The organism is Pseudidiomarina gelatinasegens (genome assembly GCF_004025325.1).
Lineage (GTDB): Bacteria > Pseudomonadota > Gammaproteobacteria > Enterobacterales > Alteromonadaceae > Pseudidiomarina > Pseudidiomarina gelatinasegens.
In genome coordinates this window covers 1-57671 of the sequence record NZ_RSFE01000010.1, presented here as the reverse complement: position 1 = coordinate 57671, position 57671 = coordinate 1, and the positions used below count along the sequence as shown (strand labels likewise).

57 protein-coding genes and 2 tRNA genes (1 of these 59 running past the window's edge) are annotated in these 57671 nt (G+C 47.5%); 35 read left to right on the top strand and 24 right to left on the bottom strand.

The genetic code is table 11. The features are described 5' to 3' along the window. Nucleotides 1-38: the 3' end of a M48 family metallopeptidase gene (locus EGC76_RS10975; protein WP_128353049.1), read on the top strand. It extends 682 nt beyond the left edge of the window; only the last 38 of its 720 coding nucleotides appear in the window; its start codon lies beyond the left edge, outside the window; it ends in the stop codon at nt 36-38. On the opposite strand, the gene EGC76_RS10970 is transcribed toward EGC76_RS10975, so the two are convergent. After that, nucleotides 35-2323 carry a S9 family peptidase gene (locus EGC76_RS10970; RefSeq protein ID WP_128353048.1) on the bottom strand — a complete coding sequence of 763 codons (2289 nt, stop codon included), beginning with the start codon at nt 2321-2323 and terminating at the stop codon, nt 35-37. The genes EGC76_RS10975 and EGC76_RS10970 overlap by 4 nt on opposite strands. A 103-nt stretch (nt 2324-2426) precedes the next feature. Between EGC76_RS10970 and prlC the strand changes: the two genes are divergently transcribed. Then, entirely contained in the window at nt 2427-4484 is a 2058-nt protein-coding gene (gene prlC / locus EGC76_RS10965) for an oligopeptidase A (RefSeq protein WP_128353047.1), read from the top strand. Here prlC and EGC76_RS10960 read toward each other — a convergent pair. Together EGC76_RS10960 and EGC76_RS10955 are read right to left on the bottom strand one after the other, a co-directional pair. Continuing rightward, nucleotides 4459-4692: a DUF2970 domain-containing protein gene (locus tag EGC76_RS10960; protein WP_128353046.1), complete on the bottom strand. Its 234-nt coding sequence runs from the start codon at nt 4690-4692 to the stop codon at nt 4459-4461. The two genes, prlC and EGC76_RS10960, sit on opposite strands and share 26 nt — an antisense overlap. A gap of 27 nt (nt 4693-4719) precedes the next feature. Further along, on the bottom strand, nt 4720-5022 hold the full coding sequence (locus EGC76_RS10955) for a hypothetical protein (RefSeq protein ID WP_128353045.1): 303 nt from the start codon (nt 5020-5022) through the stop codon (nt 4720-4722). 139 nt (nt 5023-5161) lie between these two features. Here EGC76_RS10955 and rpe point away from each other — a divergent pair, with 139 nt between their 5' ends. The 8 genes from rpe (at nt 5162) to EGC76_RS10915 (ending at nt 12693) form a co-directional block, all read left to right on the top strand. Beyond that, nucleotides 5162-5833, top strand: coding sequence for a ribulose-phosphate 3-epimerase (gene rpe, locus EGC76_RS10950; protein ID WP_128353044.1), 672 nt, complete (start codon nt 5162-5164; stop codon nt 5831-5833). A gap of 18 nt (nt 5834-5851) precedes the next feature. Then, nucleotides 5852-6856, top strand: coding sequence for a tryptophan--tRNA ligase (gene trpS, locus EGC76_RS10945; RefSeq protein ID WP_128353043.1), 1005 nt, complete (start codon nt 5852-5854; stop codon nt 6854-6856). 3 nt (nt 6857-6859) lie between these two features. Continuing rightward, complete coding sequence (locus tag EGC76_RS10940; protein WP_128353042.1) at nt 6860-7447, top strand: anthranilate synthase component II; 588 nt, start codon at nt 6860-6862, stop codon at nt 7445-7447. 225 nt (nt 7448-7672) lie between these two features. Next, entirely contained in the window at nt 7673-8875 is a 1203-nt protein-coding gene (locus tag EGC76_RS10935) for an aspartate aminotransferase family protein (RefSeq protein ID WP_128353061.1), read from the top strand. Between the two features lie 18 nt (nt 8876-8893). After that, nucleotides 8894-9922, top strand: coding sequence for an arginine N-succinyltransferase (gene astA / locus EGC76_RS10930; RefSeq protein ID WP_128353041.1), 1029 nt, complete (start codon nt 8894-8896; stop codon nt 9920-9922). Then, the gene (gene astD / locus EGC76_RS10925; protein ID WP_128353040.1) at nt 9922-11391 is read left to right on the top strand and encodes a succinylglutamate-semialdehyde dehydrogenase; all 1470 of its coding nucleotides are present in this window, start codon (nt 9922-9924) and stop codon (nt 11389-11391) included. Before astA ends, astD begins: the two co-directional genes overlap by 1 nt. Before the next feature lie 42 nt (nt 11392-11433). Next, complete coding sequence (locus EGC76_RS10920) at nt 11434-11835, top strand: OsmC family protein (RefSeq protein ID WP_128353060.1); 402 nt, start codon at nt 11434-11436, stop codon at nt 11833-11835. Beyond that, nucleotides 11836-12693, top strand: a complete 858-nt coding sequence (locus tag EGC76_RS10915; protein WP_128353039.1) for a 23S rRNA (adenine(2030)-N(6))-methyltransferase RlmJ — start codon at nt 11836-11838, stop codon at nt 12691-12693. 14 nt (nt 12694-12707) lie between these two features. Here the strand turns inward: EGC76_RS10915 and EGC76_RS10910 are convergent, their stop codons facing one another. Together EGC76_RS10910 and EGC76_RS10905 are read right to left on the bottom strand one after the other, a co-directional pair. Then, nucleotides 12708-13580 (bottom strand): phosphoribulokinase, encoded by an 873-nt coding sequence (locus EGC76_RS10910; protein WP_128353038.1) that lies wholly within the window; start codon nt 13578-13580, stop codon nt 12708-12710. A gap of 67 nt (nt 13581-13647) precedes the next feature. After that, nucleotides 13648-13881 carry a SlyX family protein gene (locus tag EGC76_RS10905; protein ID WP_181950962.1) on the bottom strand — a complete coding sequence of 78 codons (234 nt, stop codon included), beginning with the start codon at nt 13879-13881 and terminating at the stop codon, nt 13648-13650. Nucleotides 13882-13968: 87 nt separating this feature from the next. On the opposite strand from EGC76_RS10905, the gene bamJ reads away from it, so the two are divergent. Continuing rightward, the gene (bamJ, locus tag EGC76_RS10900; protein WP_128353036.1) at nt 13969-14745 is read left to right on the top strand and encodes a BamJ family beta-barrel-assembly machinery protein; all 777 of its coding nucleotides are present in this window, start codon (nt 13969-13971) and stop codon (nt 14743-14745) included. A 21-nt stretch (nt 14746-14766) separates the two neighbouring features. Here bamJ and rsd read toward each other — a convergent pair whose 3' ends face one another. Beyond that, nucleotides 14767-15237 (bottom strand): sigma D regulator, encoded by a 471-nt coding sequence (gene rsd, locus EGC76_RS10895; RefSeq protein WP_128353035.1) that lies wholly within the window; start codon nt 15235-15237, stop codon nt 14767-14769. 88 nt (nt 15238-15325) lie between these two features. Between rsd and nudC the strand changes: the two genes are divergently transcribed. The 4 genes from nudC (at nt 15326) to EGC76_RS10875 (ending at nt 21558) form a co-directional block, all read left to right on the top strand. Further along, entirely contained in the window at nt 15326-16147 is an 822-nt protein-coding gene (gene nudC, locus EGC76_RS10890) for an NAD(+) diphosphatase (protein WP_128353034.1), read from the top strand. 51 nt (nt 16148-16198) lie between these two features. Then, on the top strand, nt 16199-17263 hold the full coding sequence (gene hemE / locus EGC76_RS10885; protein WP_128353033.1) for a uroporphyrinogen decarboxylase: 1065 nt from the start codon (nt 16199-16201) through the stop codon (nt 17261-17263). A gap of 120 nt (nt 17264-17383) precedes the next feature. Further along, complete coding sequence (locus tag EGC76_RS10880) at nt 17384-18442, top strand: efflux RND transporter periplasmic adaptor subunit (protein ID WP_128353032.1); 1059 nt, start codon at nt 17384-17386, stop codon at nt 18440-18442. Nucleotides 18443-18447: 5 nt separating this feature from the next. Continuing rightward, nucleotides 18448-21558 carry an efflux RND transporter permease subunit gene (locus EGC76_RS10875; RefSeq protein ID WP_128353031.1) on the top strand — a complete coding sequence of 1037 codons (3111 nt, stop codon included), beginning with the start codon at nt 18448-18450 and terminating at the stop codon, nt 21556-21558. Here EGC76_RS10875 and EGC76_RS10870 read toward each other — a convergent pair. Genes EGC76_RS10870 through rsgA form a run of 3 tightly spaced genes read right to left on the bottom strand, consistent with a single transcriptional unit; the run spans nt 21555 to nt 24210 of the window. Next, the gene (locus EGC76_RS10870; protein WP_128353030.1) at nt 21555-22283 is read right to left on the bottom strand and encodes a glycerophosphodiester phosphodiesterase; all 729 of its coding nucleotides are present in this window, start codon (nt 22281-22283) and stop codon (nt 21555-21557) included. The genes EGC76_RS10875 and EGC76_RS10870 overlap by 4 nt on opposite strands. Nucleotides 22284-22285: 2 nt before the next feature. Further along, complete coding sequence (gene asd, locus EGC76_RS10865; protein ID WP_128353029.1) at nt 22286-23155, bottom strand: archaetidylserine decarboxylase; 870 nt, start codon at nt 23153-23155, stop codon at nt 22286-22288. After that, on the bottom strand, nt 23152-24210 hold the full coding sequence (rsgA, locus tag EGC76_RS10860; protein ID WP_128353028.1) for a small ribosomal subunit biogenesis GTPase RsgA: 1059 nt from the start codon (nt 24208-24210) through the stop codon (nt 23152-23154). Before rsgA ends, asd begins: the two co-directional genes overlap by 4 nt. 90 nt (nt 24211-24300) lie before the next feature. Here rsgA and orn point away from each other — a divergent pair, with 90 nt between their 5' ends. The 9 genes from orn (at nt 24301) to EGC76_RS10815 (ending at nt 30791) form a co-directional block, all read left to right on the top strand. Further along, nucleotides 24301-24843, top strand: a complete 543-nt coding sequence (gene orn / locus EGC76_RS10855) for an oligoribonuclease (RefSeq protein WP_128353027.1) — start codon at nt 24301-24303, stop codon at nt 24841-24843. 26 nt (nt 24844-24869) lie between these two features. After that, nucleotides 24870-26192, top strand: a complete 1323-nt coding sequence (locus EGC76_RS10850) for a hypothetical protein (protein ID WP_128353026.1) — start codon at nt 24870-24872, stop codon at nt 26190-26192. Continuing rightward, nucleotides 26189-26482 (top strand): hypothetical protein, encoded by a 294-nt coding sequence (locus tag EGC76_RS10845; protein ID WP_128353025.1) that lies wholly within the window; start codon nt 26189-26191, stop codon nt 26480-26482. The genes EGC76_RS10850 and EGC76_RS10845 overlap by 4 nt, the downstream gene beginning before the upstream one ends. Before the next feature lie 47 nt (nt 26483-26529). Then, nucleotides 26530-26605 (top strand) — tRNA-Gly (locus tag EGC76_RS10840). Between the two features lie 109 nt (nt 26606-26714). After that, nucleotides 26715-27440: a metalloregulator ArsR/SmtB family transcription factor gene (locus tag EGC76_RS10835; protein ID WP_128353024.1), complete on the top strand. Its 726-nt coding sequence runs from the start codon at nt 26715-26717 to the stop codon at nt 27438-27440. Beyond that, nucleotides 27427-28461 (top strand): ACR3 family arsenite efflux transporter, encoded by a 1035-nt coding sequence (arsB, locus tag EGC76_RS10830; RefSeq protein ID WP_128353023.1) that lies wholly within the window; start codon nt 27427-27429, stop codon nt 28459-28461. Before EGC76_RS10835 ends, arsB begins: the two co-directional genes overlap by 14 nt. A 10-nt stretch (nt 28462-28471) precedes the next feature. Then, a complete protein-coding gene (locus tag EGC76_RS10825; RefSeq protein ID WP_128353022.1) occupies nt 28472-29467 on the top strand; it encodes an ArsJ-associated glyceraldehyde-3-phosphate dehydrogenase in 996 nt (331 codons plus the stop codon). Continuing rightward, complete coding sequence (gene arsJ, locus EGC76_RS10820) at nt 29467-30681, top strand: organoarsenical effux MFS transporter ArsJ (protein WP_128353021.1); 1215 nt, start codon at nt 29467-29469, stop codon at nt 30679-30681. Before EGC76_RS10825 ends, arsJ begins: the two co-directional genes overlap by 1 nt. A gap of 34 nt (nt 30682-30715) precedes the next feature. Continuing rightward, a tRNA-Gly gene (locus EGC76_RS10815) sits at nt 30716-30791 on the top strand. A 41-nt stretch (nt 30792-30832) separates the two neighbouring features. Here the strand turns inward: EGC76_RS10815 and EGC76_RS10810 are convergent. Further along, a complete protein-coding gene (locus EGC76_RS10810; protein WP_128353020.1) occupies nt 30833-31243 on the bottom strand; it encodes a hypothetical protein in 411 nt (136 codons plus the stop codon). After that, nucleotides 31243-31614 carry a DUF423 domain-containing protein gene (locus EGC76_RS10805; protein WP_128353019.1) on the bottom strand — a complete coding sequence of 124 codons (372 nt, stop codon included), beginning with the start codon at nt 31612-31614 and terminating at the stop codon, nt 31243-31245. The genes EGC76_RS10810 and EGC76_RS10805 overlap by 1 nt, the downstream gene beginning before the upstream one ends. Nucleotides 31615-31673: 59 nt before the next feature. Here EGC76_RS10805 and EGC76_RS10800 point away from each other — a divergent pair, with 59 nt between their 5' ends. The 4 genes from EGC76_RS10800 (at nt 31674) to EGC76_RS10785 (ending at nt 37860) form a co-directional block, all read left to right on the top strand. After that, a complete protein-coding gene (locus EGC76_RS10800) occupies nt 31674-32960 on the top strand; it encodes an acetyl-CoA hydrolase/transferase family protein (protein ID WP_128353018.1) in 1287 nt (428 codons plus the stop codon). A 125-nt stretch (nt 32961-33085) separates the two neighbouring features. Beyond that, nucleotides 33086-35170 carry a cytochrome D1 domain-containing protein gene (locus EGC76_RS10795; RefSeq protein ID WP_128353017.1) on the top strand — a complete coding sequence of 695 codons (2085 nt, stop codon included), beginning with the start codon at nt 33086-33088 and terminating at the stop codon, nt 35168-35170. A 2-nt stretch (nt 35171-35172) separates the two neighbouring features. After that, a complete protein-coding gene (locus EGC76_RS10790; protein WP_128353016.1) occupies nt 35173-37365 on the top strand; it encodes a TonB-dependent receptor domain-containing protein in 2193 nt (730 codons plus the stop codon). Between the two features lie 129 nt (nt 37366-37494). Next, entirely contained in the window at nt 37495-37860 is a 366-nt protein-coding gene (locus EGC76_RS10785) for a MaoP family protein (RefSeq protein ID WP_128353015.1), read from the top strand. Between the two features lie 26 nt (nt 37861-37886). Here EGC76_RS10785 and purD read toward each other — a convergent pair whose 3' ends face one another. From purD to cutA, 11 genes are all read right to left on the bottom strand, one after another. Then, nucleotides 37887-39176, bottom strand: coding sequence for a phosphoribosylamine--glycine ligase (purD, locus tag EGC76_RS10780; RefSeq protein WP_128353014.1), 1290 nt, complete (start codon nt 39174-39176; stop codon nt 37887-37889). Between the two features lie 8 nt (nt 39177-39184). Then, the gene (locus tag EGC76_RS10775) at nt 39185-40036 is read right to left on the bottom strand and encodes a class I SAM-dependent methyltransferase (protein ID WP_425466323.1); all 852 of its coding nucleotides are present in this window, start codon (nt 40034-40036) and stop codon (nt 39185-39187) included. Nucleotides 40037-40105: 69 nt separating this feature from the next. Then, complete coding sequence (gene purH / locus EGC76_RS10770) at nt 40106-41674, bottom strand: bifunctional phosphoribosylaminoimidazolecarboxamide formyltransferase/IMP cyclohydrolase (RefSeq protein ID WP_128353013.1); 1569 nt, start codon at nt 41672-41674, stop codon at nt 40106-40108. A 69-nt stretch (nt 41675-41743) separates the two neighbouring features. Then, nucleotides 41744-42037, bottom strand: a complete 294-nt coding sequence (gene fis / locus EGC76_RS10765; RefSeq protein ID WP_128353012.1) for a DNA-binding transcriptional regulator Fis — start codon at nt 42035-42037, stop codon at nt 41744-41746. An 18-nt stretch (nt 42038-42055) separates the two neighbouring features. Then, nucleotides 42056-43021: a tRNA dihydrouridine synthase DusB gene (gene dusB / locus EGC76_RS10760; protein ID WP_128353011.1), complete on the bottom strand. Its 966-nt coding sequence runs from the start codon at nt 43019-43021 to the stop codon at nt 42056-42058. Nucleotides 43022-43145: 124 nt separating this feature from the next. After that, nucleotides 43146-44027, bottom strand: coding sequence for a 50S ribosomal protein L11 methyltransferase (gene prmA, locus EGC76_RS10755; RefSeq protein WP_128353010.1), 882 nt, complete (start codon nt 44025-44027; stop codon nt 43146-43148). Nucleotides 44028-44032: 5 nt separating this feature from the next. Beyond that, nucleotides 44033-45382 (bottom strand): acetyl-CoA carboxylase biotin carboxylase subunit, encoded by a 1350-nt coding sequence (accC, locus tag EGC76_RS10750; protein WP_128353009.1) that lies wholly within the window; start codon nt 45380-45382, stop codon nt 44033-44035. Nucleotides 45383-45405: 23 nt separating this feature from the next. Then, the gene (gene accB / locus EGC76_RS10745; RefSeq protein WP_128353008.1) at nt 45406-45873 is read right to left on the bottom strand and encodes an acetyl-CoA carboxylase biotin carboxyl carrier protein; all 468 of its coding nucleotides are present in this window, start codon (nt 45871-45873) and stop codon (nt 45406-45408) included. Nucleotides 45874-45904: 31 nt separating this feature from the next. Continuing rightward, nucleotides 45905-46369 (bottom strand): type II 3-dehydroquinate dehydratase, encoded by a 465-nt coding sequence (gene aroQ, locus EGC76_RS10740; protein WP_128353007.1) that lies wholly within the window; start codon nt 46367-46369, stop codon nt 45905-45907. A gap of 145 nt (nt 46370-46514) precedes the next feature. Further along, nucleotides 46515-48290 carry a protein-disulfide reductase DsbD gene (locus EGC76_RS10735; protein WP_128353006.1) on the bottom strand — a complete coding sequence of 592 codons (1776 nt, stop codon included), beginning with the start codon at nt 48288-48290 and terminating at the stop codon, nt 46515-46517. Continuing rightward, a complete protein-coding gene (cutA, locus tag EGC76_RS10730; protein WP_128353005.1) occupies nt 48287-48610 on the bottom strand; it encodes a divalent-cation tolerance protein CutA in 324 nt (107 codons plus the stop codon). The genes EGC76_RS10735 and cutA overlap by 4 nt, the downstream gene beginning before the upstream one ends. Nucleotides 48611-48787: 177 nt before the next feature. Between cutA and EGC76_RS10725 the strand changes: the two genes are divergently transcribed. From EGC76_RS10725 to EGC76_RS10715, 3 genes are all read left to right on the top strand, one after another. Next, complete coding sequence (locus EGC76_RS10725) at nt 48788-49081, top strand: co-chaperone GroES (protein ID WP_128353004.1); 294 nt, start codon at nt 48788-48790, stop codon at nt 49079-49081. A gap of 13 nt (nt 49082-49094) precedes the next feature. Then, entirely contained in the window at nt 49095-50729 is a 1635-nt protein-coding gene (gene groL, locus EGC76_RS10720; RefSeq protein WP_128353003.1) for a chaperonin GroEL, read from the top strand. Nucleotides 50730-50878: 149 nt separating this feature from the next. Continuing rightward, complete coding sequence (locus tag EGC76_RS10715; protein ID WP_128353002.1) at nt 50879-51391, top strand: DUF3016 domain-containing protein; 513 nt, start codon at nt 50879-50881, stop codon at nt 51389-51391. On the opposite strand, the gene epmB is transcribed toward EGC76_RS10715, so the two are convergent. Beyond that, nucleotides 51388-52386 carry an EF-P beta-lysylation protein EpmB gene (gene epmB / locus EGC76_RS10710; protein WP_128353001.1) on the bottom strand — a complete coding sequence of 333 codons (999 nt, stop codon included), beginning with the start codon at nt 52384-52386 and terminating at the stop codon, nt 51388-51390. The two genes, EGC76_RS10715 and epmB, sit on opposite strands and share 4 nt — an antisense overlap. A gap of 111 nt (nt 52387-52497) precedes the next feature. On the opposite strand from epmB, the gene efp reads away from it, so the two are divergent. The 3 genes from efp (at nt 52498) to EGC76_RS10695 (ending at nt 54494) form a co-directional block, all read left to right on the top strand. Then, nucleotides 52498-53067: an elongation factor P gene (gene efp / locus EGC76_RS10705; protein WP_128353000.1), complete on the top strand. Its 570-nt coding sequence runs from the start codon at nt 52498-52500 to the stop codon at nt 53065-53067. An 11-nt stretch (nt 53068-53078) separates the two neighbouring features. After that, nucleotides 53079-54050 carry an elongation factor P--(R)-beta-lysine ligase gene (gene epmA / locus EGC76_RS10700; protein WP_128352999.1) on the top strand — a complete coding sequence of 324 codons (972 nt, stop codon included), beginning with the start codon at nt 53079-53081 and terminating at the stop codon, nt 54048-54050. A gap of 63 nt (nt 54051-54113) precedes the next feature. Beyond that, entirely contained in the window at nt 54114-54494 is a 381-nt protein-coding gene (locus EGC76_RS10695; protein ID WP_417686618.1) for a MerC domain-containing protein, read from the top strand. 2 nt (nt 54495-54496) lie between these two features. Here EGC76_RS10695 and trmA read toward each other — a convergent pair whose 3' ends face one another. Further along, nucleotides 54497-55594, bottom strand: a complete 1098-nt coding sequence (gene trmA, locus EGC76_RS10690; protein ID WP_128352998.1) for a tRNA (uridine(54)-C5)-methyltransferase TrmA — start codon at nt 55592-55594, stop codon at nt 54497-54499. Nucleotides 55595-55803: 209 nt separating this feature from the next. Here trmA and EGC76_RS10685 point away from each other — a divergent pair, with 209 nt between their 5' ends. After that, nucleotides 55804-57468, top strand: a complete 1665-nt coding sequence (locus EGC76_RS10685) for a S8 family serine peptidase (RefSeq protein WP_128352997.1) — start codon at nt 55804-55806, stop codon at nt 57466-57468. Nucleotides 57469-57671: the final 203 nt, after the last annotated feature.

Here is a 57671-nt window from a genome sequence, read left to right as displayed (position 1 = left end):
CGGATTACCTTGATTATTGCGATGAAAATAGTGATTAATTAGCCGGTAGGTTTTGCTTTAAAAACTCAACCATCATGGTGCGCAAATGCAGTGTGGTTCCTTCACCTTCGCTAATCCCATGAGTGCGGTTAGGGTATGCGAAATAATCAAATTGCTTGCCATGTTTTATCAGCTCATTAACGAGCCGTTCTGAACCTTGAAAGTGAACATTATCGTCGCCTGTTCCATGCACCAGCAACAAGTCACCTTGCAAATTTTCCGCATGAGTAATTGCAGAAGTTTCTCGATAGCTGTCGGCGGCTTCTGGCAATAGTCCGGAGTAACGTTCTTGATAAATGGTGTCGTATAACGTCAAGTCAGGTACTGGGGCAAGTGCCATCCCCGCATGGTATGCGTCTGGGTAACGAAACAATGCGTTAAGGGTTTGCGAACCGCCGCCACTATGCCCCCAAATACCTACCCGGTCTTCATCAATAAAGTCCCAACGGTCGAGCATTGCTTGCAAGGCATCATGCTGATCGCGAACGGTGACAACGCCTAAATTCTTGTAAATTGAACGTCGCCATTCAAAACCCCGTGGTGAACGCGTACCGCGGTTATCAACAGAAGCGACTAAATAGCCTTGTTGGGTTAAGTAGGTATGAAACAAAAAGCGCTCACCACCCCAGCTGTTTGCCACCGTTTGGCCCCAAGGTTCGCCATACACATAATAGACAATTGGATATTCTTTGCTGGGGTCAAAATCTGCTGGTTTCATTAAATAGCCATCCAGCTTCAGTCCGTCTTGCGCTTCCACTTGAAAGAACTCAAAGGCACCACGCTTGAGTTTGTCAAAAGCATTCTGAGCGTCATCATTGGTTTTGATGACGCGAATGCTTTTGTGCTCTGGCAGCGTGATCATATCAACAATCGGCATAGTTTCGACATTTGAAAACGTATGCACCGCATATTTCGCATCAGCTGAAAGTTGGTAGCTGTGCGTTCCTGGCTGATCTGGCGTGAGCCGCTCAAGCTTGCCGCTACCGTCTAAGCTGGCACGGAACAGATAACGCTCAAGTGGCGTTTCGGGTGAAGCAATAAAGTAGACCCAACCGTCTTTTTCGTTAATTTGGAGAACTTCAATGACGTCCCAATTGCCCCGGGTGACGGTGCTGAGTCGGCCAGTGTCCCGTTGTACGACATAGATATGGCGGAAGCCGCTGCGCTCACTGAGCCAAGTAAATGATGTGCCGTTATCAATAAATTGCAGATCATCAACATATTCAGCCCAGCTTTCGGTGACTTCTTGCAAAAGCTGTTGCACAGAACCTGTTTTCGCATTAGCTAAAAAAGCTGTGTTAACGGCTTGCGAGCGCGTGAGTTGCTGAATGAGTAGCTGTGAGCTGTTGCCAGCCCATTGCATGCGCACTAAGTAATTCTGACGTGGATCACCAGGAACTTTCATCCAGGTTGTATCACCACCTTGGGCAGGCATTACACCAATTCGCATAGCGGCATTGGTCTCGCCAACCTTTGGATAAGGGAATTGTTTTAACGTTGGGTACAATTCATCAGTGTTATTAATCATGGTAAACAATGGGGTACCTTCGGTGTCCAATTGCCAGTAAGCAATTGAGCTGCCGTCAGGGCTCCAACGAAAACCATCGCGCAAGAAAAATTCTTCTTCGTTGACCCAGTCAAAGGTGCCGTTGACAATAGTGTCGCTGCCATCTTTTGTCAGTTGGGTAATGCGCGAAGAACTTAGGTTCTCAACATAGATGTTGTTGTTAATGACATACGCAACGCGGGTTGCTTGCGGGTCAAATTTGGCAAACTGCAATGTTGATGCCTCGGCATTACCGCCCAGCTGTTGTAATTTTTTGGTGGATAAATCAAATACCCAATAGTCACCCAGAGTATGGGTGCGCCAAGAGCGCTTCGTGTTGGTGAATATGAGTAATTTATTGCCGTCATCAGACCAACTGTAATCGGCAACCTTGAGTGGGTCAGAATTATTATCGGGGCGTAAATCTTCGGCATTCACCAAAACAGTGCGCTGCTGCGTTTGTGGGTGGTAGCGTACAATGTGGTGACCACCATCGTCGGCACGCTCCAATACGGTGTAGCCGCTGCCGTCTGCCAACCAACGTGTCGGGCCAACGCCACGGGCATTGTATTTGCCTTGTTGGTAAAGCGCGTCAAATTCGACGGCAGCTGTGCCTGTCGATTGCTGCGTATCTTGATGTTCTCCGCCACCTGGAAGTGTGCTACAACCTGTTATGAAGGCAACGGAAGCAACGCCGATGAAGGTTTGACGTAGCCATGATGTTGTTTGTTGTGTCATTGTAATTCCCTGTTGTGGGGGCTGTGTGACCTTGAAAAATGGCACGCCGCCCATACCTATGCAGAAGACGAAAGTATCCACGCATTATTCAAGAGGATGTTCCATGAGTCAAAACCCTTTGCTCACTGATTACCATTTACCCCCGTTTGAGGCAATAGAGCCGCACCATGTTATACCGGCTATTGAGCAACGGATTCAAGACTGTAAGAACACAATTGAGGCGGTTATAGCCGCAGGTGACTACAGCTGGGATGGATTAGTGGAGCCCCTCGAGCAGGTTGATGACTTGTTGGAGCGCAGTTGGTCGCCGGTATCCCATTTAAATGCTGTTGTCAGTTCGAAAGAACTGCGTGAGGCTCACGATAACTGCCTGCCGCAACTGTCTGAATACGGCACATTTGTGGGGCAGCACGAAGGCTTATACAACGCTTTTAAAACATTGCGAGCAAGTGACAACTTCGAACAGCTTACCGAGGCCCAGCGTAAAGTGGTGACGGATACGCTGCGTGACTTTGAGTTGTCAGGCATTGCTTTACCTGCCGATAAGAAACAACGCTATGCGGAAATTCAAACGAAACTATCTGACCTGTCTTCTCAGTTCAGTAATAACTTGCTCGATGCGACCGATGGCTGGCACTACCTGGTAACCACTGAGGACATGCTGGCAGGACTTCCTGAAAGCGCTATTGCGGCCGCCAAAGCTGCCGCAGAAGAGCATCAGCAAGAGGGCTGGCGCTTTGGCTTAGATTTTCCAAGCTATTTGCCGGTGATGACTTATGCGGACAACGCTGAACTGCGCCGTATTATGTACGAAGCATTTACCACGCGCGCTTCTGAGCAAGGCCCGCAAGCGGGGCAATTTGATAATACCGCCATCATGGCTGAAACCTTAGCACTACGTCATGAGTTAGCCGAGCTGCTGGGGTTTGCTAACTATGCGGAATTGTCGTTGACGACAAAAATGGCTGAGTCAGCAGAGCAGGTTGAACAATTTTTGCAGGACTTAGCCAAGCATTCATTGTCGCAGGCCCACGAAGATTATCAGGATGTTCTGAAGTTCGCCGCCGAAAACTTTGGAGTTGATCACTTAGATGCCTGGGACGTCGGCTATTTCAGCGAAAAGCTGAAGCAACAACGCTACGCTATCTCCGATGAGCAATTACGCCCCTACTTCCCAGAACAACAGGTTGTGCAGGGTCTATTTGCTGTGGTTCAAACATTGTTTGGAATACGTATTGAGGAGCAGGAGAACGTTGCTGCATGGCATCCTCAGGTGCGTTATTTTGTCATCACGGATAACAACGGTGATGTGCGCGGTAGTTTCTTTTTGGACCTGTATGCGCGCGCAGGAAAACGCGGTGGAGCATGGATGGCAGAGTGCGCCGTACGTCGAATTACCGCGACGCATCAACTGCAATTGCCGGTGGCCTATTTGACCTGTAACTTCAATAAACCTGTAGGTGACAAGCCGGCGCTGTTTACTCATGACGAAGTGCTAACATTGTTCCATGAATTTGGCCATGGTCTGCATCATATGCTAACCAAAGTTGACGTTGCCGGTGTGTCAGGAATTAATGGTGTAGCTTGGGATGCGGTTGAACTGCCGTCACAGTTTCTTGAAAATTGGTGCTGGGAGCCAGAAGCACTGGCCATGATCTCTGGCCATTTCGAAACCGGTGAGCCCCTACCGCAGGACTTATTAGATAACATGTTGGCTGCGCGTAACTTCCAATCAGCGATGCAAATGGTTCGACAGCTCGAATTTAGCTTGTTTGATCTGCGTATTCATCGCGACTACGATCCCCAGCAGGGCGATCAGATTCAAGCCATTCTTGATGCAGTTCGGGATGAAGTCGCGGTCAGGAAACCGCCTTCGTACAACCGTTTTCAACATGGTTTTGGCCACATATTTGCTGGCGGCTATGCAGCGGGATATTACAGCTACAAGTGGGCTGAGGTGTTGTCGGCTGACGCGTATTCGCGCTTTGAAGAAGAAGGAATATTTAATCGCGAAACAGGGCAAGATTTTTTACGAGCGATTTTGGAGCGGGGTGGCTCGCGCGATGCGATGGAGCTATTTAAGGAGTTTCGAGGCCGTGAGCCAGACGTTGAAGCTTTGCTGCGTCATACGGGTATCACGAGTCTGGAACAACCCAGCTAACTAAAAGTACCAGAGAAATTACGAATAGAATGACAAACACAGCGCCAACTGCGACGTAGATTGCGGGATTACCGTGATTAAAGTCGCGTTGGCGATTTTTGTCTGATTGCACACCAAACAACGCCGCAAGCACACTAACTACGATATCGAAAAAACCAGGTTTTGAAGGTTGGTCTGAAGTTTTGTCCGAACGTTTTTCTGAAGACATGGCTACTCAGTGCTGTCAATTAGCGGGTTAACCACCAATAGGTTGATTATAATCGCGCTTTTTAGATTCAGCTGAACCAAATAGCAGCTCGAATAAATCGAGGAAATGGAATTGAGTTGAGCGACTTTTACCGCTAAACCAACTGGTCCATGTCACACTTTGTTCAGGTGCTTGGCAGACGGTTTGAGCGTTGGGTTGTTCGCTGTTATGCATCATAGCTTTGCATTCTTCGAGCGATTTAGTCGGTTCATTTTGCCACGCAGCAGCACTCACCGCGCTAATTAGCACAATGCTTGCAATCAATAAGACTGACATAACTGACAGCTTCATGGACTACTCCGCTTAATAAATGAGCTACTAAAATAGCAGGAAATAAGCTTACCTGCCAAGCCTATTGCATTATTTTTTTGACTGCCAAGGCGACGAACCTTTGCTACACTATGGCCTCTTTCTGACAGGCGAGGTGATTATGCGCGAATTTTTAATCGCACCATCAATATTATCAGCAGATTTTGCGCGGCTTGGCGAAGAAGTCGACAATGTATTAGGCGCAGGTGCTGACGTCGTTCATTTTGACGTGATGGACAATCATTTCGTTCCTAATCTCACCATTGGGCCAATGGTTTGTAAGGCGCTTCGCGATTACGGTATCAAAGCACCGATAGATGTTCATTTAATGGTGCAACCGGTGGACCGCATGATCGACGACTTCGCTGCTGCGGGCGCATCAATTATCACCTTTCACCCCGAAGCCTCGACGCATATCGACCGCTCTTTGCAGCAAATTAAGGCCGCCGGGTGTCAAGCGGGCTTGGTGTTTAATCCGGCTACGCCGTTGCATTATTTAGATTATGTACTTGATAAAGTTGATGTGATCTTATTGATGTCGGTTAACCCCGGTTTTGGTGGCCAATCATTTATTCCTGCAACATTAGATAAGTTGCGTCAGGCACGTAAAATAATCGACGCCAGCGGACGTGATATTCGATTAGAGATAGATGGCGGCGTTAAAGTGGACAATATCGCTGAAATTGCAGCAGCCGGTGCCGATATGTTTGTCGCAGGCTCCGCAATATTTAATCAACCCGACTATGCCAAAGTAATCGGCGAAATGCGGAAACAATTAGCAACTGTAGCTTAATAACGGATATAAAAATTTATGAGTAAACCCATTGTATTAAGTGGCTGTCAGCCGTCAGGACAACTCTCGATTGGTAATTACATTGGCGCCCTGCGTCAGTGGGTAAAAATGCAAGAAACTCATGATTGCCGTTTTATGCTGGTTGATTTGCATGCGATTACGGTGCGTCAGGACCCAGAAAAACTGCGCGAAGCAACGCTAGACGGCTTGGCGCTTTATATGGCCTGCGGTTTAGACCCAGAAAAAAGTATTATTTTCGTGCAATCGCACGTGCCTGAACATGCCCAGTTGGCTTGGGTCTTGAATTGTTACACCCAAATGGGTGAGTTGAATCGTATGACGCAGTTTAAAGACAAGTCAGATAGGCACGCGCACAACATCAATGCCGGTTTGTTTACGTATCCAGCATTGATGGCGGCAGATATTTTACTTTATCAAGCAAATGAAGTGCCGGTCGGTAATGATCAGAAACAACATCTTGAATTAGCGCGCGATGTGGCAACACGGTTCAACAACATTTATGGCGATGTATTCACCATACCTGACCCGTTCATTCCGGAAGTTGGTGCACGCGTTATGAGCCTGCAAGAGCCGACCAAGAAAATGTCCAAGTCTGATGAGAACCCAAATAATTTTATTGGGTTATTAGAAGAGCCGAAAAAAATCACGAAAAAGTTGAAGCGCGCAGTGACTGACTCTGATGAGCAAGCTCGCATTTATTTTGATACCGAAGAAAAGCCGGGTGTATCGAACTTGCTTTCAATTTTGTCTGCGGCAACCGGCAAATCAATTGCCGATTTGGTGCCTGCATACGAAGACAAAATGTATGGTCATTTAAAGGGTGATACGGCGGATGCTGTGGTAGCTATGCTTGAGCCAATTCAGCAGCGTTACCAAGAGTTGCGTAATAATCGTGATTATTTGAACCAGGTTATGGCGAATGGGGCGCAAGCTGCAAGCGCACATGCAGCTGAAACGTTACGCAAAGTTTATGACGTTATTGGGTTCGTACCGCGGCCATAACTTATGCTGTTAATGATCGATAACTATGACTCGTTTACCCATAATGTTGTGCGTTACTTTCGGGAGTTAAACGCGCAGGTACACGTTGTTCGGAACGATCAAATATCCCTGGAACAAATCAGCGAATTGCCGCTAAGCGGTATTGTTATTTCTCCCGGCCCTTGTACACCGAACGAGGCCGGGGTTTCCTTGCAGGTAATTCGTCATTTTGCGGGCAAATTACCCATACTTGGTGTTTGCCTTGGGCATCAAGCCATCGGGCAGGTGTTCGGCGCTCAGGTGGTGCGTGCCGAGCGTGTGATGCATGGCAAAACTTCTTTATTGCACCATGAAAATCAAGGGTTGTTCAAAGATTTACCAAGCCCAATTCAGGTCGCACGTTATCATTCACTGGTTTTAGCGCCCAGCTCCATCCCCAAAGAACTTATTGTGGACGCGTGGACTGAAGCTAAAGATGGCTCACGTGAAGTTATGGCAATTCGCCATGCGGATATGCCAATCTGGGGCGTTCAATATCACCCCGAGGCGATTGAAACTGAGTATGGGCATGATGTTTTGGGTCATTTTTTAGCCTTTTGTGCGGCCAGATAAGTGTCATTTTTGCGTTAACTATTCACTCAAATTTGCTGCTTCATGCATACTTATGCAAGCGCGCTGCAAAATAAACTAACTCTCCGAAATCCCCCGTTTTTTCTAAGCTTGAAGCACGACAGCGATGCTTTTTTCTGCAATAATATGCGCACTAAATACGGCTATTATTCAGCGGCCAAACTAAACTAATTTGCAAGGCAACGAGGGAACCTTATGACTGCTACGATCAACGTAAATCGCGCTTTATTTGATGATGTGATGGTGCCGAACTATAACCCGGCTAAAATGATACCAGTGAAAGGTGAAGGCTCGCGTGTTTGGGACCAAGAAGGTAAAGAATACGTCGATTTTGCGGGCGGAATTGCGGTCAACTGTTTAGGACACTGCCACCCAGCTATGGTTAAAGCGTTAACCGAGCAAGGTAACAAGCTTTGGCATTTGAGCAACGTATTCACCAACGAGCCAGCGATTCGTTTGGCTAAAAAGCTAACAGATGCAACTTTTGCTGATCGTGTTTATTTCGCCAACTCAGGCGCCGAAGCCAATGAAGCCGCTTTAAAACTGGCCCGCCGTTGGGCACTTGATAAATTCGGCCCAGAGAAAAATCAAATTATTGCGTTCAATAAAGGTTTTCACGGCCGCACTTTCTTTACCGTTACCGTGGGTGGCCAACCTGCGTACTCTGAGGGCTTTGGTCCGAAGCCTGGCGCGGTAGAACACGTTGATTACAACGACCTTGCTGCACTTGAAAAACTCATGTCTGAACAAACCTGTGCAGTAATGATGGAACCTCTGCAAGGCGAAGGCGGTGTTATTAGCCCTGATGCAGACTTCGTAAAAGGCGTGCGAGCGCTGTGTGATAAATACAATGCGTTATTGGTATTCGATGAAGTTCAAACAGGTTTTGGTCGTACAGGAAGCTTGTACGCATATCAGCAACTTGGTGTGAGCCCCGATATTCTATCAACTGCTAAAGCGCTAGGCGGTGGTTTCCCAATTGGTGCCATGTTAACAACTGATGAGATTGCCCAGCATTTGAAGCCTGGCACCCACGGTAGCACTTATGGTGGCAACCCATTAGCTTGTGCTGTCGCTGAAGCCGTATTTGATGTCGTAAATACCAGTGACGTGCTTGAAGGTGTGAAAGTTCGTGAGCAGTTGTTCAAAAACAAACTGCAAGAAATTAATGAAAAATACGGTATTTTCAAAGACATTCGCGGCAAAGGTTTGCTGATCGGTGCAGAGTTGAATGAGAAGTTTGACGGCAAAGCTCGTGATTTTCTGAATGCCGCAGCCGATGAAGGCACCATGGTTCTGATTGCTGGGCCAAGTGTTATCCGCTTTACACCGTCGTTGATTATTCCTGAGCAAGATATTGTTGAAGGGCTGGCGCGATTTGAGCGAGCAGTCGCAAAGCTTGCTGGCTAAGCCAAACGGAGACACCTTATGCTAGTGGTTCGTCCGATTAAGCCGCAGGATTATGCGGCGCTCTACCGGTGTGCAGTTGAATCAGGTCACGGGTTTACCTCATTGCCTGTTGACGAAGATTTATTGCGTCGCCGCATTGCTCGCGCTCAAGAAGCCTTTGCTCGTGAACAGGTGAGTGAGCCCGGTGATGAGGGCTATTTGTTTGTCATGGAAGAAACGGACACGGGTGAAGTGGTTGGCTGCAGCGCTATTGAAGCTGCAGTTGGCCTCTCCGATGCCTTCTATCATTACCGTTTAGGTACGGTGACACACCATTCAAAAGAATTGGATATCTACAACGCTCTTGAAACACTGACGCTGTGTAATGATTACACTGGGTTCAGTGAATTGTGCACGTTGTTTTTACGCGAACCATTTAGAAAGAATATGAATGGTCGTGTGTTGTCGCGCTTCCGTATGCTGTTTATGGCTGAGTTTAGAAACCGATTTAGTGAAGTTGCCATTGCGGAGATGCGCGGTGTTTCTGACGAAAATGGGCAATCACCGTTTTGGGGTTGGTTGCAGCAGCACTTTTTCTCAATGGACTTTACCCAAGCCGATTATTTAACCGGTATTGGTGAAAAAACCTTTGTTGCTGAATTGATGCCGCAGTTGCCTATTTACGTGAAATTGCTGCCGCCTGAGGCGCAAGCAGTTATAGGTCAGGTACATGATAATACGCGTCCAGCATTAAAAATGTTGCAAAGTGAAGGGTTTCGCTGTCGCGGCTATGTAGATATTTTTGATGCGGGTCCAACGGTAGAAGCTGAAGTTTCTAATATTAAGAGCGTACGCGAAAGTAAGCGCTTACCTATAAAAATTGGAGATGTTGCGAAAGAACAGTCGCGGTTTATTGTCTGCAACACACAAGTGGCAAACTTCCGCGCCGCACAAGCGCGCCTTGAGCTCGCTGATGATCATGTGGTTCTTGATGCGAAAACGGCTGCAGCACTGCAAGTACAAAATGGCGATAACGTTCGATTTGTCACATTGACAGGAGCAAACTAATGTCAGACCAGAATTTATTTATTAATAACAATTGGATTGCCGGAGAAGGCGAATTATTTAAGTCGGTTGACCCAGCCCGTAACGAAGTGGTTTGGGAAGGTAAAGCAGCCACTGAAGAGCAGGTTGACGCTGCCGTGATGGCAGCCCGCGCGGCATTCGTTGATTGGGCCGAACGCAGTTTTGAAGACCGCCTAACAATTTGTAAGCGGTTCGCTGAACTGTTGGAAGAGAACAAGCAGAAATTTGCTCATATCATTGCCGAAGAAACCGGTAAGCCTATTTGGGAAACACTAACAGAAGTTGGTGCAATGATTGGTAAAGTCGCCATTTCTGAACGTGCCTACCACGAGCGTACCGGTACCGTCGAAAACCCAATGCCTGGCGCTAAAGCATTTATACGCCACAAACCACATGGTGTGGTTGCTGTGTATGGCCCTTATAACTTCCCAGGCCACCTACCGAACGGGCACATTGTGCCGTCATTGTTGGCGGGCAATACAGTGGTATTTAAACCCAGCGAAATGACCCCTAAAGTGGCAGAGTTTACTGTCAAAATGTGGGAAAAAGCAGGATTGCCGAAAGGCGTATTAAACCTCGTTCAAGGCTTGGTGGATACCGGCAAAGCGCTATCGGCGCACCCACAAATCGATGGCCTTTTCTTTACCGGTTCTTCGAATACCGGGCATGTGCTTCATAAATTGTATGCCGGTCGCCCAGATAAAATTTTAGCCCTGGAAATGGGTGGTAATAATCCACTCATCGTAAAAGATGTCGCTGATATCGATGCCGCAGTGCACGATATTGTGCAATCTGCATTCATCACGTCCGGTCAACGTTGTACGTGTGCTCGTCGCTTGTTTATTGAAAAGGGACCGCAGGGCGATGCGATATTGAAACGCTTGATTGAAGTAACGGAAAATATTCAAGTTGGCGATTATGAAGCTGACCCGCAACCATTTATGGGTGCAATGATTTCAGCGAAGGCAGCCACAGATATGGTCAAGGCGCAAAATGATCTCATTGACGCTGGCGCTAAAATCTTATTAAAAATGCTGCAGAAAGACCACAATCTCGGTTTTGTCACACCAGGCATTTTAGACGTCACGCATGTTGAAGAAATGCCGGATATTGAGCATTTTGGGCCGCTATTAAAAGTTTACCGTTACACCGATTTAGATGCGGCAATTAAAGAGGCCAACAATACCAAGTACGGTCTTTCAGCGGGCATTCTTTGCGATAGCGAAGAAACCTACCGGTATTTCTTTAAGCGCATCCGCGCTGGTATTGTGAACTGGAATAAGCCGATTACAGGCGCAAGTAGCGCGGCACCATTTGGTGGCGTGGGTGCTAGTGGTAACCACCGTGCCAGCGCTTATTATGCAGCTGATTATTGTGCATATCCGGTTGCTTCAGTTGAAGCTGAGCATGTTGCAATGCCTGAGAAACTCGCACCAGGTCTTAAATTTTAGTTATAAAACACATTCACTAGGGAGCACCTAATGGCAGCAGCAATGCAAGCAACGGTTAACTGGCGCGACGGTTTAGTATTTGAAGCTGAGTCTGGTTCGGGCCATTCAGTAACAATGGACGGCAATAAAGCCGAGGCTGCAAGCCCAATGGAGTTGGTATTGATGGCAGCTGGCGGTTGCTCCTCAGTGGACGTGGTGAGTATTTTAGAAAAAGCTCGCCAGCAAGTTTCGGCGGTGCGTTGTGAAGTTAAAGGCGAGCGCGCTGACGCGGTACCTGCCGTTTTTACGAAAGTGCATTTGCATTTTGTTGTGACGGGCACTGATGTTGCAGACAAGCATGTTGAACGCGCTGTCGCGCTCTCAGCCGACAAGTATTGTTCAGTTGCGAAAATGCTCGAAGCATCAGTGCAGCTTACCCACAGTTACAGTATTGAGAACGTGTAAATGAATTATCGGCATAGTTACCATGCTGGCAATTTTGCCGATGTGCTCAAGCACGTATTGCAATGCGTAGCACTTGATTACCTGCAACAAAAAGACAAGCCATTTTGGTTGCTTGATACCCATGCGGGTATCGGTATGTACGACTTAACCGGCGAACAAGCGCAGAAAACAGGTGAGGCAGTCGAGGGTATTGGGCGGTTATTGAATCGTAGTGACCTGCCAGAGTCTATTCAGCGCTACGTTAATTTGGTTCGCGAGGTTAATGATCCGAATCAACCGGAACAATTGCGCTGGTATCCGGGCTCGCCATGGTTTAGCGCACAGCATTTGCGCGAACAAGACCAACTTACCTTGTGTGAAATGCATCGGGAAGATAGCGGCGCACTGAGCGAAAATGTACGGAAGGAATTTCCGGCAGCCAAGCAAATCAAGGTACTTGAACATACCAACGGTTATGGAGCGTTAAAAGCTCTCCTACCGCCCCCACAGAAACGTGGCATGGTACTTATTGATCCGCCGTTTGAGCAGCGTGACGAGTTTGAGCAAGTGGTTAAAGCTCTCCAAGAAGGCGTTAAACGCTGGGCTACAGGTATTTATGCCGTATGGTATCCAATCAAAGACCCATTGACTGTCGGTGATTTTCATCAAAAAGTGAAATCTATACCGGGGGTAGAAAAACTATTTGCGGTCGATTTATTAATTCGCGCGGCAACAGACTCAAGCAAGTTAAATGGGTGCGGCATGCTGTTTATTAACCCACCCTTCGGATTAACGCAGCAGATAAATGACATTATGGATTACCTAACGCCGATTCTTGCCCAAGACCGGGGTGCTGAATATCAAAGCCTCTGGCTGTAAATGAGCGGAAAGCTTTAGGCGCCTTTGCGCTGTTTATCAAGGATTTCCTCAATAAGCGGCGCCAAAATTAACTCCATAGCAAATACCATTTTTCCACCCGGAACCACCAATGTGTTCATCCGTGACATGAACGACCCATCTATCATGCGCAGATAATACGGGAAATCGACATTTTTCATTCCCCGAAACCGGATAACGACAAAACTTTCGTCAAGTGACGGAATGTCTTTGGCGCTGAATGGATTTGACGTGTCCACCGTAGGCACACGTTGGAAATTTATGTGGGTACGTGAAAATTGCGGCACAATATGATGGATGTAGTCTTCCATGCTACGCACAATACTTTGCGTTACCGCTTCGCGTGAATGGCCACGTTCAGAGGTGTCCCGCAGCAGCTTCTGAATCCACTCCAGGTTGACAATAGGCACCATGCCGATGAGTAAATCAACATGTTGAGCCACATTGTAGCCATCGCCAGATACGCCACCATGTAAGCCCTCGTAAAACAGCAGGTCCGTTCCGGCAGTGAGCGGTTCCCATGGGGTGAAGGTGCCGGGTACTTGGTTGTAGGGCACTGCATCATCAAAATTGTGTAAATAACGACGAATCTGCCCGTTGCCGGTGGCGCCGTATTCGCGAAACAGTGCTTCTAAGCGCGTAAAATCGTTAGCTTCAGGGCCAAAGTAGCTGATATGGCGCCCTTGTTCTTGGGCTTTTCGAATTGCCAGTTCCATTTCTGGCCGTGAGTATCGGTGGAAGCTATCGCCCTCAACACACGCAGCTTTAACGTCCAAGGAGCGGAAAATATGCCGCAACGCTTGGCTCGTTGTGGTGGTCCCAGCTCCTGATGAACCGGTGACTGCGATGATTGGGTGTTGTACCGACATGAAACCTCCGAAAACGTAGAAAGAATGTTATACGGGGTCAGTCACATCGGGTCAAGTTTTGCGCATGTTAGTAGTGTGGAGGAACTTCCTGAGACGGGTCATTGGAAGAGGAACCTTCGGGATCACTTATTTGTTGGAACTTTTCACCCAATAAACGCATCTGATGATGCAAGAGTTGGAGTTCGCCCGCCTGTTGAGTAACTAGCTGGTTCAGTGTTTCAATCGTATCTTCTTGAAAAGCTAATTGGCTCTCAAGGTCTGCGATACGTCGCGATAATTCATCATCGTGTTGCGCAGCCATAGGCAAACACCCCTATTTATGTGTAGTATATTCAGCGCGACGAATTACAACTTACTCTGACACAGAATTCAATCCTGGAGACAATAAATGAAGCAATTTAAAAAGCCATTGGCGCTGGCTGTTGTAGCGCTTGCAGTAACTGGTTGTATGCAACAAGAGAAATTCCCTGTGAGCGAAGCTGCGCCAGAGGCTGAACAGGACAAAATGGCCTACGCTTTTGGTTCTACACTTGGTGAATATGTTGGTGACACACTGAATCGCCAAGAAGAAGCTGAGTTTGTATTGAATCGTGACCTCGTTATTGCCGGTTTTGTTGATGCAGTGAAAGGCGATGCGAAAATTTCACAAGCAGAGGCAGAAGAGTTAATCACTGCCATGCAAGCGCAAATTGCTGAACAGCGTGCAACTGTTGTTGGCGGTAAAGCATTGGAAGAAGGCGAGGCTTATCAAGCTGAAAACGCCAAGAAAGAAGGTGTAACGGTAACCGAGTCTGGGTTGCAGTATGAAGTCTTGCAAGAAGGCCCTGAGGGTGGTGCGCAGCCAGCAGCGACTGATTTAGTTGAAGTTCATTATCATGGCACCTTAATCAACGGCGAAGTTTTTGACAGCTCAGTCGATCGTGGCGAACCGTTAGTTCTGCCATTAAACCGTGTTATTGCCGGTTGGACTGAAGGTGTTCAATTGATGAGCGTTGGTGATAAGTACCGTTTCGTGATTCCTGCGGACTTGGCTTACGGCGAACGTGGCGCGGGTAACGGTCAAATTCCTCCGAACGCCACCTTGGTGTTTGAAGTTGAGCTTCTGAATATTGTGAATCCAGAAGATATGGAAGAACAACCTGTTGAAATCGAAGCGAAACAATAATCCGCTTTGAATGCAATAACGTTAGAGCAGCTTATGCTGCTCTAACGTATTTAATAACCTATCTTCGAACTCCATACGCAGTTCAAGCGCTTCACCTAAATTCGATAAGTCGCCATCAAACCCATTCAATTGCGTTTCAGGCGTTACGTCGGCATAGCTATCATTAAAGTCCAGCGCAATTTCCGTGGTATCGCTAATTAATGGGAATACTTCTTCAGCTAACGCTCGGGTTGATTCGGGTGCATTTTTACTGTTGCAAATAATCGAGTCGTAAACTTCGAAGTGACCGGACGAAACGTAGTCCATTAATAGTCCGCAAAAATTCGATATGTCTTGAGTTGCAGGTAGAGCATTCGCATCACGTTCATAGGGTGGTAAGCCAGCCAGCTTAAAATATTCGATAAGCAAAGCTTGTCGTTCTTGTAACCAAGTATCCACTGCAGCGTGGGCGCCTCCCCAGCGTTGCTTGGCCTGCTCGTTACGTTTTAACATGTTCATCTCCGTTTGTTTGATAGCAACCAATCTACTGATGATGCTAAGCTAGCGTCAACTGTTTTCGATTAATCGCGGGCTAATTTACATGAATAAACCCTATCAACGTCCAGCTCAGGATGAACCGGTTTGGTGGTTTGTCATTTCTGGCGGTGAGATTCTTCTTACTGAAGAAAAGCAAATTCCTCATGGCTTGCTGGATGAAATGCCATTTCCTGATTTATCAGAATACAAAACGGTATTCATCGGTGAATTAAGAGAGCGCCATTGTTATCTGGTAGTCGCTGATTTTGGCGACACCAATTTTTCTGCGGTTGGTGAGTTTCTTAGTGTGCGTGAGTTAATTATTGGCACCGATACGGAAATGTTTGCCATGGCGGCACGCTCAAAACAAGTCGCTGACTTTTTGTCAACACATCGGTTTTGTGGGCGCTGCGGCTCGCGTATGCAAGCTGTTGACTGGGAAATAGCAATGCATTGTCACAGTTGCCAGCATCGCTGCTACCCACGTATTTCACCATGTATCATTGTCGCCATACGAAAAGGCAGACAAATATTGCTGGCCCGTGGCAAAAGGCATCCCGAGGGGCTTTATTCTGTGTTAGCTGGCTTTGTTGAAGCTGGCGAGCCACTGGAGCAGACACTTGAACGTGAAGTGATGGAAGAAGCAGGCGTGCGAATAAAGAACGCCCGTTATGTGAGTAGCCAGTCGTGGCCATTCCCTAACTCTCTGATGATTGGCTATATTGCTGAATGGGATAGCGGCGACGTACGTATTGATCCCTTTGAGCTGGAAGAAGGGGGCTGGTACGACATCGATAATCTGCCGCGAATTCCGGCGGAAGGTACCATCGCAAATAAATTAATCATGCGGCTAAAAGCTGAAATTGATCAGGAAAGCAAATCCTAATACTGCTAAAATGCGCGCATTAATTAATGGTTAAATTGGATAATCATAGACATGTCTGAATTAAAAAATGATTTGTATCTTCGTGCCTTGTTGCGCCAGCCGACCGAACGCACCCCGATTTGGATGATGCGTCAGGCCGGGCGTTATTTGCCGGAGTATCGCGAAGTTCGTAAGCAAGCTGGCGATTTTATGGCTTTATGTAAAAATGCTGAACTAGCCTGCGAAGTGACTTTGCAACCATTGCGTCGTTTTGCTCTGGATGCAGCTATCTTATTTTCAGACATATTAACCATTCCCGACGCGATGGGGCTGGGTCTTTACTTTGAAGCCGGTGAAGGGCCTAAGTTTGCTCGACCAGTACGCGATTTAGATAGCATCAAGAAGCTGGGTGTGCCAGATCCTGAGCAAGAGTTGCGCTATGTGATGGATGCCGTGCGTACTATTCGGCGCGAGCTGAATGGTCAAGTGCCACTGATTGGCTTCTCAGGCAGCCCGTGGACACTCGCGACTTATATGGTTGAAGGCGGCAGCACTAAGAATTTCAGTGAAGTTAAAAAGCTAATGTTTAGCGAACCTCAAGCCATGCACATGTTACTGGATAAACTGGCGCAGTCGGTAACCAGTTACTTGAACGCGCAAATTGCTGCAGGTGCTCAGGCGGTTATGATTTTTGATACGTGGGGCGGTGTACTAAGCCCGCGCGACTATCGCGAATTTTCATTGAATTACATGCAAAAAATTGTGAACGGACTAACCCGTCACGCCGATGGGCGTCAAGTACCGATCACATTATTCACCAAGAACGGCGGCGCTTGGCTAGCAGACATGGCTGCAACCGGTTGTGATGCGCTTGGTGTCGATTGGACCACTGATTTAGGCACCGCTCGCAAAGCGGTAAATGACAAGGTCGCATTGCAGGGCAACATGGACCCAAGCGTATTGTATGCCCCTCCGGCACGAATAGAAGCCGAAGTAGCAACGATACTTGAAAGCTATGGTTCAGGTACTGGCCATGTATTCAACCTTGGTCATGGTATTCACCCCGAAGTAAACCCTGACCATGCAGGTGCATTTATTGAAGCTGTTCACAAGCTAAGCCCTGCGTATCACAAGTAATTTACTTTATTTGCGGTAAATCCCGCTTATTGTCCGATAAGCGGGGATGTTGCATTGAATCCCTAGGTTACAATAGTGTCAGACCATGACATGAAGCCGACGTAGTAACCTGAGGGATTTATGGCAGCACGAAATATTTTTAATCCAATAACTATCTTTGTGGTGATCGCAATCGCTGCGGCCGCCTATTTTTTCGGTTTTGCCGACCCGAATGCGGGCAAAGAAGAGCGTCCGCAAAATCCGGTTCCTGTTCGCGTGCAAGCCGCGCAAATCAGTGAGTTTCGTGATGTCATCGAAGCACTCGGTACGGCTCAAGCAAACGAGTCCATCGTTGTAACTGCTCAAGCACAAGATATCGTTATGGCGGTGCACTTTGATGATGGCGATGTCGTCCAAGCTGGTGACTTGTTAATAGAGCTTGATTCACGTGAAGAAAAAGCCCGCGTGCAAGAGCTGAAGTTCCGTTTAGCTGAAGCGAATCGCCAATATCAACGCTTGGTTGATCTACGTCGTCAAAATGCTGCGTCACAGCAACAATTAGAAACTCAAGACGTGCAAGTTAAAGAAATTATCGCAGCGCTTGAAGTGGCTGAAACACAACTTGCGCAAAAGCGCATCATTGCACCATTCGATGGCCGCCTTGGCATTCGTCACGTAAGTGTCGGTTCATTGGTGTCACCGGGTGAACAAATCACAACGCTTGATGATGTCACCCCAATCAAACTTGATTTCAACGTACCTGAATTGTTTTTTGCTAGCTTGCGCACTGGTCAAAGTGTCGCAGCAAGAAGCGGCGCCTACCCGGGTGAAGAATTTCGTGGTGAAATCTTAAGTATCGACTCGCGTGTTGACCCGTTAACGCGCTCCATTTTGGTACGCGCAACAATCCCCAATGACGATAATAAACTGCGCCCGGGCATGTTGTTACGTGTAAACCTTTTACGTAGCGTCGATGAGACGATGATTCTGCCTGAAAAGGCTATTGTACCGATTAATGATCGCACCTACGTCTACATCATTGACGCCGAAAACATCGCACGCCAAGTGCCTGTCACTATCGGGCGTCGTAAGCCAGGCATTGTTGAAGTATTGGAAGGTATTGAGCCAGGTGACAAAGTGGTAACCGAGGGGATGGTTCGTCTTCGTGACGGTGTTGCCGTAACCGTACGGGAGGGCTAAACGCGATGTTGTTGTCAGATATTTCGGTAAAACGTCCGGTTTTTGCCTCCGTTGTTAATATTTTACTTATCGTGTTTGGTATTGTCGCCTTTACGATGCTGCCGCTGCGCGAGTACCCTGACATTGATCCGCCGGTAGTGTCGATTGATACTAGTTATACCGGTGCGTCGGCTGATATTGTGGAAACACAAATCACGCAGGTGATAGAAGACCGCATTAGCGGTATTGAAGGCATCAAAAATATCAACTCGAGTAGCCGCAATGGTCGCTCGCGTATCAGTATCGAATTCACCCTGGAGCGGGACATAGATGCCGCTGCCAACGATGTTCGTGATCGGGTTTCGCGTGTAGTCGATAACCTGCCAGAACAAGTTGACCCGCCGGAAGTTTCCAAAGCGAACTCCGATGAAAGTACGATTGTTTGGTACAACTTACGCAGCGAAACCATGTCGGTGCTTGAACTGACGGACTATGCGGACCGCTATATAGCTGAGCGGTTGTCGGTGGTCGATGGTGTTGCTCGCGTCAATTTAGGCGGTGAGCGTCGTTATGCGATGCGCGTATGGCTGGATCGTGATGCCATGGCGGCTCGTAATATTACGGTTACCGATATCGAAAACCGTTTACGCTCTGAAAACGTTGAATTACCAGCGGGTGAAGTTGAATCCATTGACCGCGAATTTACGGTACGAGTTGCACGTACTTATCTTACGCCGGAGCATTTTAAACGCTTAACCATTAAACGTGGGGACAATGGGCAGCTGGTGCGCCTCGCAGAAGTGGCGCGCATTGAAATGGGTGCCGAAAATGACAAAACCGATTTCCGTGGTAACGGCATCAACATGGTTGGTGTGGGTATCGTCAAGCAATCGAAGGCGAATACGCTGGAAGTTGTTGAAAATGTTCGGCGAGAAATTGACCAAATAGCCCAGACATTGCCGGAAACAATGTTTATTGTACCCAGCTACGACTCGTCGATATTCATCAAAGGCTCAATTGACGAGGTATACAACACCCTTGGTATTGCAATGGGTTTGGTGGTTATCGTTATCTACATGTTCCTTGGGAACATTCGCGCCACGTTGATTCCAGCGTTGACGGTGCCTGTTGCCATCATCGCATCCTATATCGCGCTATTCGCGATGGGTTTTTCAATTAACCTGTTGACCTTGTTGGCGTTGGTTTTAGCCATCGGCTTGGTGGTAGATGATTCCATTGTTGTATTGGAAAATATTTATCGGCGCATTGAGGCGGGTGAACCGCCGTTATTGGCGGCGTATCGGGGTGCGCGTGAGGTCGGTTTTGCTGTAGTTGCTACAACACTTGTGTTGATTTCAGTGTTTGTCCCTCTTGCATTTTTAGACGGCAATATCGGTCAGCTGTTTACCGAGTTTGCGTTGGCTATTGCGGCAGCAGTGGCCTTTTCGAGTATTGCAGCCTTAACCCTATCGCCCATGCTCAGCTCGAAAATTCTGAAAAAGAAAGAGCGTTCCAGTAAGTTCGGACTCATCATCGATAAGGTTTTTGCCTGGGTTGAGTCTGGTTATGTGCGTGTTTTAAAACGCACGCTTGCCTACCCGTGGATGGCAGGCTTGTTGGTTATTTTGGCCGGCGTCGTGTCGTACGGCATGATGCAATTTATAGAGCAGGAGTTTGTTCCGCCGGAAGACCGCGGCACCTTTTATGTCATGGTGCGAAGCGAAGAAGGGGCCAGTTTCGAGTCGAATTCTGCCAACATGCGCGAGATTGAAAGTATTCTGATGCCGTATATTGATCAGGGTAAAATCGACCGTTTGATTATTCGTTCACCAGGTTGGGGCAACTCGGCCGGGGTCGCGATTGTCGGTGCAATTCCTTTTGAAGAGCGTGAATGGTCCACTTTTGAGCTCATGGATGAAGTTTCAGAACAGCTTAATAATGTTACTGGGGTGCGGGCATTTGCCTTTATGCGCAGTGGTATAAGTGGTGGCAATGGGCGTCCCGTGCAGTTTGTTCTGCAAGGCAATACCTACGAACAGCTCGCTGCGTACCGTGATATTGTCATTGAAAAAGCCAGTCAAAATCCGAACTTAATGGACTTAGACAGTGATTACAAAGCTACCTTACCGCAGTTATTAATTCGTATTAATCAGGAGCGCGCATCAGACCTTGGTGTGTCGGTTGGCGATATTGGTCGTACCCTTGAAACCATGTTGGGGCAACGTCGTGCGACAACCTACCTGGACCGCGGTGAAGAGTATGATGTTATTTTGGAAGGTGAGCGCGCGGATTATCGCAGCCCAACAGCAATTGATAATATCTATGTGCGCTCAAACAGTTCGAGTCAGTTAATTCCGCTATCGAACTTAGTTACGGTGGAAGAACAAGCAACATCAGGGTCGCTGAATCGGTATAACCGAATGCGCAGCATTACCATTGAAGCGAACTTGGCCGAAGGTTATTCGTTAGGTGAAGCTTTAACGTATTTGGAAGAAATCGTACGCACAGAGTTACCTGATGACGTGAGCATCGACTATAAAGGCGAGTCACAGATGTACAAGGAGAGCGGTAGCTCGGTCATCTTTGTCTTCGTGCTGGCATTATTGGTTGCTTATTTGGTGCTTGCGGCGCAGTTTGAGAGCTTTGTGCATCCGTTGGTGATTATGCTGATGGTACCTATCGCGTTTTTGGGCGCTATTATTGGGCTCTATGTAACCGGCATGACCATCAACATTTATAGCCAAATTGGTATCGTGATGCTTATCGGGCTGGCAGCTAAAAACGGTATCCTGATCGTTGAGTTTACCAACCAATTGCGCGATGCCGGTATGCAATTTGATGAAGCGATTGTGAAAGGTTCTCAGCAGCGCCTGCGGCCAATTGTCATGACAGCGTTCACAACGTTAATGAGCGCAGTTCCGCTGATCCTTGGTTCAGGGCCTGGTGCCGAAAGCCGTATGGTTATTGGTACCGTTATTTTTGCTGGTGTGGCGTTGTCAGCGTTTTTAACGATATTTATTGTTCCATCGTTATATTCGCTGCTGGCACGAAATACAACTTCGCCAGAGAAAGTTTCTAACGAGATTGCGCAGTTAGAGGTAAGTCATCCAGATACTAAAGGTAACTTCGACGCTTAATCGAGGTGATTTGATTCGCGGGCGTCAACAAAAAGCCCGCTGATCACATTTCGCGCAAGTGATGGGTGGTTGGTGAAAATACCATCAACGCCCATCGCTTTTAAGTCGCGCATATCGTCCGGTTCATCGACAGTAAACACTAACACCTTCAAACCGCGTTGATGCGCATCATCGACGAATTCTTGTGTAACAAAGTCAACATCGATATGCACAGACCAAGCTTGAAGGGTTTGTGCGAATTGTGCGTAGGTTAGTGGGCAGCTGGTCGTGAGCGCACCGATCAGCTGTTGCGGGTGATCGTGCTTGAGCTGGGCTAACCAATGATGATTGAAGCTGGAGACTATGAGCTGTTCGGGCTGGAAATTCGCTTGAGCAACTGCGCGCCTTAAATGGCGGGTTAGTCCGCGTTTTATATCGGCACCTTTCAGCTCTATATTTACGTGGCAGCGTCCACCGATATAATCCAATACCTCGTCCAGTGTGGGTATCGTTTGTTGGCCAAATACTTTCAGGGTGCGTAACTGGGCAAGCGTCAAGTCTTGCAACCGCCCTTGATGGGCGGTTAAACGTGCTAGATATCTATCGTGAAAGACAATCCATTCGTCTTCAAGTGGATAAACGTCAATCTCAATGCCATCGGCTTGAGCATCAAGCGCTTTACTGAATGCCGCTATCGTATTTTCCGGGGCTTCAAAACTCGCACCGCGATGGGCAAAGATTAGCATGCTTAGTCGTCGCGCTGACCGAGAAGCTCACCCATACGGGTTACTGAGCCGGCTTTCAGTTCATCTTCGAAATCAATGGCATCGTTGGGGAACAGCAGGATTACTGTGGAACCGAGTTTAAAGTGCCCCATTTCCTCGCCCTTTTTAAGTGCAATAGCCTGATCACCTGATGCAGGGTATTCCCAAGCATGAACACTGGAGCCGCGAGGAGGCGTAACCGTCTCCGACCATACTGTACCAATACTGGCAACAATTGTTGCACCAACCAGAACCATCGCAAACTTACCAAACTCACCATCAAAAATAGCGACAACCCGCTCATTGCGCGCGAATAAATTCGGTACATGCGCAACCGTAAGTGGGTTAACCGAGTACAAGTCACCGGGTACGTAAACCATTTTGCGTAAAACGCCATCGCATGGCATATGAATGCGATGATAGTCTTTAGGGGCTAGGTAAATTGTTGCGAAATCACCTTCGCGAAACGCGTGTGCATCGCGCGGGTCACCGCCAACCAGATCAGTAAGACTGTAGTCGTGACCTTTAGCCTGAAATATACGGCCTTCTTCAATATCGCCAAGTTGACTAATGGCACCGTCGACAGGATGAGCGAACTGGTTGGCTTTATCGGCTTTAAGAGGTCGCAATTCCGGCTTTAAGTGGCGGGTGAAAAACTCATTGAAGGTTTTATATGCGCGTGGATCTTCATGTACTGCCTCACTCATATCAATTTTATATTGACGAATGAACCAGCGAATAAACATTTGTGTAAACCAGCCAGCACGAGCGGCGGCGAATTTACCCACCAAGCGTGAAAGGCCGTGTTTCGGTAACCAATGTTGTAATTGAATTTTCGCGCGATCCCAATTCACGTTTTTTTACCTCTAGACGTTGCTCGCGACGGCTTCTTAATGGCCATCGACTCAATAATTTTGTGGAAATTGTACAGCCGAAGCGCGTGCAGTTCACCTGATTCTAACCCTTCTTGGAGTGCACAGCCTGGGTCATCTATGTGTTTACAGTCACGAAACTTACATTGGCCTAAGTATGGACGAAAATCTTTATAGCACCAAGCAACGCGTTCGGGATCCAGATGCCACAGTGCGAACTCTCGAATACCCGGTGAATCAATCAGTACACCGCCAGTTGGAACAACATAACGGGTTGCCACTGTGGTGGTGTGCTGACCTAATCCGGAATTATCCGACACCGGACTTACTTCGGCGTCGATGTTTGGTAATAGCGCATTAACTAACGATGACTTACCTACGCCTGACTGGCCGACAACTATTGAGACATGACCATCGAGCAATTGTTGCAATGCGCTTAACGACTCTGGCTGTTTAGCACTCACCTCCAGAACGTCGTACCCGATGGCTCGGTAAACAGCGAGGGCTTCCGTAATGTCTCGTTGCTCTTCAGGTGTTAGCGTTGCTGTTAAATCAGCTTTGTTGAGCACAATAACTGGGGTAACTTCTATGTCTTCGCAGGCCACTAAATAGCGATCAATAATTTGCGAAGAAAAAGCAGGTAAGACGCTCGAGATAATTAAGATCTGATCGACATTTGCAGCAACAGGTTTAACGCCATCATAATAATCGGGGCGGCTTAATAGCGAACGCCGAGGCTGCACTGCCTCAATAACGCCAGCGATGTCATCGGAGCGCTGTTTAAAACGGCGCCAAACAACCTCGTCACCGCAAACCAATGAGTCTACCGCGCGTCGGATGTGGCAGCGCAGTGCAGGCTCAGATTCAGTACAAATGATCGCTTGTTGACCGAATCGACTCACGACAATACCGGCTTCAGAATTTTCTAGCACGGCATCTGGAACGTCGAGCTCGTTATCGGATCGGTGAATTCGCTTCTCTTGATTAGAGCGAATGCGACGCAATTGTCCTTTATTCAGTTTTCGCTGTTTTGCCATCAATTAAATTCCAGTTCATACTGGCAACGATCATACATTATTAAGCACAATAGTGCCTGAACTTAATTGTAATCAAATAAGGTACCTTGAATGAGCGCAAGCGCAGAACGGCTGATTTGGATTGACTTGGAAATGACGGGTTTAGTACCTGATTATGACCATATTATTGAAATTGCAACAATCGTAACTGACTATGAACTTAACGTACTTGCAGAAGGGCCGGTAATTGCTGTCCATCAGTCCGCCGCGAATTTGAAAAAAATGGACGATTGGAATGTTACGACGCATACTAATTCTGGACTGGTTGAGCGCGTTCAAGCGAGCAAAGTTGATGAGCAAGCGGCGAGCGCTGCAACCATCGAGTTTTTGCAGCAATGGGTGACGCCGGGAAGTTCGCCAATGTGTGGCAATAGTATTTGTCAGGATCGCCGTTTTTTGGCGAAGCACATGCCCGAACTAGAAGCTTATTTTCATTATCGTAATCTTGATGTTAGTACTTTGAAACAGCTCGCAAAATATTGGGCACCTGACGTTGCAAACGGTTTAACCAAACAAGGGGCACACACAGCTTTGGCAGATATTCGTGAGTCCATCGAAGAATTAAAATATTACCGTACGCACCTATTTAAATAATAATAACAACAAGGAAGCTTAAGCTCGTGTTGAAACTTCTTATTGCTGGAGGTTTGGTAGTCATTTTAGGGTTCACCTTTGGCCCGCCTAAATACGTAGCTTTTGTTGATCATCAAAAGCGCATTGAAACGCTGTATGGTGAGCACGATGCATATCTTGCTTGGCATATTAACCGTTGGGTACCTTTGCGAAGCTTCGCGGAATTGGTTTGGTACGCTCCTTCTGTTGATAGTGAGCAGGCACTAACAGAGTTGGAAATAAAACAAGCAGCTGTACCGTTTTCCTTGCCGGGTAGCTGGTTTTCAAACTACATATGGTGGTTGCTACCGCCATTGTTGTGGGGCGGACAAAGACTCTTCAGTTTTGCTTTTTTTGCGTGGCGGCAAGTACGCTCGCATCAGCGTAATTTCTTTTTATCCGAACGCCGTAATACCATCATTGCGTATGAAACCTTTTTAAAGCAAACCCAAGATGTTCCTTACAAGCCGTATCGTTTAAGACGCAAAGCCAAGCAAGCACGCGAGCAACTTTACGATCTCTACATTGAATCACTTGTGCGCGCATCAATGAATGATGACGAGCGCGTGTTAAACGGCGTGGTGGCAAAAATGCTGGCGTTTAACCGCGATCGGAATCAACGTTTTTTACCGCTGCAACTCCATATGGAAGCTGGTTTCAAAGCACAAATGCGTGGGGTGTTGACTCGGTTTAGCAAGTTTGAGGGCTACTTTGAAGAGCGCATGAGCCAATCGGCGAAGCAGTGGCTGCTTGAAGTTCACGGCTCCGGTGTACCGAGCATGTCTGAACTTTATGAGGATTGGGACGGCAGAGCTCGAAATTGCGCTAAGGCAATATTAACGGCTCGGAAGTGGCAGCCATTAACCTCGCTGCGAGAGAGTTTCAGGGATTATGCGAAAGATACGATTTTACGCGTGTTAGGAAAGGCCGCGTCAGCGCGAAACCGCGATGATCTGGCGCGGTTTGCCGAAGCTTATCTTACCTATTCGGTGTACCGGTATTTACCGGTTGATGCCAAATTGCGCGACTATGAGCAAGATTACAAACGACTTATTGGCAAACGCATTGCTCAAGTTCTCTCGGCCTATTTTCCACAAGAAATAACCACCAATGGGGTGAAGCCAGATTTGTTTTTAAATCCATCTTTTCGTCATGACAGTCATATGGCCAAATTGAGCATTGAGTTGGTATTTGAGAACAAAGTGATGCCCGATGGCATGCCTGTAGTAAGTAATGCATTTTATATCAGTATGCCAGGGGAAGAGCCGCAGCGCTTAGAAGGGCTCGAACACAAACTTTCAGCAAGTAAAGAAAAGGAGCACAAGTCATGATTATGCGCATGTTCTTGCTGTTATTTTTCGTTTTGGTATCAGCACCTGTGGTAGCACAAAGCCCCGAAAATTCTTCGTTACAGCAGTTGCGCTGCGAACTTCACCAATGGATTGTACGATTTGAGGTTATCACCAATTGGTTAACCACAGTTGAAAGAAACGCGTTAGTTTTCGTAAATAAACAAGGTGATGCTGTTGCAGCACCATTTCCAATAGCTTGGAAAATGGCTGAGGGGTGCTCCGCAGGTGCTCAAAAACCGAGCGAACAAACGCAAAACGATAAAAAATAGGTTGACGAAAACAGGTGAATCCGTAAAATACGCCCTCGTTAACACATGCGAGAATAGCTCAGCTGGTAGAGCACAACCTTGCCAAGGTTGGGGTCGCGAGTTCGAATCTCGTTTCTCGCTCCAAATTCTAAAAAACCCGAAAGCTTAAAAACTTTCGGGTTTTTTATTGCCTATCCAATACATTCGATTTACCATATATATGAAAAATCGAATGTATAGGCAGCCCAATTTCATGAAAGTTTTATTTCTATGTACTGCGAATTCAGCACGCTCAGTGATGGCTGAAGCAATCATGCGGCAGTTTGCTGGCGACACGATAGAGATATACAGTGCTGGAACGGCACCGAGTCAAGTTGAGCCAGAAGCGCGAGCCGCGCTGCAAAGCCTTAACATCAAAACGGACGGTTTGCGCTCAAAATCACTTGATGAGCTACCAGATACTAAGTTCGATTACGTGATTAGTCTTTGCGATAGAGCGCGCACCGAATGTCAGGCAAGCTTTCAAGGCATGAACTTTATTGCGTGGGACTTCCCTGATCCAGTTACCAGCCGCCGTGCTGACGCGTTCAAACGAACAGCTCAAGAATTGAGTGAACGTATTCGCATGTTTTTGTTGATTATACGCAAAAGCCTGCAGCAACCTCATTTGTTCAATACTCCCCATGATTTTTTCAAGATTATGGCGGACCCGTTACGGCTGACAATGATCCTAATGTTAGATAAACATGATGAGCTTTGTGTTTGTGATTTTGTCGATGCAACCGGGATGTCACAACCCAAGGTGTCGAGACACCTTGCGCAATTGCGCGAGTACGGTTTGCTGATTGATAGAAAAGAGCAGCGCTGGGTGCATTATAAACTAAACCCAAGTATGCCGGATTGGATGCGACACATCATCGCCACAACGGCAGAGTACAATCCTCAACTTCAAAAGGACGTTAAAGATGGGTGTATTTGAACGCTTTTTATCAGCTTGGGTTGGGCTGGCAATCATTGCCGGTACGCTACTTGGTCATCTGGTACCAAGCGTATTTGCATGGCTATCGAAAGCTGAATTTGCACAAGTAAATCTGGTTGTTGGTGTGCTTATCTGGTTAATGATTTATCCAGTAATGGTGCAAGTTAACTTTGCTGCCGTTACGCAAATTGCGCGTGAGCCCAGAGGGTTAATTTTAACGGTTGTGGTGAATTGGTTAATTAAACCCTTCACCATGACAGTTCTAGGGGTGCTGTTTTTTAAAGGAGTTTTTGCTGACTTTATTGAACCAGAAACTGCCAACGAATATTTAGCTGGCGTGATTCTTTTAGGTGTCGCGCCCTGTACCGCCATGGTGTTTGTGTGGAGTCAGTTAACGCGCGGCGACGCGAACTACACTCTGGTGCAAGTTTCGGTGAACGACGTCATCATGATTTTTGCTTTCGCGCCTATCGCAGCTTTGTTGCTCGGCGTGACGGATATTTTTATACCGTGGGAAACTTTACTGTTAAGTGTTGTTCTGTACGTTATTGCCCCACTTTTACTGGGCATATATACCCGCCAGGAAATAACTAAAAAAGCAAAATTGCGGCATATAGAACCTGAAAGTAGTTTGAGCTTATTCAATACCAAGATGAAGCCATGGTCTATTATTGGCCTATTGATGACCGTTGTGTTGCTGTTTGGTTTTCAAGCTGAGGTATTGTTTGAAAAGCCGTTCGACATCGCCATGATTGCGACGCCATTGCTTATTCAAACTTACGGCATATTCGCGATTACTTTTGTTATCGCGTTGCTAATCAAGCTGCCACATAGAATCGCTGCGCCTGCATGTTTAATTGGCACATCAAATTTCTTTGAGCTTGCCGTAGCGGTGGCAATATCACTGTTTGGATTGCATTCAGGCGCTGCACTAGCAACCGTAGTCGGCGTGCTTGTGGAAGTGCCTGTTATGCTATCACTGGTTTGGTTCGCCAACAAAACGCGGCACTGGTTTCATTAAGGAGTAGCACATGACAATTAAAGTAGGCATAAATGGATTAGGGCGTATTGGGCGGTTAGCCTTGCGCGTTGCTTGGGAAAATCAGGCACTAGAAATAGTAAAAGTTAATGACCCAGGCGCCGACGCGGCCACCTTTGCACATTTGCTAAATTTTGATTCGGTACACGGTCGCTGGCAGCACGAAGCTGCGGCTGATGGTTCGGAGCTGGTCATAGGTAATAAGCGTATTGCCTTTAGTCAGTGCAAAACCATTGCAGAGAATGATTGGAGCGGTTGCGACATCGTGCTGGAAGCGTCTGGCAAAATGAAAACAGTGGAAGTGCTCAATACCTACCTTACACAGGGCGTGAAGCGTGTTGTGGTATCCGCTCCGGTGAAAGAGGCGGGCGCACTCAATATTGTGGTTGGGGTAAACGACCATTTATATGACCCAAGTAAACATCGTATTGTCACAGCAGCGTCGTGTACCACCAACTGTTTGGCACCAGTGGTTAAAGTATTGCAGGACAAGATTGGTATTAAACACGCGTCAATTACCACGATTCATGATTTGACCAACACCCAAAGTATTCTTGATGCGCCGCATAAAGACTTACGCCGCGCACGTGCGTGCGGTATGAGTTTGATACCAACCTCGACCGGGTCGGCCACCGCAATTGTGGAAATATTCCCTGAACTGAAAGGCAAAATCGATGGGCATGCGGTTCGGGTGCCGTTAGCGAATGCCTCACTGACTGATTGTGTGTTTGAGGTAAATCAGCCAACCTCGGTGGAAGAAATCAATGGTTGGTTGAAAGATGCTGCAGATGGGCCGCTAGCAGGTATTCTCGGCTATGAAGAGCGCCCATTGGTTTCAATTGATTATAAAACTGACCCACGTTCGAGCATTATTGATGCGCTGTCGACCAAGGTAATTAATGGTACTCACGTAAAAATCTATGCGTGGTATGACAATGAATGGGGTTACGCCAACCGCACCGTTGAATTGATCGAGATGGTTGGCTGATGCTGGCCAACCTATCCCCAGCAATTCGTCAGTACATGTTGGTAACGGGCAACTATTGGGCGTTCACATTGACCGATGGTGCACTACGCATGTTGGTGGTTTTGCACTTTCACCAACTGGGATATAGCGCGCTTGAAGTGGCAATGCTGTTCTTGTTTTATGAGTTTTTCGGCATTGTAACCAACCTGTTTGGTGGATGGCTTGGGGCGCGTTGGGGCCTGAACCGCACCATGAATATTGGCTTAGGCGTGCAAATAGTTGCGCTGACAATGTTACTTGTACCAAGCTCCATGCTTAGTGTGGTGTGGGTCATGATTGCGCAAGCGTTGTCGGGAATTGCCAAAGATCTCAACAAAATGAGTGCTAAAAGCACCATAAAGTTGTTGGTACCGGATTCCCAACAAGGGCAATTGTATAAATGGGTTGCACTGCTAACCGGCTCCAAAAACACCTTGAAGGGCGTTGGCTTCTTCCTAGGTGGATTGCTGTTAACACTTATCGGCTTTCAAGGCGCAGTGTTGGCGATGGCTATTATGTTGGCGTTGGTTTGGGTGAGTAGTCTGATCTTTCTAACTAAAGAGAGTGGCAAAGCTAAGTTCAAACCCAAATTCACAGATTTACTCTCAAAAAGTAAACCCATTAATATTTTATCAGGCGCACGCTTCCTATTATTTGGCGCCCGAGACATTTGGTTTGTCGTTGCGTTGCCCGTATTTTTAGCAAGCCAACTGAATTGGAGTCATTGGCAGGTTGGCAGCTTTTTGGCCTTGTGGGTTATCGGTTATGGTGTTGTGCAGGGGCTAGCGCCCAGATTTACGCGAAGTGGCGAGGCAGCACCGCGTGAACAAGCGGTGGTATGGGGAGCCTTACTCACGGTAAGCCCTTTTTTATTGGCGCTCGCGTTATGGCAAAGCTTACCGATTGCTAGCAGTATCATGCTTGGTTTGGGTCTGTTTGGGGTGTTATTTGCGATTAATTCGTCATTGCATAGCTTTCTGATTGTTTCGTACTCGCGCGCCGATGGGGTGTCATTGGATGTGGGCTTTTATTATATGGCAAATGCTGCAGGTCGACTTCTTGGCACCGTGCTATCTGGCTGGGTTTACCAACAGTGGGGCTTAATTGCTTGTTTGATCATTTCTTGTGTTTTGCTGCTGTGGTCCACTATTGCGATTAGCTTTTTGCCTGACCGTGAGCAACGCTTGACATCTTGAGGTCAATGTATAGAATGCCCCCTCTTAATTTGATGCGAGAATAGCTCAGCTGGTAGAGCACAACCTTGCCAAGGTTGGGGTCGCGAGTTCGAATCTCGTTTCTCGCTCCAAAATTTAAAGCCCTGAATGCACTGAGTGCTTCAGGGCTTTTTTATTCGGGCCTATCCAGATTTATCCAGATAACTAACACGGGTTTACGCCACGGTTGCAGTTCGGTACGTCCGCTCTCGATATGCACAGTGGTGGTAAGAAACTCTGTACCATGTGCCATAAACTCGTCGGTAAGTATATGACTTACGTTAGTATTGCTTGCATGCTGGCGCAATGCGGTAAAACCCTCGGTGGCGATTAAATCATCAACTTCTTTTGGCGTTGGCAAACGCCAACGACTGTTTGCTCGCAACACCTGCCTGGCATCGTAAGCAGACAATAACGCAATAGAGCCCTGACAACCTTGCTCTGTCAGCTCCTGACCGTACCAGCAAGGTTCCCACTGTGGGGTGCTGGCCCAAGCGGTGGGCATGCAAAGAATAATCCCTATTACGCCCATCATCGTCTTCATTAAAACTCCTTGAGCATTGCCCAAAAAATCCAAATCCAAGCCACAATAAAGCAGACACCGCCAATGGGTGTAATGGGGCCAAAGAACTTGATTCCGGTTAGCGCAAGTAAGTACAGGCTACCTGAAAACAAGATAATTCCGGCCAACATAATCCATCCTCCGGTGCGCAGGCCAGATGCGTTTGGGTAAGGAATTAGCAGTACAGCCACCATCAGTAAGCCCAAAGCGTGGTAGATTTGGTATTGCACCCCTGTTTGAAACACTTGGAGCATGTCAGGGCTGATAATTTTCTGCAATCCATGTGCCCCAAATGCGCCAAGAATTACCCCCAACGCCATATTGATTGCACCGAGCATAACGAATACTTTCATACTATGTTTAAACTCAGGTTTATGAATGACCGTTAAAATGTACCCCAAAAGGAATCACTATGCTCGTTCAAAGTGCGCATGAGGCGTTGCAAATTCTCGAAGATAACGATGTTATCTGGTGTCAATCGATGGCGGCCACCCCCTACAAGTTGCTCGATGGGTTAGCTGACGTTGCCATGCAACGAAATAACCTAACCTTGCTGCAGTTGCACACTGAACACAGCGAAGTATTGAATAATCCACAATTAAAAGGCCACTTACGGCAGCGCGCTTTTTTTGTCGGGAAATCAACACGAACGGCTGTTAATGAAGGCTTAGCCGATTATGTCCCCATGTTTTTGTCAGAAATTCCGAAGTTATTCCGTTCCGGTGAGCAAAAGCTTGATGCCGTATTAATTCAAGTTTCGGCGCCAGATGCACACGGCAACTGCAGTTTGGGTATTTCAGTTGAGGCGACACGTGCAGCGTTGCAAGTAGCGCGCAAGGTTATTGCTTGGATTAATCCGCGGATGCCGCGTACGCATGGTGACTCATTTATTTCACTGAAACAGATTGATCGTTATTTTGAATTCGAAGCGCCGTTGCCGCTGCATGCGCAACCAAAACAATCAGACGTCACCACACAGATAGGCCAGCGTGTTGCCTCGCTCATCAACGATGGCGACTGTTTGCAAATGGGTATTGGCGCGATTCCAGACGCGACACTTCGTTGTCTCGGCAATCATCGCGACTTGGGCATCCATACCGAGATGTTTTCGGATGGCGTGTTGCCGCTGGTAGAGAGCGGCGTCATTAACAACTCGCGCAAACGCAAGCATCGTGGGCGTATTGTCACCACGTTTGCAATGGGTAGTCAGCAACTTTATGACTTTGTTGATGATAATCCGTTAGTGGCGTTTTTGGATGTTGAATATACCAATGATACTTCGGTGATTCGACAAAACAAGCAAGTGATGGCAATTAATAGCGCGCTGCAAATTGATTTAAGCGGCCAAGTTTGCGCCGACTCGATGGGAACAAAAATATATTCAGGCGTGGGTGGTCAGATGGATTTTGTGCGTGGCGCTAGCTTATCTGAGGGTGGACGGTCGGTGATTGCGTTACCCGCAACCGCATGTGGCGGCACCGTATCGCGTATTAGTAGCATGCTGAATCCGGGGGCAGGTGTAGTGACTACCCGTGCGCATGTGCACTATGTGGTGACCGAGTTTGGAGTTGCCAATCTTCGCGCAAAAAGCTTAACTGAACGGGCCGAAGCATTGATTAATATTTCAGCACCGCAGTTTCGCGAAGAATTAGCCAAACAAGCATGGAACGACTGGGGCCTTAAGGTGCGTACCTCCTAGGAGGTACTCACGAATGCCCAATAGCCACACTCTCCTTAGTGACATAGATCAAAATTTAATCATCGACTAGGCTTAACATCAGACATGGTAGTCCTATATCGACAATGTCCAAAGGAGGACGTCTGATGAAAACTAATGTTGTTAGAAAGTTGTACCCGAAATTATCGATGCTCGCAGTAGCAACCGGGATGCTTCTGACTGCCGGAAGCACTGTTGCTTATGCGTCGGATGATGGAAAAAAGGCTTACGAGGCTAACTGCCAAGCTTGCCATCAGCCAACCGGCAAAGGTTTGCCGGGCGCTTTTCCCCCACTTGCAGGTAACCCAAATGTAACGGGCGATAAACTGCATGTAGTACGTACCATTCTTCAAGGTATGTCAGGGCCACTGGAAGTAAACGGCCAAAAGTACAATGCAATGATGCCACCCATGCAGCATATTGGCGATGACGATATTGCAGATATTGCTAACTATGTTCTGAGCAGTTGGGGCAATAGTGGCGGCAAGGTTACTGACGACGATGTTGAACAGGTTCGGATAGAATTGGGGTTAAAAGATCGCGCTGAAGGGCAGCCTCACCAAGGCTCAACGGCAGCGGAAATATCCTACAAAGGCGCACCGTCAGCAGTTTCTGGCGGCAAAATGATGCGCACTCCGGGTGCGCCAGATATCAGTGAAGAAGAGTTCGCAAAAGCGCAGGAAATCTATTTCCAACGCTGTGCGGGGTGTCATGGTGTATTGCGTAAGGGCGCAACAGGCCTTCCGTTAACTACAGATATCACGCAGCGAAAAGGCACCGACTACCTGAAGGCGCTGATTAACTTCGGCTCGCCAGGTGGTATGCCAAACTGGGGCACATCCGGGGAATTGTCAGAACAAGACATTGACCTGATGGCGCGCTTCCTGCAACACGAGCCACCGACACCTCCCGAGTGGGGTATGAAAGACATGAAAGGCTCGTGGATTGTTCATGTGAAACCAGAAGACCGCCCGAAAAAGCCGCAGCATAATTACGATGTCGATAACATGTTTGCAGTAACTCTGCGCGATGCGGGTGAAGTTGCCATCATCGACGGTGCGAGTAAGAAGGTACTCAACTATGTGAAAACCGGCTACGCCGTGCATATTTCACGCGCATCAAGCTCGGGCCGCTATTTCACGACGATAGGTCGCGATGGCAAAATCGACTTGATCGATTTATACATGAACCCACCGCAAGTGGTTGCTGAAATTAAGATTGGCCTTGAAGCGCGTTCCGTTGAGAACTCGCGTTACAAAGGCTATGAGGACAAAATTGCCATTGCTGGCGCCTATTGGCCACCGCACTATGTATTGATGGATGGTCAAACGCTTGAGCCGCACAAAATCGTGTCGACTCGTGGCATGACTGTGGATACTCAGGAGTACCACCCAGAACCTCGCGTGGCAGCGATTGTTGGTTCGCATAAACATCCTGAATTTATCGTGAATGTTAAAGAAACCGGACAAATAAAACTGGTTAATTATTCAGACATCGATAACTTGCAGGTAACCACTATTGATGCTGCACCGTTTTTGCATGACGGGGGTTGGGATCGTTCAGGCCGATACTTTATGACCGCTGCGAACGAGAACGACACCATCGCAGTAGTGGATGCGCTCGACCGTGAGTTAGAAGCATTAATTCCGGTTAAACGTATTCCTCATCCAGGCCGCGGCGCGAACTTTATCGATCCGAAATATGGACCTGTGTGGGCCACCAGTGCATTGGGTAATGCGGACATTACCTTGATAGGCACTGACCCAGAAAAACACAAAGACAATGCGTTTAAGGTCGTCCGTGTGCTGGAAGGGCAAGGTGGTGGTTCGTTGTTTATCAAAACCCATCCGAAATCTACAAATCTTTGGGTAGATACGCCGTTTAACCCTGATGCCAAAGTTTCTCAGTCTGTTGCTGTATTTAACATCAACGACTTAGAAGCCGGTTACCAAACATTGCCAATCGCCGAATGGGCAGACTTAGGTGAGGGGCCAAAACGCATTGTACAGCCAGAGTACAACATGGCTGGCGACGAGGTGTGGTTCTCAGTTTGGAGTGGTCAAGAAGAGCAATCAGCCATCGTTATCGTTGACGATAAAACACGCAAGCTGAAGCATGTTATTAAAGGCGAAAAAATGATTACGCCTACAGGCAAGTTCAACAATTACAACACACGGAACGAGGTGTATTAAGCGTGAAACTTACAGCAATTGCTGGTGTTGTGGCTGGGGTGGTGAGTTTCATACCTCAGTCAACACTGGCTTTACCACAAGACGTGAACGAAGCAGAAGTAAACCAGCAAGAAACTGTAATGGAAACCATAACCGTGGTTGCCCACCGGCAACCACGGCAACTTTCAGAAGTTGCCGGTACCGTGAGTATTATTAGCGAAGAAGACCTGCAACGTAATTTAGTAATCAATGCCGCAGATTTAGTGCGGTATCAACCAGGAGTAGACCTCGATGACGATAATAGCCGGTTTGGTAACAGCGGTTTTCGTATACGCGGTATTGGCGGTAACCGCACCGCAGTCGTAATTGATCAAGTACCGGTAGCTGACCATTTTTCTGTGGGTAGCTATTCAAATACCGGACGAGGATTACTCGAACTCGGTTTAGCCAGCCGTGTGGAAATATTACGCGGTCCGGCATCCACGATGTATGGCAGCAAAGCGTTAGGTGGCGTTGTGGCTGTTCATTTGTTAGACGCGCAAGACGTATTACGTGACGGCAAGCGTGGCTCGCGCCTTCAGGGTGGCCTGCATAGTGATAGTCATCGCGCGAATATCACGGGTGCTACAGCGTTCGCCGATGGCGGAACGAGCTTATTGCTTGCAGGGGCATTGCAGTACGGAGAAGATGTACGCTCCGCTGATTTATCCGCTGAAAAACGCGATGCGCAACATCGACGCCAACAAGCCATTTTGCTGCGTGCGGCAACCGATACCCAGTTCGGAGAATGGCAATTTACCCTTGATGCGTTAAATGAGTCACGCGATACGGACATCCAGTCAATTATCGGCAGTGGCCGACTTGCGGCCACCACAAGTCTAATAGGCGATGACAGCCGGCAACAACACCGATTGCTTGGGGAATTAGATATGGCTCCGCTGGGTTGGGTCGACCGTGGCAGTTGGCGCATTTACTACCAAGCTAGCGAAATTGAACAAGACTCTTTCGAGCAGCGTATGTTACTGCCGGAACCCCTTGATATTGAGCGCTTATTCGATTTCGAGCAGGTTACCGCTGGGGTGGGGGCTGACTTAGAAAGTGATGCTTATATTGCAGGAACGCGCCACCGTATTGGTTACGGTTTTGAGTTGGCAAGTTCAACACTTGAAGACCAGCGCGATGCAGCACAAACCAATTTAACCACGGGTGTAACAACCAAAACGTTGCTTGGCGAAACTTTCCCATTACGCGACTTCCCACGCAGTCGAGTCACTGAACTCGGTATCTACATTCATGACGAATTTCAGTTGTGGAATGATGGGCCGGTGGTAAGCCCCGGTCTGCGCTATGAACATTACCGTTTGCGCACTCAAGATGACGCACTGTTTGCAGAGCGCTATCCGAACTCGGAAGTGACCGACTTAACGCATGACGCATGGTTGCCCAAGCTCGGTGTAATCTGGTCAGTGACCGATAATAGTGAGTGGTTTGCGCAGTATGCGCGTGGTTACCGCGCGCCACCATTTTCTGATGTGAATATTGGGCTCTATTACCCGCAGTTTAATGTTCTTGCTATTGCTAACCCTGACCTCAAGGCTGAACGTGGGTATGCCTTTGAAACCGGTTTCAGAGGTCGGGATACAGATAGTTCATGGTCATTGACTGCCTATCACAACCGCTACAGTGAATTTATCCAAAGTCGCGCTTCATTGGGGTTCGATCCAGTGCGGCAATTATTGATATTCCAGTCGATCAACCGTGAAAAGGTAGTCATAGAAGGTATTGAAGGGAATTGGGAGCAACGCTGGAATTCATCGTGGTCAACGGCAATTACTGCTGAATACAGTCGCGGCGAAGACCGTGAATCCGGTCGTGATATTGCTGACGTTGCGCCGCCGCGCGTTATTGCAGAGCTTCAGTATCAAAGCAGTACTTGGGATACACGCCTGATTGCAACCGCTGTACGCGGACAACGGGAATTATTCGATGAGTCAGATGCGCCATTATTTTCGACACCTGGATATGCCACCATCGACTGGCTCTCCAGTTGGTACCTGAATGATGATTTAAACGTAACCGTTGGGCTGTTTAATCTGACCGACCGGAAATATTGGCGCAATGCTCGTGTAAGTGGTTTATCAGAGAACGATCCATCGCTACCGGTACTTGCCGAGGCGGGGCGGAGTATAGGTTTTGCGGCTTATTATCGGTTCTAATTATTGGTTTTAAAAATATAAATTTTGCGAAAAATTGTTGACAACTTAGGCTTTCGCCTCTATATCGTCAGTGACGCAATGAAGCGTTACCCTTTACCTGTAGTTGTTGGTCTGGAGGATGGGCACACAATGGCAACAATGAACCGTGATCAAATTATTATGAAGGCGTTTAACGACTTCAAAAACTACCCGTATGGCTTTGCTCGTTCGGGCGACTTTTCAATTCGCGAAAGTGAGCTGTTGGCAAAACACGGCAGTTTGATTGCGGCGTTGATGAGTGGTGAGCTTGAACCAGAGTCAGCAGAAGAGCAGTCTCTACTTGCTGTAGCTCGTGGCGAAAAAGCTGCAGATACAGCTGTCGAAAAAGCATGGTCAAAATATCAGGCGCGTATCAATCGCCCGAAAGTTGGCAGTATGTATGGTCGCAGCCGCTATACTGATGATGCGTTTGAAGTGAGTGTTTCTGACGACGACGATTTAGTTGTAGAAGACTAAAAAAACGCGCCTTTCGGCGCGTTTTTTTATTTCTGTTCTCGTTTAATCGCGCGATGTGCAATATCAGTGCGATAATAAACGTTATCCCAGTTAATTTTCTGCACCGCAGCATAAGCCTGTTGCTGTGCTTCGGTAACACTGTCACCAATTGCCGTAACGCAGAGTACTCGACCACCGGCAGTGACTAAATCGCCATCAGCGTTAAGTTTTGTTCCGGCCTGAAATACTTTGGCGCCATTGGCTTCGGCAGCATCGATGCCAATAATGACATCTCCTTTGTTATAACTCTCTGGATACCCACCAGCAGCCATGACAACACCAACGGTTGCACGTGGGTCAAAGTCGATTGATTTCCCAGCTAGTTCACCAGCGCAAGCAGCCTGACATAATGCGACTAGATCGGAGCGCAGGCGCATCATAATCGGCTGTGTTTCTGGGTCACCAAAACGGCAGTTAAACTCAAGAACCTTAGCTGTACCATCGGGCGCAATCATCAATCCGGCATAGAGAAAGCCAGTGTATGGATGCCCTTCAGCCGCCATGCCGCGCACAGTTGGCTCAATAACATGCTGCATCACCCAGTCGTGAACCATCGGGGTCACGACTGGCGCTGGAGAGTAAGCGCCCATACCGCCTGTATTCGGCCCTTTATCGCCGTTATCACGGGCTTTGTGGTCTTGGCTGGATGCAAATGGCAATGCCGTTTTGCCATCAACCATGACAATAAAGCTAGCCTCTTCACCAACCAAGAATTCTTCAACCACAACACGGCTGCCAGCATCACCAAAACGGTTGCCTGCCAGCATATCATCAATGGCGTTAAAGGCTTCTTGTTGGGTCTGAGCGATAATTACACCCTTACCCGCAGCTAAGCCATCAGCCTTGATAACTATAGGCGTGCCCTGTTGCTGAACGTATTGCTTTGCAGCTTCCACCTCAGTAAAGGTACCGTAGGCTGCGGTTGGAATATTGTGGCGGGCCAAAAAGTCTTTGCTAAATGCTTTTGAACCTTCAAGCTGCGCTGCAGCTTGAGTTGGTCCAAAAATCGTCAGTCCGGCTTCCAAAAAGCGATCAACCACACCCAGCACTAATGGCGCTTCAGGCCCAACAATCGTCATTTCAATCTGTTTATCTTTGGCGAAGGCAAGTAAGCCGTCAACATCATCCGCAGCAATTGCTACATTTTCCAGCTTGGCTTCAGTTGCTGTTCCGGCATTGCCAGGCGCCACATAAACAGTTTGTACATTAGTTGCTTGCGCAGCTTTCCATGCTAAAGCATGTTCGCGGCCGCCGCCGCCAATAACCAATACGTTCATGAACTCTCTCAGTCAGTTTTAGGTTTCACAAATTTAAGGGTAAAACGGTCACTTTCACCAATAGCGCTGTAAGTATCGCGGTTTTCATCACCTAAACGCAGTGTGGGTGGTAGTGTCCAAACACCGCGTGGGTGGTCAGCAGTGTCTCTCGGATTACTATTAATTTCACTGCGCTCAACAAGTTCAAACCCAACAGCTTCAGCCATAGCTACGGCAAAATTTTCTTTCATGTAGCCAGAGCTCGCCATATCCGTATCCGGGCGGTTTTCAGGTAGACGATGATCGACAACGCCGAGTACGCCACCGGGCTTTAACGCCGTGTAGAATTGCAAGAATGCATTTTGCACGGCTTCATCGCCGCCATTCATATACCAATTATGTAGGTTACGGAAGGTAAGCACCATATCCGCGCTACCTGGCGGCGCAATTTCTGTTTCGCTAAACGGGGCAAACTCCGTGACGACAATGTTGGCAAAATTAGCATCATTGGTAACGCGCTCTACAAAAGCCTGGCGCGAGCGCGCGTAATATCCACTTGAACTGTCAGCTGGGAAATGAGCAGCGTACAGCAAACCATCTTGCTTTAAATAAGGCGCAAGAATTTCCGTGTACCAGCCGCCACCCGGCGATACTTCCACAACGGTCATATTTGGGCGAATGCCAAAGAAGGCCAAGGTTTGTTGTGGATTTCGGAATTTATCACGTGCTTTGTTGGTGTCTTGTCTGGATTCGGCTTGCACGGCTTGTTCCAGTGCGTTGTCCTGAGCCACCGCCGATGCGGTTGGCTCAGAGCAGGCAGTTAGCCCCAACACGGTAAGAGGAATAACGAGGAAATTAAACATACGGCTGTGAACAGTCATTGTCTTGCTCCTAACATGAAAGATGCTTTCATCCTAAACCGTGCTGGCACATTGGGCAAACGAATCCGACTAGTGACGGAAATGACGCATGCCGGTAAATACCATGGCTATACCGTGTTCGTTTGCTGCGGCAATAATTTCTTCATCACGAATAGAACCGCCTGGTTGAATAATTGCTGTGATACCCGCTGCTGCGGCTGCATCAATACCATCGCGAAATGGAAAGAACGCGTCTGATGCCATCACTGAACCCGGCACTTCTAAGTTCTCGTCAGCCGCCTTAATTCCAGCTATTTTCGCACTGTAAACACGACTCATTTGTCCGGCACCAACGCCTATTGTCATGCCATCGCGGGCATAAACAATGGCGTTCGATTTAACAAACTTGGCGACTTTCCAGCAGAACAGCAAGTCTTCCATTTCAGCATCGCTAGGTTGCTTAGTGGTAACCACTTTAAGGTCAGCTAGCGCAACTTCGCCGTGATCGCTGTCTTGCACTAATAAACCGCCGTTAACGCGCTTAAAGTCGAGACTATTTGCGCGCTCAGCTGGCCATTGGCCGCACTCAAGTAAACGAACGTTAGCTTTTGTCGCAACAACGTCGCGCGCTGCAGAGCTGACCGTTGGTGCAATAATCACCTCAACAAACTGACGCTCAACTATCGCTTTAGCTGTTTCAGCGTCTAATTCGCGATTAAATGCAATGATGCCGCCAAATGCCGAAGTCGGATCGGTTTTAAAAGCCCGTTGGTAAGCATCCAACGCATTCTCACCAATCGCAACACCGCACGGATTTGCATGTTTAACAATAACGCATGCAGGTTGCTGAAAAGACTTCACGCACTCAAGCGCAGCGTCGGTGTCGGCTATATTGTTGAACGACAGTGCTTTACCTTGAATTTGTGTGGCAGTCGCAACAGATGCTTCGGCTGGCTTTGCTTCAACGTAAAAAGCGGCTTGTTGATGGCTGTTTTCACCGTAACGCAAATCTTGCTTCTTCTCGAATTGTGCATTGAACGTGCGCGGAAACTTGCTTTCTTGCTGTGGCAAGCGCGCGCCGAAATAATTGGCAATCATACCGTCATATTGTGCAGTGTGTTCGAATGCCTTGATGGCAAGATCAAAACGCGTATCAAAGGTAAGGCTATTGCTGTTTGCATCCATTTCCGCAATTACGCGGTCATAATCACTCGCATTAACCACAATGGTCACATCGCGATGATTTTTAGCTGCAGCGCGCACCATGGTCGGCCCACCAATATCAATATTTTCAACGGCATCAGCATGGCTGCAATGCGGATCGGCAACTGTTTCTGCGAACGGGTACAGGTTCACGGCAACCAAATCGATAGGGGCGATGTTTTGCTCGGTCATCACCTGTTGATCGATATCGCGGCGCCCTAGAATACCGCCATGAATTTTCGGGTGAAGCGTCTTCACACGGCCATCCATGATTTCAGGCTGCCCCGTATGCTCTGACACATCCGTTACGGGAACCTGGTTTTCACGTAATAATTTTGCTGTTCCGCCAGTTGATAAAATTGCGACGCCACGTTGCACGAGCGCTTGTGCGAAAGCGACGATACCGGTTTTGTCAGAAACACTTAAAAGGGCGCGATGAATGGGACGATGTTGCATGGTTGCTATACCTTTTCGATGTTTTCAAAGAAAAAAAGAGCACACCAGGCGCTCTTTTTCAGGGGGCAATTAATTCATGCCGTACTTTTTCAGCTTTTTACGCAGCGTGCCGCGGTTGATGCCAAGCATTGTCGCAGCGCGGGTTTGATTACCACGCGTATAGGTCATGACCTCTTCCAAAAGCGGAGCTTCGAGCTCAGCTAACACCAATTCATAAAGCTCTTCTGGGTCATGCCCATCAAGTTGCTTTAAAAATGAGTTCAATGCCTGCTTAACCGAGTCACGTAATGGCTTCGGTTGAGCGTTATTACCAAGAGTGGTAAATGGAGAAATCGGGTCACGATTTGCGTTTTGATCAAACATAGGTGCGCTCTATCTCTTCTAGTTTACTGTTGCAAAAAACTTCGTCAGGGCTTCGATTTGTTCATTAGCATGTTCAATACTAACAAACTCCCTACGAAATGCTGACGCGGGCTGCTGCTGTTGTAAGTACCAGCCCACGTGTTTTCGGGCAATCCGAATGCCGGTGAACTCGCCATAATGCTGATGCAAGTTATGAACATGTCGTAGCACGACAGTTCGAACTTCGTCTGCACTTGGCGCCGGTAGTTGCTCGCCAGTTGCCAAATAATGCGCAATTTCGCGAAACAACCATGGATTTCCCTGAGCGCCTCGACCAATCATAATGGCGTCGGCGCCAGTGTATTCAAGAACCTGTTTAGCTTTCTGTGGTGACGTAATGTCACCGTTGGCAACAACTGGAATACGCACTGCGGCTTTAATCGCCCGAATCGTGTCGTACTCAGCATTGCCCTTGTACATGCATGCGCGAGTTCGCCCGTGCACCGCTAACGACTGAATGCCAAGCCGTTCAGCAAGCTTAGCAATTTCGATACCATTGCGATGCTCAGGATCCCAACCGGTACGTATTTTCAATGTGACCGGCACATCCACTGCTGCAACTACCGCGGTTAATATCTCTTCAACCAATTCGGGGTATTGCAGCAAAGCTGAGCCAGCCAGCTTTTTATTCACCTTCTTTGCAGGGCAACCCATATTGATATCAATAATCTGCGCGCCATTCCCAACATTATGAACGGCCGCTGCAGCCATCAAATCAGGTTCTGATCCAGCAATTTGGACAGCACGGATACCGGGTTCATCGGCGTGCTCCATTCGGTCACGTGACTTTTTGGTATCCCAAACCAACGGATTACTCGAAAGCATTTCAGACACCGTCAAGCCAGCCCCAAGTTCACGACATAAACGCCGGAAGGGGAGGTCTGTTACTCCCGCCATTGGCGCGAGTATCACCGGATTTTCTAAATGATATGGTCCGATCCGCATCGGTTAAAAACTGTCCAACTTAAGGGTGGGAAATTTTAGGGAATTTGGCGGCTAAAGAAAAGGCTGTAATTTGTACAAAAGCCGCCTTTTTTGTACTTTTTGCTCTTGACAAACTGCTGGATTATTACTGTTTGCGCTTTGCGTGCAGCATAACCCAGCCTTCTTTGATGCTGGGCGGGCTAAATACGAATTTATCTTGATACGCAGCCTGAACAGCAGGTATCTGACGCTCAAGAATACCTGACATGACCAATTCACCATTATCGGCAACATAATCGGTGATCACATTGGCGAGTTCTTGCAAGGGGCCAGCAAGAATATTTGCAACCACAACATCCGCTTTTAAGGTGGGTTGGTTGCTAGGTAAATAAACTTCGAGCTGTTGAGCAACACCGTTGCGCTGCGCATTTTCTTTACTCGCAATCAAAGCTTGCTGGTCGATATCGATACCAACTGCGCGCTTTGCGCCAAGTAACAAGGCTCCAATCGCTAGAATGCCAGAACCACAGCCAAAATCGACCACAGTTTTTGCACTTAACTCTTGTCCATCAAGCCAGCCTAGGCAAAGCGCTGTTGTTGGATGCGTACCGGTACCAAAAGCCATGCCGGGGTCGAGCATAATATTCACTGCATCTGGCTCTGGGATTTCACGCCAGCTTGGGCACACCCATAAGCGTTTACCGAATTGGATAGGATGAAAGTTATCCATCCACTCGCGTTCCCAGTCTTTGTCTTCAAGTTGGTCAGTTTTGTAATTGAGCCCGTCTTTGAAATAACTCGACTTTTTTAGGTTCGCGACAATCGGCGCTAAATCCGTCTCGGCCGGAAATAACCCAGTAACTAAGGTTTCCTGCCAATAAATCAATTCGCCAATTGGGGGTTCAAAAATAGGATTGTCTTGTGCATCGCGATAAGTGACCGCCATTGCACCATTGCCCTCAAGCATATCCCCAACCAGTGGGGCATGCTTTTCGGGCGCAGAAACGGTTAGCTGAATCCAGGGCATGGGGGTTAGTGACCACCCATGCCAAGTTTTTTCTCAAGATAGTGGATATTCGTTCCACCATGCTGGAAGTTTTCATCAGCCATAATGTCTTTTTGCAGCGGCACGTTGGTTTTAATGCCTTCAATAATCAGTTCACTGAGTGCATTGCGCATGCGTGCAATGGCTACGTCACGGTTTTCACCATAAGTAATCAGTTTACCAATCATCGAATCGTAGTTCGGTGGAACTTTATAGTCAGCATAAACATGCGAATCCCAACGAACACCCAAACCACCTGGCGGATGGAAACGACTAATCAAACCAGGTGACGGTACAAAAGTATCCGGGTCTTCTGCGTTGATTCGGCACTCAATGGCATGACCACGAATAACGACGTCTTCTTGCGAAATTGATAACGGACGACCCGCAGCAATACGCAGCTGTTCTTTAATGAGGTCGATACCGGTAACCATTTCCGTTACTGGGTGTTCTACTTGAATTCGTGTATTCATTTCGATGAAGTAGAACTCACCATTTTCATACAAGAACTCGAACGTACCTGCGCCGCGATAACCGATCTCAATACAAGCTTTTGCACAGCGATCACCAATGAACTTACGCATTTCAGGGGTAATGCCTGGCGCTGGAGCTTCTTCGACAACTTTTTGATGACGACGCTGCATTGAGCAGTCACGTTCGCCAAGATAGACCGCTTTACCTTGTCCATCAGCAAGCACTTGAATTTCGATGTGGCGTGGATTTTCTAAAAACTTCTCCATGTACACCATATCGTTACCAAATGCTGCACCAGCTTCAGCTTTGGTGGTGCTAATGGCACGAATCAATTCATCTTCTTTGCGTACCACGCGCATACCGCGCCCGCCACCGCCACCGGCAGCTTTTACAATAACTGGGTAGCCGATACGTTTTGCGGTTTTAATATTGGCCGCTTCATCATCACCAAGCGGACCGCCTGAACCCGGCACGCAAGGCACGCCAGCTTTCTTCATGGCTTCAATGGCGGATACCTTGTCACCCATGAGGCGAATCACATCAGCTGTAGGCCCGACGAAAATAAAGCCGGAATTTTCAACTTGCTCGGCGAAATCAGCGTTTTCAGCTAGAAATCCATAACCTGGGTGAATCGCCGCCGCATCCGTAATTTCAGCAGCACTAATAATGCGCGGAATATTTAAGTAACTGTCGGTTGCTGGCGCTTTGCCGATACAAATTGACTCATCGGCCAGTAAAACGTGTTTTAAGTTGCGATCGACTGTTGAATGCACAGCGACCGTCTTGATACCGAGTTCTTTACATGCGCGCAGAATACGCAGCGCAATTTCGCCTCGGTTTGCAATTACTACCTTATCTAACATGACGATGTCCTGTATCGATGCGTTTATTCGATGACAAACAGAGGTTGATCAAATTCGACGGGTTCGCCGTTTTCAACCAAGATTTGTTTTATTACGCCGCCTTTATCAGCTTCGATTTGATTCATCATTTTCATAGCTTCAACAATGCACAGCGTTTCGCCAGCTTTCACTTGTTGGCCAACGGTTACAAAGTCTGGAGAGCCTGGCGCAGGAGCTGCGTAGAACGTACCAACCATTGGCGACTTCATGACATGACCAGAAATTTCTGGCGCTGCTGGCGCTTCAGTTGCCGGAGCGGCTGCAGGAGCAGGGGCCGGTGCTGGAGCAGGTGCGTGTTGCATTTGTTGCGGCGGGAACTGGTAGTGCATAGGTGCACTTTGACTTCCGCCACGGTGAATACGTACTGATTCTTCACCTTCGGTAATTTCTAACTCAGCGATGCCTGATTCTTCGACCAGTTCGATCAGTTTTTTTATTTTACGAATATCCATGATCTATGATGACCCCAATGTTTAATTAGATTTATTGCTTAGAAAGATGTTGTTTTGCTGCCTGTAGTGCGAAGTCGTAACCTTGCGCACCTAAACCGCAAATCACCCCGTTAGCAATATCTGCCAAAAATGAATGCCGACGAAACTCTTCGCGGGCGTGAATGTTTGAAAGATGCACTTCAATAAATGGAATCGCGACGCCTGCAAGCGCATCACGCAGTGCGATACTGGTGTGTGTGAATGCGCCGGGATTAATAAGAATAAAGTCGACATGCGAAGTTCGGGCTTCGTGCACCCAATCAATGAGTTGGTGTTCACCATTAGACTGTCGGCAGTCTAAGGTAATGCCAATGGCTTCAGCATGTTCACGTAAACGGTGCTCAACCTGATCGAGCGTTTCGCTGCCATAAATATGCGGCTCACGTGTGCCTAACAAATTAAGGTTAGGGCCGTTGAGCAAAAGAACTCTATATTTTTTATCGTTATTTGTTGTCATATTGCTGCGATCTGCTGCGAACGTATCAAGATTGATATTAGAGGCTAAATACAGGCCTTAATTCAACACCTATTTCAGCATTATAGTGAAAAAATGTAATAACGCAGCAAAATACTGGTCTTATCACCGCTGATCGCAGCAAGATTTAACGTGTTTTTAACTCTTTAATGTGGTTGGAAAACTTTTCAGCATTCATAAAACCTGTTACGCGGGAGCGATTAAGCTCCTGCTGGTTGTTGAAAAACAGGATTGTGGGTAAGCCGAGCACCTGGAATTCATTCAAAATAGCACTGTTTTCCGGTGTGTTGGCCGTTACGTCCGCTTGCAGTAGCACCATGTCTGACGTGATCTGTTCAACGTTCGCAGCGCCAAATGTTTCACGCTCAAACTCTTTGCATGCAACACACCAGTCCGCGTAAAGGTCGAGCATCACCAGCTGGTTGTTACGTGCGGCGATATCTAGTTTTTGCTGAATTTCTGCGACGCTGGTTACCTGCTGAAACGGCAGAGTGTGATGGGCTTGTGGCCACCATAAATAAGTTAATACTGCACCAGTAGCCAGCCACACGGCAGCAAAACGCCTTGCAGTTGAGCGCGGCAGTTCGCGTAAATCAGCGATTATTAGGTACAGTGCGCTGGCAACGATAAACACGATCCATAGCCAGTCAGCAAGGGTATAAGGGATAAGGCGCTCAACTAGTACTAATGCGACGCCTAATAACACCACCCCGAACACACGCTTGATGGTGTTCATCCAAGCCCCAGCTTTGGGCAGTAATTTGCCACCCGTAACACCAAACGCGAGTAATGGCAGGCCCATACCAACGCTTAGGGCGTACAGCACAGCGGCGCCTACCGTTAAGTCGCCCGACTGCGCAATAAATAGCAATACGCCAGAAAGTGGTGCAGTGGTGCATGGTGACGCGATAAGGCCTGATATCGCCCCCATAACAAAAACGCTGCGGTGGGCTCCGCCGCGTTGCGATTGGCTCAGTTGATTCAAGTAATTTTGCCAGCGCTGCGGTAACTGAATGGTGTATGCACCAAACATACTCAACGACAACAACACGAACACAACCGCTAACGTAATCAGAATGATGGGGTGCTGCAGCATGGCCTGGTAGCGAAGACCGGCCAATGCAACAACCACGCCTAAAATGGAATACGTAACCGCCATACCTTGCACGTAAGCCAAACTGAGCGTGAATGCACGGCGCGTACTCAACTGCTTAGAGCCTGCACCTGAGTGGCCCATGATAATTGCCGAAATAATTGGATACATGGGCAACACACATGGGGTAAACGCAAGACCAATACCAAGTACTACAAACAGTAACAATACGAGCCATAGCGGTTGCTCAGTGATCATATCGAAGAAGTTTGAAGACGTTGTTTGTTGGGAGTTCTCAGCAATTTGTTCAAAGGCGATAGCTTGTGAGCCGTCACCCGCTACTGCACTGAGATAAATTGTTTTTTCGGTAGGCGGGTAACACAGCCCAGCGTCAGCACACCCTTGATAGGAAATGGTAAATTCTTGATCGGGGCTGGCTTGATTTAGAACATACGTTAATTCAACGCTATCGCGATAGACAACGGTTTCACCGAAAAACTCGTCGAAATGCGCTTCACCCTCAGGGAGCATTGGTTGCTCAGCGAGTTGTACCGGTGTCTTCAATTCAAAGCGATGCTGATACATGTAATATTCATCAGCAATAGTCCAGCTAAGCGTTAGCCGGTTACCTTGTTGGCGAAAATCAAATTGAAAGGCTTCATCAACGGGCAAAAACTGGTTTTGTTGGGCGAACGGGTCGTTTTGATTTAACTCAAATTGAGACTGCGCATAGGTGGGTATCGCCATGCTTGAAAAGAATGACAACCCAACTACCAATACCGTTAGCAAACGGCATAATACTGCTATCATGATTGTGTGACCTGCTTAATCCAACCTAAATACTCCGCCGTGCCTTCGGTGATAGGTACGGCGATAAGTTCTGGAACATCATATGGGTGCGCAGTTTGAATGAGTTTGAATAACTCATCAAGTTCACTTGCCGTAGTCTTGATCTGCAACAAGACTTCTTCGTCCGCATGAATGTGGTCGTCCCACCAATACATTGACGTAGAAGGTGCCGAAATGTTCACACAGGCAGCGCGGCGCGCACGCAGTACTTTGTCTGCGATGGCTTTGGCGACATGTTTATCCGGACAACTGCAAATGACTAAGCGATGTTCTGAACTCATATAGACACCTTTTATTGGTTTTTTTCAGTATACGAAAACAAAAAAAATTTATCAGAAAACCTTGATATCAAATTTTTACCCCCCATAAACAGGGACACAACAAATTTTTTAACAGCTTCGGCTCATCACTGAAGCTGAATTATCAACCACAACCAATAGGTTTAGGAGTTATCAACGATGAAACTTCGTCCTTTACATGATCGTGTGATCATTAAGCGTTCAGAAGCAGAAACCAAATCTGCAGGCGGTATCGTGCTGACCGGTTCAGCAGCGGAAAAATCGACGCGCGGTGAGGTTGTTGCTGTAGGCAATGGTCGCATCTTGGAAAACGGTGACGTGAAAGCGTTGGATGTAAAAGTTGGCGACAGCGTGTTGTTCAACGAAAGTTATGGCGTGAAAACTCAGAAGATCGACGGTGAAGAGTACCTGATCATGAGTGAGTCAGACATCCTAGCAATCATTGAAGGTTAAGAGGGAAACGAACATGGCAGCTAAAGAAGTTAAGTTTGGAAATAACGCACGTCAGCGTATGCTTAAAGGCGTTAACATTCTTGCAGACGCAGTGAAAGTAACTTTGGGGCCAAAAGGTCGCAACGTCGTATTAGAAAAATCATTTGGCTCACCGGTTATCACCAAAGACGGTGTTTCTGTTGCGAGAGAAATCGAACTTGAAGACAAGTTTGAAAATATGGGCGCACAAATGGTGAAAGAAGTTGCGTCTAAAGCCAATGACGAAGCGGGTGACGGTACCACAACTGCAACTGTTCTTGCGCAATCAATTGTGAACGAAGGCTTGAAAGCGGTTGCTGCGGGCATGAATCCAATGGATTTGAAACGCGGTATCGACAAAGCTGTGATTGCAGCTGTTGCTGAACTGAAAGAATTGTCGCAGCCATGCAACAACTCAAAAGCAATTGCCCAAGTAGGTACTATTTCTGCAAACTCTGACAGCACCATTGGTGAAATCATTGCAAAAGCAATGGATAAAGTGGGCCAAGAAGGTGTTATCACAGTTGAAGAAGGTCAAGCACTGCACGATGAGCTGGAAGTGGTTGAAGGTATGCAGTTCGACCGTGGCTACTTGTCACCTTACTTTATCAACAACCAAGAGAACGGTACCGTTGAACTGGAAAGCCCGTTCATTCTGTTAGTAGACAAGAAAGTTTCTAACATTCGTGAATTACTGCCAGTGCTTGAAGGCGTAGCAAAATCAGGTAAGCCGTTGTTGATCATCGCCGAAGACGTTGAAGGCGAAGCCTTGGCAACGTTGGTTGTAAACAACATGCGTGGCATCGTGAAAGTTGCTGCCGTAAAAGCACCTGGTTTTGGTGACCGTCGCAAAGCAATGCTGCAAGACGTTGCAGTGCTAACTGGCGGTACAGTGATTTCTGAAGAAATCGGCATGGAGCTGGAAAAAGCTCAGCTGGAAGATTTAGGTTCTGCGAAGCGTGTGGTGATTAATAAAGACAACACCACTATTGTTCACGGTAACGGCGAGCAAGCAGCAATTGAATATCGGGTTACTCAGATTCGTCAGCAAATCGAAGAAACTTCGTCTGACTACGACCGCGAAAAACTGCAAGAGCGTTTGGCTAAATTAGCTGGCGGCGTTGCGGTAATCAAAGTCGGCGCAGCAACCGAAATGGAAATGAAAGAGAAGAAAGCCCGTGTTGAAGATGCATTGCATGCAACACGTGCAGCAGTTGAAGAAGGCGTCGTACCTGGTGGTGGTGTTGCCTTGGTTCGCGCGGCAAGTAAGTTGAGCGAACTACGTGGTGACAACGAAGACCAAAACGTAGGTATCAAGTTGGCATTGCGTGCAATGGAATCACCATTGCGTCAAATCGCTACCAATGCTGGCGCTGAAGCTTCAGTTGTTGCGAACAACGTTAAGAATGGCGAAGGTAACTACGGTTACAACGCTGGCCAAGACGTATACGGCGACATGTTAGAGATGGGGATTTTGGATCCAACCAAAGTAACCCGTTCAGCCTTGCAGTTTGCAGCATCAGTGGCCGCATTGATGATCACAACTGAAGCCATGATTGCGGAAATCCCAAAAGATGAACCTGCCGCACCAGACATGGGCGGTATGGGTGGCATGGGCGGCATGATGTAATCCCGCTTAATGCAGATTGAATGTAAAGAAAAAGGAAGCGCCTCGCGCTTCCTTTTTTTATCGGCAATAATTGTCATATATTTCAGTTAAATTAGATCTATACTCTTAGATAATTGTACGTAAGACACAAACATCCATCGGAGGTGACTATGAAAACTTTACTAGCAAGTGTAACGGTCGTGGCAGCCATGCTGATTGCGCCAGTGCATGCTGCAAAAGTTGAAGTGAAGTGGGACGAAGTAAAGTCGTTCTCTGACTTTGAGGCTGTAAACGAGTTACAAAGCCGTTTTGAGGAACGAACTAAAGCGAAATTTGAAGAATATGTTGCTGAATTAGGTGCCAAATTACCTGAGAGCAATACGCTGCAGGTAACCTTTAAGGATGTTGATTTAGCTGGTCGTGTTGACGCAACTTTTGGGGCGACTACCAGTGGCTTTCAGCGAGTGCTGGATGATGTTTCGTATCCAGAGTTGGTTATTTCATACCGCTACACAGACGCTCAGGGTGCTGAACTGAGCAGCGCGGACAAGGTTGAGTTGAAGTCGTTAGCACCACCGCGCAATATGCGAAATATTCAAGGCTCAAGCCACGATAGTCTGTATTTCGAAAAAGAACTGTTGATGGAGTGGTTCAACGATACTTTTCCGAGCGCTAAACGCTAAAGTGGAGTCTTGCTGGCTTCACCGGCTACTTCGCGCACCAATTTAGGGACTAAAAACCCTGGTAACATGGCCCGCAACTGTTGTTCAAGGTTGCGGGCTTTTTCGTCGCTTATAGAAAAATGACTGGCTCCCGCTACTTTGTCGAGCTGATGCAAGTAATAGGGTAGAACGCCTGCGGCAAATAACGCTTCACTTAACTCAGCCAACGTTACCGCATCATCATTTACGCGAGCCAATAATACGCTCTGGTTCAATAGCGTTATGCCCGCATTAGACCATACTTTTAGCGCGTTCATTAGCGCCGGCGTTATCTCATTGGCATGATTCGCATGCAGCACCAGAATAGCTTGTAACCGGCTTTGTTGAAGCCGTTTTGCAAGCTCCTGAGTGAGTCGCGAGGGCAGTACAATTGGCAGGCGGCTATGAATTCTAATTCGCTTCAATTGCGGTAACTGCTCAAGTGCCGTGAGCACCGTATCAAGTTGCGTATCGTTAGCCATTAGCGGGTCGCCGCCGCTCAGTATCACTTCATTGATATTGGCGTCAGCTTCGACTAAAGCAATCAGTTGGTTTAGCTGGGCACGGCCAAAATGATGGTCTTGGTAGGGAAAGTGGCGGCGAAAACAATAGCGACAATTAATCGCACAGCCACCTCTTAGAATGACTAAAACGCGTGATTTATATTTATGTAAGATGCCAGGATGTTCATTATCCTGTTCTTCCAGCGGGTCGGTCACGAACCCCGGTTGCTGCGTAAACTCGTCAGCCTGTGGCATGACTTGCAGCAGGAGTGGGTCGGCGGTATTGCCGCGCTCCATTTGGTCAACAAAGTATTGCGTAACGCGCAGTGGAAATAGTTTGCGCGCACCGAGGTGTTGCTCAACCCAGCCTTGCGGTAGCTCAAGCTGCTGAGCCAACTCAACTGGGTCGGTGATGGATTGTGCTAATTCTTGCTGCCACTGTGGACGAACGCGTATTAAATTTGTTACCGACACTGCTTCTCCACATTTTTGTTGTGAAACATGAATTATTTTACCTGATAATTGATGCGTTATGGTTTATTATTGGCGCCGAAATCGCTTAATTTGAAAGCATACGAGGAAGCTATGGCGAATTACAGCACAAACGAATTTAAAGCCGGTTTAAAAATCATGCAAGATGGCGAACCGTGTAACATCGTTGACAATGAAGTTGTTAAACCAGGTAAAGGCCAGGCCTTTAACCGCGTAAAAATTCGTAAACTTATCAGCGGCAAAGTTGTTGAAAAAACCTTTAAATCAGGTGATTCAGTTGAAGGCGCAGACGTTATCGACGTAGAGCTTTCTTACCTTTATAACGACGGTGAGTTCTGGCACTTCATGAACAACGAAACTTTTGAGCAGCTTGCAGCTGACGCAAAAGCTGTTGGTGATATGACCAAATGGTTGGTTGAGCAAGACACATGCACGCTGACTCTGTGGAATGGCAACCCAATTGCGGTTACCCCACCAAACTTTGTTGAGCTTGAAATCACTGAAACTGACCCAGGCCTGAAGGGCGACACCGCCGGTACTGGTGGTAAACCAGCAACACTCAGCACGGGTGCCGTTGTACGTGTGCCTTTGTTTGTGCAAACGGGTGAAGTTGTTAAAGTTGACACGCGCTCGGGCGAATACGTTTCTCGCGTTCAGAAATAAAGCAGTTACCGATGCAGCTCTCTGATGACTGGCGTCCAAGTGCCACACTTGATGTCTTAAAACAGCGAGCTGCATTGTTGCAAAAGATTCGTCAGTTTTTTGCCAAGCACGATGTGCTTGAAGTCGACACCCCGATTTTAAGCCGCTTTGGCGTTTCCGATCTTCATCTTGAAAATCTCAGCTGCCAATTAAGTAATTTCCCGCAGCGTGATTTTCATCTGCAAACATCCCCTGAATATGCAATGAAGCGATTGTTGGCCGCCCACGGTCAGTCAATCTATCAATTAGGTAAGGTATTCAGAGACGATGCTGTGGGGCGACACCATAATCCAGAATTTACGCTGCTTGAGTGGTATCGCATCAACTTTTCGATGGATCAGCTAATTACCGAAGTGCTTGAGCTGTTGGTATTGGTGTTGGGCGAGCGCCCAGTTATGCGGCTAAGTTATCAGCAAGTGTTTGAACAATACCTACAGATAAACCCGCTGCAAGCTTCAATAATCGAATTACAAAAGTGTTTGAGTCGCTATCCCCACATCAGTGACCTTGTCGCGCGCGAAAGCGACCGTGATACATTGCTGCAATTGGCAATGTCCATCGTTATTGAGCCACTCTTTGATAAGAAAGCAATTACTGTTGTTCATAGCTTTCCCGCCAGCCAAGCAGCACTAGCTGAGCTCAACGAAAGTGACGTACGTGTGGCTTACCGATTTGAAGTTTATGCGGGCGGGATTGAGCTTGCCAATGGTTATCAGGAACTCACTGACGCTAAACAGCAACAGGCAAGATTTGATCAGGATAATCGGTTGCGTAGCCAGCACAATAAACCGCAGAAGCCAGTCGATTTTCGCCTGGTTCAAGCACTTGAAAGTGGGCTGCCACGTTGTGCAGGCGTAGCTTTAGGTTTTGACCGTTTGTTCATGCTTGCTGAAAATTTAGATGATATTCGTCAAGCTCTTCCCTTTTCTATTACTTGCGCCTAAAGAAAGTAATGTTATACTATAACACTCTTAATTTGGTATGACTTCAGCGGAGCAAGTACAGCAGTGACTCAGCGTTCATTAGATAAAACGGGTATGTGGGTAACCACCTTGTGTGCGTTACATTGCTTACTGCTGCCTGTGATTCTTCCAATACTGTCACTGATTGGCTTATCGTTTTTGGGTGAAGAGTTACTCGAACGCTTGATTCTAGGTACTAGTATCGTACTTGGGCTGGTTGCGTTGGTTTCTGGTATGCGCCAACACGCCCGCATGTACCCGTTGGTTCTACTTGTTGCTGGTGGTTTTGTTTATTGGCACAAAGATAGTCTTGGTGACATGGGCGAGCCGTTGATAATTCTGATCGGTGCTGGGCTTATTATAGCGGCGCACTGGGTCAATTTACGCTTGGTCCGTTCAATTAACCCGTTAGCACCAACCAGTTAATTTTACTTTCTCTTCAATACAACACCTGCTTCCATATGATCTGTATATGGAAATTGATCAAATAAAGCTGCGCGCTCAACCTCATGCGTGTTCGCGAGTGCAGTTAAGTTTTCAACCAAGGTAGTCGGATTACAGGACACATAAATAATAGTGTCGTAATTGCGAACCAACTCCACGGTATCATCATCCAGCCCTGCTCGCGGCGGGTCGACCAATACAGTTCGGCAGTCAAAGTCAGTTAAATTGGCTTCATTTGCTCTACGTGACTCTTTTTCGCCAGCCATGACCGCGCTGAAATCCTCTGCCGACATGCGCACCAAAGTCACATTATCGATATTGTTGAGTTCACAGTTGTATCGCGCCGATGCCACTGATGTTTTACTGATTTCAGTTGCCAGCACACGCGGAAAATTCTGCGCTAACGGCAGGCTAAAGTTGCCGTTACCACAATATAGTTCAAGCAAGTCACCGGTAGCGTTGATTGTCGCGTCGAGTGCCCACGTAACCATGTGTTGGTTGACTGCCGCGTTGGGCTGAGTAAAGCTGTTCTCAACTTGCTGAAAATGAAATGGCTTACCTTTAATCGTAAGCGTTTCCGTCACCCAGTCTTTATCAACACAAATCTTTTGTTTGCGCGCGCGGCCAACTAATTCAATCGCCCCATATTGTTGCAGGTGCGCCTTCAAGGCTTGCACTTCGCGTTCCCAGTTTTCATCAAGTTGACGGTGATAAAGCAAAGAAACCAATGCTTGGTTTGTTGTGGTTGAAAGGAACTCAACTTGAAACAGCTTCTGCCTTAGTGTTGGGCGATCACGCACGTAATCAAGCACAGCAGGCATCAGTCGGTTGATAAGCTCGTTTGCAACAGGGAAATCATCAACACGAATTTTCTCACGTGTGTCAGGATCAAACATGATGTAGTACAAATCATCGCCGTCATGCCACACCCGAAACTCAGCGCGCATCCGATAATGGGTGGCGGGTGATTCAAACACTTCAAGTTCCGTTGTTATAAACGGAGCCAGCATTATCTTTAAACGCTCAGCTTTATCGCTGAGTTGTGCTTCGTACTGGTCTGAATCAATCGCTGAATGCGTCATAAAAACTCCAAAACCTAATCAAGGTGCGCATTGTAGCGGGCAGCACATAAAAGTCTAGTCAAGCAATCTTTAAGTTCTTTACAATTTACTCACAATATGACGTTGCGCATAGTCATAAAATATTAGAGTATGGGATGTCGCGAATTAAAAAAGGTTGGTATCGCGAACGAACAACATATTAGAAAATATAATAAAAAAGGGTCAATTTCATGTCGAACACTACCAAAAACAGTGCGCTAATATTAGCGGCGCTTTCGCTTGCAGTAAGCACTGCAGTGAATGCACATGGGCCAGCTCATGCGAACAATGACAAAGAACGCGTTATTGTTGAGTTCAAACCAGGCTCTAAAGATCAAATTGAAGCTTTTCTGCATTTAGATGATGACGGTTATCTCGATGAAGATGAGAAAGACGGCGGTGGTAATAAAGATAACAAAATCTTGCAACGTTATAAGCGTTTTAACGCTATGGCCATTCAAGTCCCTCATTCAGCCATTCATGGCTTAATGAATAACCCGAATGTTATCAGCGTAACCCCAGACGAAAAACGTTATGCAATGAATACGCAGTGGGAACCGAACAAGCCTTACGGCATCGAGTTGGTTCAAGCTGATCAGGTATCAGATGCTGGTGCTGGTTCGCGTACTGTTTGTATTATCGATTCAGGTTACGACCTAGGTCACCCAGATCTTCAAACTACGGGTGTAACCGGTGTCAACGATAGCGGCACAGGTACATGGTATACCGATGAGAATGGTCACGGCACTCATGTTGCTGGAACCATTGCAGCCTTAACCAATGGCGAAGGTGTTGTTGGTGTGTTACCAAGTGGCCAGGTTAACTTACATATCGTTAAAGTATTCTCAGCGTCAGGTTGGGCATACTCATCGTCGTTAATGGCCGCTGCAGAGCAATGTGCAGATTATGGCGCCGACGTAATTAACATGAGTTTAGGTGGTTCACGTGCAAACCGTACTGAAGAGCGCGCTTTCGCACAATTGAACGACGCGGGTGTATTAAGCATCGCGGCTGCAGGTAATGACGGCAACACACGCCATTCTTATCCTGCATCATATGACGCAGTTGTTTCAGTCGCTGCAGTTGACGCGAGTGAACAAGTCGCATCATTCTCACAACAAACCGATCAAGTTGAGCTTGCCGGTCCTGGCGTGAGTGTACTTTCTTCAGTTCCACGCGGAATGGGTGAGAAAGTAGACCTCGTTGTTGCGGGTACAGCATTTGAAGCTACTGGCATGGACGGTACTGCGCGTATCGAAGCTACCGGCGCATTAGCAAATTGCGGTATCGGTGACGCACCATGTAATGATGCTGTTGGTAAAGTTTGCTTGATTGAACGTGGCGTTGTTTCTTTCGCTGAAAAAGTTCAAGCCTGTGAAGCTGGTGGCGGTGTTGGTACAGTTGTTTATAACAATGAGCCGGGCGCACTACTAGGTACACTTGGTGGTTATAGTGCTTCTATTCCTGCGGTCGGCGTGAGCGATACTGACGGTGCAGCGATGCTGAGTCAGGTTGGCGCATCAACCACTGTTGGCGTAACAGATAGCGATTGGGCGTATTTTGATGGTACCTCAATGGCTTCACCACACGTTGCAGGCGTTGCTGCCCTAGTTTGGTCACAACACACAACATGTACCAATAATGACATTCGTAATGCATTGCATGCATCAGCGAAAGACTTAGGTGCAGCCGGACGTGATAACGCATACGGTTATGGCTTAGTACAAGCTAAAGCTGCAGTAGACTATTTAACAGCGAATGGCTGTGGTGGTTCTACTGGCGGTGATACTGGTGGCGACACTGGTGGTGGTAACCCTGGTGGTGGTAACCCTGGTAAAGGCGGCCCTAAAAAGTAATATGGCCGGAATCACACCCAAAAAGCTCGCTTCGGCGAGCTTTTTTTATGCACATTGATTACAAAATCAGCAGTCGGCAAAAAAACACCTAAAAATGTCAAAAAGGCGCTTGACGCGGCGAGTTAAATCTCTAAAATGCGCCCCACGCTTGAGGCAGGCAACGAAGCCGCCAAAAGCAGACGTTTTGAGTCTTAAAAATTTTA

What these genes read in the sequence shown, in the direction of transcription:
- dusB (WP_128353011.1), bottom strand. Translation starts at nt 43,021, where the DNA reads ATGCGGATCGGACCATATCATTTAGAAAATCCGGTGATACTCGCGCCA.
- astA (WP_128353041.1), top strand. Translation starts at nt 8,894, where the DNA reads ATGCTAGTGGTTCGTCCGATTAAGCCGCAGGATTATGCGGCGCTCTAC.
- cutA (WP_128353005.1), bottom strand. Translation starts at nt 48,610, where the DNA reads ATGAGTTCAGAACATCGCTTAGTCATTTGCAGTTGTCCGGATAAACAT.
- EGC76_RS10910 (WP_128353038.1), bottom strand. Translation starts at nt 13,580, where the DNA reads ATGTCGGTACAACACCCAATCATCGCAGTCACCGGTTCATCAGGAGCT.
- orn (WP_128353027.1), top strand. Translation starts at nt 24,301, where the DNA reads ATGAGCGCAAGCGCAGAACGGCTGATTTGGATTGACTTGGAAATGACG.
- bamJ (WP_128353036.1), top strand. Translation starts at nt 13,969, where the DNA reads ATGAAGCAATTTAAAAAGCCATTGGCGCTGGCTGTTGTAGCGCTTGCA.
- fis (WP_128353012.1), bottom strand. Translation starts at nt 42,037, where the DNA reads ATGTTTGATCAAAACGCAAATCGTGACCCGATTTCTCCATTTACCACT.
- EGC76_RS10725 (WP_128353004.1), top strand. Translation starts at nt 48,788, where the DNA reads ATGAAACTTCGTCCTTTACATGATCGTGTGATCATTAAGCGTTCAGAA.
- EGC76_RS10775 (WP_425466323.1), bottom strand. Translation starts at nt 40,036, where the DNA reads ATGACTGTTCACAGCCGTATGTTTAATTTCCTCGTTATTCCTCTTACC.
- hemE (WP_128353033.1), top strand. Translation starts at nt 16,199, where the DNA reads ATGTCTGAATTAAAAAATGATTTGTATCTTCGTGCCTTGTTGCGCCAG.
- EGC76_RS10970 (WP_128353048.1), bottom strand. Translation starts at nt 2,323, where the DNA reads ATGACACAACAAACAACATCATGGCTACGTCAAACCTTCATCGGCGTT.
- astD (WP_128353040.1), top strand. Translation starts at nt 9,922, where the DNA reads ATGTCAGACCAGAATTTATTTATTAATAACAATTGGATTGCCGGAGAA.
- arsB (WP_128353023.1), top strand. Translation starts at nt 27,427, where the DNA reads ATGGGTGTATTTGAACGCTTTTTATCAGCTTGGGTTGGGCTGGCAATC.
- EGC76_RS10810 (WP_128353020.1), bottom strand. Translation starts at nt 31,243, where the DNA reads ATGAAGACGATGATGGGCGTAATAGGGATTATTCTTTGCATGCCCACC.
- purD (WP_128353014.1), bottom strand. Translation starts at nt 39,176, where the DNA reads ATGAACGTATTGGTTATTGGCGGCGGCGGCCGCGAACATGCTTTAGCA.
- rsgA (WP_128353028.1), bottom strand. Translation starts at nt 24,210, where the DNA reads ATGGCAAAACAGCGAAAACTGAATAAAGGACAATTGCGTCGCATTCGC.
- EGC76_RS10785 (WP_128353015.1), top strand. Translation starts at nt 37,495, where the DNA reads ATGGCAACAATGAACCGTGATCAAATTATTATGAAGGCGTTTAACGAC.
- EGC76_RS10960 (WP_128353046.1), bottom strand. Translation starts at nt 4,692, where the DNA reads ATGTCTTCAGAAAAACGTTCGGACAAAACTTCAGACCAACCTTCAAAA.
- prmA (WP_128353010.1), bottom strand. Translation starts at nt 44,027, where the DNA reads ATGCCCTGGATTCAGCTAACCGTTTCTGCGCCCGAAAAGCATGCCCCA.
- EGC76_RS10915 (WP_128353039.1), top strand. Translation starts at nt 11,836, where the DNA reads ATGAATTATCGGCATAGTTACCATGCTGGCAATTTTGCCGATGTGCTC.
- nudC (WP_128353034.1), top strand. Translation starts at nt 15,326, where the DNA reads ATGAATAAACCCTATCAACGTCCAGCTCAGGATGAACCGGTTTGGTGG.
- groL (WP_128353003.1), top strand. Translation starts at nt 49,095, where the DNA reads ATGGCAGCTAAAGAAGTTAAGTTTGGAAATAACGCACGTCAGCGTATG.
- rpe (WP_128353044.1), top strand. Translation starts at nt 5,162, where the DNA reads ATGCGCGAATTTTTAATCGCACCATCAATATTATCAGCAGATTTTGCG.
- EGC76_RS10805 (WP_128353019.1), bottom strand. Translation starts at nt 31,614, where the DNA reads ATGAAAGTATTCGTTATGCTCGGTGCAATCAATATGGCGTTGGGGGTA.
- epmA (WP_128352999.1), top strand. Translation starts at nt 53,079, where the DNA reads ATGCAGCTCTCTGATGACTGGCGTCCAAGTGCCACACTTGATGTCTTA.
- EGC76_RS10800 (WP_128353018.1), top strand. Translation starts at nt 31,674, where the DNA reads ATGCTCGTTCAAAGTGCGCATGAGGCGTTGCAAATTCTCGAAGATAAC.
- trmA (WP_128352998.1), bottom strand. Translation starts at nt 55,594, where the DNA reads ATGACGCATTCAGCGATTGATTCAGACCAGTACGAAGCACAACTCAGC.
- EGC76_RS10880 (WP_128353032.1), top strand. Translation starts at nt 17,384, where the DNA reads ATGGCAGCACGAAATATTTTTAATCCAATAACTATCTTTGTGGTGATC.
- EGC76_RS10870 (WP_128353030.1), bottom strand. Translation starts at nt 22,283, where the DNA reads ATGCTAATCTTTGCCCATCGCGGTGCGAGTTTTGAAGCCCCGGAAAAT.
- EGC76_RS10940 (WP_128353042.1), top strand. Translation starts at nt 6,860, where the DNA reads ATGCTGTTAATGATCGATAACTATGACTCGTTTACCCATAATGTTGTG.
- EGC76_RS10920 (WP_128353060.1), top strand. Translation starts at nt 11,434, where the DNA reads ATGCAAGCAACGGTTAACTGGCGCGACGGTTTAGTATTTGAAGCTGAG.
- efp (WP_128353000.1), top strand. Translation starts at nt 52,498, where the DNA reads ATGGCGAATTACAGCACAAACGAATTTAAAGCCGGTTTAAAAATCATG.
- arsJ (WP_128353021.1), top strand. Translation starts at nt 29,467, where the DNA reads ATGCTGGCCAACCTATCCCCAGCAATTCGTCAGTACATGTTGGTAACG.
- prlC (WP_128353047.1), top strand. Translation starts at nt 2,427, where the DNA reads ATGAGTCAAAACCCTTTGCTCACTGATTACCATTTACCCCCGTTTGAG.
- EGC76_RS10735 (WP_128353006.1), bottom strand. Translation starts at nt 48,290, where the DNA reads ATGATAGCAGTATTATGCCGTTTGCTAACGGTATTGGTAGTTGGGTTG.
- EGC76_RS10685 (WP_128352997.1), top strand. Translation starts at nt 55,804, where the DNA reads ATGTCGAACACTACCAAAAACAGTGCGCTAATATTAGCGGCGCTTTCG.
- rsd (WP_128353035.1), bottom strand. Translation starts at nt 15,237, where the DNA reads ATGTTAAAACGTAACGAGCAGGCCAAGCAACGCTGGGGAGGCGCCCAC.
- accB (WP_128353008.1), bottom strand. Translation starts at nt 45,873, where the DNA reads ATGGATATTCGTAAAATAAAAAAACTGATCGAACTGGTCGAAGAATCA.
- EGC76_RS10715 (WP_128353002.1), top strand. Translation starts at nt 50,879, where the DNA reads ATGAAAACTTTACTAGCAAGTGTAACGGTCGTGGCAGCCATGCTGATT.
- trpS (WP_128353043.1), top strand. Translation starts at nt 5,852, where the DNA reads ATGAGTAAACCCATTGTATTAAGTGGCTGTCAGCCGTCAGGACAACTC.
- EGC76_RS10875 (WP_128353031.1), top strand. Translation starts at nt 18,448, where the DNA reads ATGTTGTTGTCAGATATTTCGGTAAAACGTCCGGTTTTTGCCTCCGTT.
- aroQ (WP_128353007.1), bottom strand. Translation starts at nt 46,369, where the DNA reads ATGACAACAAATAACGATAAAAAATATAGAGTTCTTTTGCTCAACGGC.
- accC (WP_128353009.1), bottom strand. Translation starts at nt 45,382, where the DNA reads ATGTTAGATAAGGTAGTAATTGCAAACCGAGGCGAAATTGCGCTGCGT.
- EGC76_RS10955 (WP_128353045.1), bottom strand. Translation starts at nt 5,022, where the DNA reads ATGAAGCTGTCAGTTATGTCAGTCTTATTGATTGCAAGCATTGTGCTA.
- EGC76_RS10825 (WP_128353022.1), top strand. Translation starts at nt 28,472, where the DNA reads ATGACAATTAAAGTAGGCATAAATGGATTAGGGCGTATTGGGCGGTTA.
- purH (WP_128353013.1), bottom strand. Translation starts at nt 41,674, where the DNA reads ATGCAACATCGTCCCATTCATCGCGCCCTTTTAAGTGTTTCTGACAAA.
- EGC76_RS10905 (WP_181950962.1), bottom strand. Translation starts at nt 13,881, where the DNA reads ATGGCTGCGCAACACGATGATGAATTATCGCGACGTATCGCAGACCTT.
- EGC76_RS10795 (WP_128353017.1), top strand. Translation starts at nt 33,086, where the DNA reads ATGAAAACTAATGTTGTTAGAAAGTTGTACCCGAAATTATCGATGCTC.
- EGC76_RS10835 (WP_128353024.1), top strand. Translation starts at nt 26,715, where the DNA reads ATGAAAGTTTTATTTCTATGTACTGCGAATTCAGCACGCTCAGTGATG.
- EGC76_RS10845 (WP_128353025.1), top strand. Translation starts at nt 26,189, where the DNA reads ATGATTATGCGCATGTTCTTGCTGTTATTTTTCGTTTTGGTATCAGCA.